Consider the following 56,235-nt stretch of genomic DNA (forward strand, 5'->3'; position numbering starts at 1 on the left):
ATCCGCTCCACGGCGTCGATCAGCGCCTTGCCCCACCAGGTGCGTCCGAAACCGCCACGGCGACTGCGGGCCTCGACCCCGCCGCGCACCGGCCGCCGCTTGCCGAATTCGCTGTAGTCGATGTAGGGACTCATTCGCCGACCGCCTCCGCGCCGAGGGCGAACAGGTGCTGCAGTTCGTCGGTGCTCAGCTCGGTGATCCAGTTCTCCCCTGCCCCGATCGCCAGGTCGGCGAGTTGCCTTTTGCCGTTGATCATTTCGTCGATGCGCTCTTCGATGGTGTCGACGCAGACCAACTTGCGCACCTGGACATTGCGCTGCTGACCGATCCGGTACGCGCGGTCGGTGGCCTGGTTCTCCACCGCCGGATTCCACCAACGATCCAGGTGCACCACATGATTGGCCGCAGTGAGGGTCAACCCGGTGCCACCGGCCTTCAGCGACAACAACATCAGCGGTGGCCCGTCCGGTTCCTGGAAGCGGGTGACCATGGTGTCGCGCCGCTGCTTGGGCACCCCGCCGTGCAAGAACGGGATCTCGGTGCCGAACCGCTCGACCAGATACGGCGCGACGAGCTCGCCGAACTCACGGAACTGGGTGAACAGCAGCGCCTTCTCGCCGTCGGCGAGCACCGCATCCAGCACGTCCTCGACCAGCGCGAGCTTGCCGGATCGATGATTGCCACGATGCAGCACCGCAGAGCCGTCGCCGAGGAAATGTGCCGGATGGTTGCACACCTGCTTGAGCCTGGTCAGCGCGCTGAGCACGGCGCCCTTGCGCGCCATGCCTTTCGCGTCCTTGATCTTCTCCAGCATGTCGTCGACCACCGCCTGGTACAGCGCGGCCTGCTCGACGGTCAGGTTCGCGCGCACCGTCATTTCCAGTTTCTCCGGCAGATCGGTGATCACCGCGGGGTCGGTCTTCACCCGGCGCAGCACGAACGGCTGGGTGATCATCCGCAGCCTGCTGATCGCGTTCTCGTCGCGCTCCCGCTCGATCGGCACCGCGAAGCGGGCGCGGAACGTCTGCGCGCTGCCCAGCATCTTCGGCATCGCGAAATCCATGATCGACCGCAGCTCCTCCAGCCGGTTCTCCACCGGAGTTCCGGTGAGCGCCAGCCGATGTCGCGCAGGCAACGACCGGGCCGCGCGCGCCTGCCTGGTCCCCGCGTTCTTGATGTGCTGCGCCTCGTCCAGCACCATCCGATCCCACGACTGCCGTTTCAGCTCGTCGAGATCCCGTGCAAGCAAGGCATACGTCGTGATCACGAGATCAGCGTCCGCCACTGCCGCATCCAGCTCGGCCCCCAACCGCCGGCCCGCGCCGTGGTGCACCAGCACCCGCAGATCGGGCGCAAAACGCTCGGTCTCGCGCTGCCAGTTGCCGACCACCGACATCGGGCACACCAGCAAAGTGGGATGCGGCGCTGCACCACCAGCCAACTCCCCCACAGATCCCGGCGACGTCGACTGCGGCACCGCACCGCCAGCCGACTCCTTGCCGGGCACCTGGGCGGTGGAGGGCAGCAGCGCGCCGCTGACCGACTCGCGCTCGTGCACCAGCAGCGCCAGCACCTGCAGGGTCTTGCCGAGGCCCATGTCGTCGGCCAGGATTCCGCCGAAACCCATGCGGCTCATGGTCGCCAGCCAGGCGAGGCCACGTTCCTGGTAGGGCCGCAGCTGTGCTTTCAGGCCGATCGGCGGGGCGATCGGCGGGAGCTCGCGGGTTCGGTCCAGGATGTCCGCGGCCCATCCGGTGGCGGTGACCTCGGTGATCGGCACCTGTTCGACGCGGCCGCCCGCGAGTTCGCCGATCAGGTCGGCGAAGGTGATCTCGGACGTATCGGTGTGCGCGGCAACGTAGCGCGCGGCGGCGGCCAGCATCTTGTGATCGGCCTGCACCCAGTCGCCGCGCAGCTTGACCAGGTCGGACTTGCTGGTGATCAGCCGAGCCATCTCCGCCTTGGTGAGCACGGTGTCGCCGAGCGCGAGTTCCCATCGGTACGAGACGAGTCCCGGCATGCCGACGGTGCTTTCCGCGGCGGGCACCGCGCTGTCCACCCGCAGTCGCATGGTCGGCGCACTGACATTCCAGGCCCGCGGCAGCAGTAGTTTGACGCCTGCGGCCTGCAGCGCGTGCGCACCGTGCTCGACCAGGTCGACGACGACCTCGGTGGGCAGCAGCAGATCCATCGACCGCGGATCGGTGGGCAGGTCGCGCAGCCGAGGATAGGCGCGCTGTGCCGCGCCGAGCTTGTCCACCGCGATCCGCAGCAGATTCGGATCCGTATGCAGCAGTACCGGATTCGGCGCTTCACCGTCGAGCCGCAGACACACCTCGAGCCGCCACAGCGCGACCGATTCGTCGGCGGTGCCGAGCTCGCCGTCCGGTTCGAGCAGGCGCAGCACCAATTCCGGCTCGTCGCCGGTCAGGGTCGCCCGCCACTGCTCGAGCACCTCGGCGACCCGATAGCTGCCGCCGTCCAAGGCGATATCGCGCACCAGCGCGTCGACCAGCGGGTGCGAGGCCGTCGACGCGTCGATCAGCGTCCGCGCGATCGGATCGGTGAGCTCGGTGACCAGGTCGTCGAGCACCGCGTTCGGCCGACCGGCGACCCGCAGCGCCGCGGGCATGGCCACGGCCAGCTCGGCAAGCCAGGCCCGCTGCCGCTCGCCCCCGACCAACCGCCAGCGCACCCACCATTGGCCATCGGCCCTGCGCAACTCGGGCACGATCCGACCGGCCCGCACCCAGCGCTCGATGCCACGCGCGACGTGCGCGAGAAACCGCAGATCGCCGGACACCGCCTCGCTCGGCAGTCGTTGCCGCAGCGCGTCCGCCGCCGCGATCGGCGCCATCGCGTGCGCCCGGACCTGCGCGGTCGCCGCGCCGTCGACCAGCACCTCGGCCCGGTGCCGGAATTTCGACGCGCGCAATGCGCTGCCCAACGGGTCGGGCAGCGCGACGAGGGGCGAATCGTGCCAGAGCAGCAACCCGGAGCCCGGCGACCACAGACCGTGCAGCATCAACCCATCCAAGCAGGCCGGTCCGACAGCGATCCATCGACCGCGACGTCGCGCTTGTCTGGATTTCTGGGCCTGACCGGAACATACTGGTATATCCGCTGGTCATCGCAGCAGAACCCCCGGGGATGGCAGCTGGCGAAGCCAGCGGGTCGGGTAAGCGCAGTCAGGTGTCAACGGAAGCGGAGGCAATCATGACGATTCTGCTCCAGGTTCTCGAGCAGAGCTTCACGCCGACGACGCCGTGGGAACGGCGCAAATTCACCTTCATCAAGGCCGAGAAGATCGTCGGGATGAGGTTGGACGGCCAGTCCGGCGTGTGGCTCGACCTGTCCCGCCCCGGTGAATCACAGCGCTTGGCCCGAACTCTCGACCCGCACGAAGCCATCACCTTCCTGCTCGCCACCTTCGCCAAGCTCGCCGAATGCGAGGAGCGCGGCGGTTCGTGGCTGATCGGGCACGACGGCGCGCACGCAGAGTCGATTTCGGCCACCCGGTTCCCACCGCGGGCGAGCGAGGTCGCCGAAGACGACCTCCTCGCGCGCGCGTGGTTGTGAGGATCGCCCGGCCTTCCTGCTGAGAATCGCGCTGTGCCCGGGGTACCCGGATGTCGGTCCGCACGTGTAGATGTGACGCCATGGGTGCGGACGTTCGGCATTGGCTGGCCGGTGCGTTCGTCGTGCTGTGCGTGGCGGGGTGCGGCGGGCTCGCGATCGACACGGGTCCGGTGACGCCTGCACCGGGCAGTCCGACCAGGGTCGAGGTCGAGCGCCTGCTCGCGGGGGTGCGGGTGGTGCCGAATCGGCCGCATCCCGGTGGCTACGAGCGTGGCTGCAAGGCGGGGCAGGGCTGTGTTTTCGGGCCTGCCTGGACCGACGACAACGACGCTCCCGGCGGGCACGACGGCTGCGACACCCGCAACAATGTGCTCGCCGCGCAGCTCACCGAGGTGCGTTTCCGGCAGGGAACCCGCGACTGTGTCGTAGTCGGCGGAATCTTGGCCGACCCCTACACCGGCAAGCGCATCCCGTTCGAGAAGGCCGACGCAGACAACGTCCAGATCGACCACGTGTATCCACTGGCCGCCGCCTGGGACATGGGAGCGGCCTTCTGGCCGATCGACCGACGGATCCGCTTCGCCAACGACCTCGACACCAACCTGCTCGCCACCGACGGCCGCACCAACCAGGCCAAGGGCGACAAGACTCCGGCCGAATGGCTCCCACCCGCCCGTGCCAACCACTGCTTCTACGCAGGCAAATATCTCACCGTCGCCATCCACTACGACCTGGCGTTGACGGTGGCCGACAACATGGCACTCCAGGCTGTCGCCCGCAGCTGTCCCTGATCAGCTTCCGGTGGCGACCGGACGCTTCGGATCGTGCGACCACTGGGACCACGAGCCCGGGTACAGGGCGGCTTCGATGCCTGCGACGGCGAGGGCAGCGACCTGGTGGGCGGCGGTGACGCCGGAGCCGCAGTAGACCGCGACCGGTTCGGCGCGGAAGCCTGCGAAGCGGTCGCGGAGCTCGGCCGGTGCCCGGAAACGTCCATTGGCGTCGAGGTTTTCGGCGGTCGGCGCGCTGATCGCGCCGGGGATGTGACCCGCGCGCGGATCGATCGGCTCGACCTCGCCGCGGTAGCGCTCGCCCGCGCGGGCATCGAGCAGCACGCCACGCCAGCGGGCGGCCGCGTCCGCGTCGATGACCGGAAGGTGACCCGGCGTCAGTTCCACGTCACCGGGCTCGGGGTCCGGCTCGGTGCCAGTCGCGATGTCGCCGCCTGCGCTCGTCCAGCCAGGCAGGCCGCCGTCGAGGATCCGCACATCGGCGATCCCGGCCCAGCGCAGCAGCCACCAGGCGCGGGCGGCCGCCATGCCACCGGTCGCGTCGTAGACGACCACCGGATCGCCGCGCCGCACACCCCAGCTGCGCGCGCACTTCTCCAGCTGCGCGATATCCGGCAGCGGGTGCCTGCCCCGCGCGGGTGACGGCGGGGCGGCCAGTTCGGTTTCCATGTCGACGAACACGGCGCCGGGGATGTGGCCGTTCAGATAGTGCTGCGGCCCGTCCGGGTCACCCAGCGCCCATCGGACGTCCAGCAGACGAACCTGCTTGTCCGACAACGCTCCTCGAAGCTCTACCGGTGAGATCAGTACCGCGCTCAACCCAGCTCCTCGTCCAGAATCGCATCTTCGCGCACCCGAATACCCTCAGCCTACGCACCTGATCAGGGCAATGTGGCTGCACCCCAGCGCTACTCGCCGGTAGTCGAGCCGGTTCGCCGACGTCGATGTTGTGGTGCGACAGGCCGCACCGGCGGCCGATCAACTCGAGACGACTGGACCGGTGGCCGTCCCGAATTTGTCCAGGTCGCTTAACGACCACCAGTGGCCGTGCCGGTCGCATGCCCTGGTCGACCACGAAACTCAGTCCAGTTTCGGGTCACTGGCCCGTGACCTCCAGTCCAGTTGCGGGCAGGATCGGCGCAATGTCGAACGTTTCCGCGGCGCCGCCTGCACCCACCGAACAGCAGGGGCCCGAGTCCGCCCCCACCCTCTCGGCCGGACTCGGGCAGCCGATCAGCGCCGGGATCGTCACCGGTCTGGTCGGTTTCACCAGCGCGTTCGCCGTGGTGCTCAGCGGGCTGACCGCGGTCGGCGCGAGCACCGCGCAGGCGGCGTCCGGCCTGCTCGCGGTCTGCGTGACCCAGGCGTTCGGCATGATGCTGCTCAGCTACCGCTATCGCATGCCGATCACGCTGGCCTGGTCGACACCGGGCGCGGCACTGCTCGCCAGCACGGGTGCGGTGGCCGGTGGGTGGCCCGCCGCGGTCGGTGCGTTCGCGATCACCGGGGTGTTGATCGTGATCACCGGACTGTGGCAGCGGCTCGGCAACCTGGTCGCCGCGATTCCGGTGGAGATCGCGCAGGCCATGCTGGCTGGAGTGTTGCTGCCGCTGTGCCTCGCGCCGGTCAAGGCGGTCCAGTCCAGTCCGGCGGTGGTGGTGCCGGTGATCGTGGTCTGGCTCGTATTGCACCGCTTCGCCAAGCGGTGGGCGGTGATCGCGGCCTTCGTGACGGCCGCCGTCGGCGCTGGCATCAGTATCGCGGTGCAGCACAAGCACCTCGACCTTGCCGCGATGACCCCGACGGTGGAACTCACACTGCCGCACTGGAGTTGGCAGGCGATGATCGGTGTCGCGCTGCCGCTGTACATCGTGACCATGGCCTCGCAGAACATTCCGGGAACCGCGGTGATGAAGTCCTTCGGCTACCAAGTCCCTTGGCGGGCAGCGATGTCGGTGACCGGGATCGGCACCGTGCTCGGCGCATCGGCAGGCGGGCACGCCATCAACCTCGCCGCGATCAGCGCCGCCCTGTCCGCGGCCCCTGCGGCACACCCGGATCCGAAGAAACGCTGGATCGCCGCCTTTACCTCGGGCGTCTGCTACCTGATCGTGGCACTCGGCTCCGCTGCCCTGGTCACCCTGATCGCCACCGCTCCCGCGGGCACCCTGGAAACCGTTGCGGGCCTTGCACTCCTGGCCACGCTCGGCGCCGCCCTCGTCGGCGCCCTCAGTTCCGAGAAGCATCGGGAAGCAGGCATCGTCACCTTCCTGATCGCCGCCTCGGGCATCGGCTTCGCGGGCGTCGGTGCCGCATTCTGGGCCCTGGTTGCCGGATTGGTGGTGCGAAAGGTGCTGTCCCACGGCGACTGACACGATCGCACCGTGTCGGACCGTCGATGCAGTGCCAGCCGGACGGTACTACGCCGGTCACGGAAGTCGCTGTAGCTGATCGCATGACTCGACATGCCGGAAAGCATTGTGCGGCAGGGCGTCACGGTCGAGTTGCGGTGCGTCGAGGCGACACTGATCAGCTCGGTGCCGGAGCCGGATCGGCGGCCGTCGGTTCCTGTTGCGTGCGCTGCGGCGGTGCTGACACATCGGGCACGGACAACGCCAGCGGGTCAGGTTCGGATTCGCCACGGGCGAAGGCGCCGAGGCGGGTGTGATTGAAGAGCAGGTTGAGCGCGAACACCGAGCCTGCGCCCATGGTTATGCCGCTGTCCAGCAGGATCTGCACGGCAGAGGGGAACTTGACGAAGAAGTCCTTGGTCAGCACCGGGAGCAGGCCGAGGCCGAGCGCGGTGGCGACGATGATGGCGTTGATGCGATCCCCGAGGTCGGCTCGGCGGAGGGTTTCGATGCCGACGATCGCGATGGTGGCGAACAGGACGAGGCCGACGCCGCCGACCACCGGTTTGGGCACCGCCGCGACCAGCGCGCCGAACCGCGGCACCAGGCCGAGCACGATCAGGATGGCGCCGCTGGTCGCGGTCACATAGCGACTGAACACGCGGGTGGCCGCCACCGCGCCGACATTCTGATTGAACATCGAGTCGACGAACGCGGTGAAGACGCCGCCGAGCACGCCGGACAGCCCGTCGCCGACCAGGCCGCGGGCCAGTTCGGCCCTGCCGACCGGTTTGCCGGTGATCTCGCTGATCGCCAGCATGCTCGCGGTGGATTCGGCGAACACCACGGCCATCACGATGCTCATGGCGACCACCGCCGTGATCGGGAACTCGGGTGCGCCGAAATGGAACGGCTCGGGCAGGCCGACCCAGGCGCTGCTGGTGATGCCGCCGGTGTCGACAAGCCCCATCGGGATCGAGAGAACGACACCGACCGCAAGCGCGATCAACACCCCGATCTGCGACCACATCCCGCGGGCGAGGCACATGAACCCGACCGCGAGCACGACGACCACGGCGGCCACCCCGATATGCGAGGGCGCGGCGAACGACGGGTCGGTCCGGTCGGTGCCGACGATCAGCCGACCGGCCGTGCCGATCAGCGAGACGCCGACCACGGTGAGCACGGTCCCAGAGACCAGCGGCGGAAAGAATCGGACCATCCGGGCAAACGGCCAGGCAAGCACGATGCCGACCACACCGCCGATCAGCATCGAACCGTAGACCGCCTCCAGCCCGTACTCCCTGGCGATCATGATCATCGGGTCCAACCCGATGAAGGTCGCGCCGCAGATGATCGGCAGTCGCGCACCGGCCAGCTTGCCGAGCCCGAGGCTCTGCACCATCGTGATGATCCCGGCCACCAGGAGATCCGCGCTGATCAGCAGCGCAATCGTGGCGCGATCGAGCCCCACCGCCGCCCCGAACACCAGCGGCACCGTGATGCACCCGGTGTACATGATCAACACGTGCTGAATCCCGAACGTGAGCTGCCGTCCGAACGGCAACCTGCTATCGACCGGATGCGCTTCGACTGCCATAGAAATGGTCTAGTCGCCGTTCTTTACATGAACCCCCAGCAAATGTTTCGCCCAGGTGACATCACGAAGACTTCTCATGGCAACCGCCGAGCAACCCGAAATGGACATTCGCACCGAGTGAGAACTGACGGCGGACGCTACTCGCGAAATGCCGCCACCAGTTCCCACTCGGGCGGGAAGTCCTGGGTTCAGATTCGGCTGAGGAGGGTGAGGGGGTCTTCCAGGAGGCCTGCGGTGGTGGCGAGGAAGCGGGAGGCGAGTTCGCCGTCGATCATGCGGTGGTCGAAGCTGATGCCGAGGGTGGTGACCCAGCGGACCGCGAGTTCGTCGCGGAAGACCCACGGGCGCTTGCGGATCGAGCCGAGACACAGAATCGCCGCCTCACCCGGATTCACCAGCGGCACACCGGTGTCGACGCCGAACACCCCGACGTTGGTGATGGTGAACGTGCCGCCACGCAGATCGGTCGGGCTTGCGCCGCCCGATCGCGCGGTCTCGGCGACCCAGCTGATCTCACGGGTGAGATCACGCAAACTCAACGCCTGCGCCTCTTTGATGTTCGGCACCAGCAGCCCACGGTCGGTGGCCACCGCGACGCCCAAGTTCACGTAGTGCTTGGTGACGATCTCCTGATTCGCCTCGTCCCAGAAGGTGTTGATGTCCGGGAACTCCGCCAGCGCGGCGAGCACCGACTTCGCCACCAGCGCGAGCGGCGTGAGGGTCAGTCCGGCAAAGGATTTGGTGGTGCGCAGGTGGTCGAGCAGCTCCATCGACGCGGTGAAATCCAGGGTGACGAAGGTGCTCGCCTGCGGGATGGTGCGGGCGCTTGCCGTCATGGCGGCCGCGGTGCGCTTGCGAATGCCGCTGATCGGGGTGCGCACTTCGCGCGCGGGTTCGCGAATGACACCCGCCGCCGGATCGGTGACCGCAGGGGCCGAACGGGTTTCGGGCTGTATGGTCGCGCCCGCCTTGCCGGTCGCGCCTACTTTGCGCGGTTGGGAAACCGGCACGGCACCGCGCACGTCCTCGACGGTGACCGCGCCGTCCGGTCCGGAGCCCGCGACGAACCACAGGTCGATGCCGATTTCGCGCGCGAGCCTGCGGGCAGCGGGGGTGGCGGCGGGCCTGGTGACGCCGAGCTGGGGCCGGACCGTGCGCGGCATGCCTTCCGTCGGCGTCGGTTCGGGCTGCGCATCGTATTCGGCATCCGCCGAAATCACGTCCGCACTATCGGGTTTCGCGACAGCAGGGCGACGCCGCCGCGACACGGTCTCGCCCTCCGGCCCGTAGCCGACGAGCACCGAAGTGCGCCCGGTGCCGTTCGATTCGGCATGATCTGCCGCCGCTCCGGCTTTGCTCGCCGCATCGCGACTCGAAACATCCTGATGCCCAGCATCACTGTCGCCAGAACCAGCAGCATCATCTAGTGCGGGTCGTCCACTCTCGGCAGGCGCCTGATCGTCGCGCACCCGGATCAGCGGCGCGCCGACGAGGATGGTCTCCCCCGGCTGCGCGAGCAACTCGACCACCCGGCCTGCGAACGGTGACGGCAGCGCCACCACCGCCTTCGCCGTTTCCACCTCGGCGATCGTCTGATTCAGTGCGACCGCGTCGCCGACGTCGACCGACCAGGACACCAGTTCGGCGTCGGCCAGCCCTTCTCCGAGGTCGGGGAGCCGGAATTCCAGCACCTTCCCCGCCCCTGGCTGGGCGCGATCTTCCACGTTGGCACCTCTCACTACGGCTGACCGGCGTCAGGCGGCGAGCGTTCGATCGACCGCGGCGAGAATGCGATCGGGGTCGGGCAGGTGGAACTTTTCGAGCTTAGCCGGGGGGAAGGGGATGTCGAAGCCACCGACGCGCAGGACCGGCGCTTCGAGATGATAGAAGCACCGTTCGGTGATCCTCGCGGCGATTTCCGCACCGAGACCGGCGAAAACCGGCGCCTCGTGCGTCACGATCAGCCTGCCGGTCTTGGCGACCGAGGCCTCGATGGTGTCGAAGTCGATCGGCGAGAGGCTGCGCAGATCAATCACCTCGAGCGAATGTCCTTCTTCGGCAGCGATTTTCGCCGCGGACATGGCGGTCTCGACCGTCCCGCCGTATGCGACGACGGTGGCGTCGGTGCCGGTGCGGCGCACCATGGCCCGGTCCACGGGCAACCCGCCGTCCCGGTCCAGGGCGAGGAAATCGACGTCGGCCTTGTCCCAGTAGCGCCGCTTGGGCTCGAAGAAGATCACCGGATCGTCCATGGCAATCGCCTGGCGGATCATCAGATACGCGTCGGCCGGGTTGCTCGGCGCCAGCACCCGCAGCCCGGCGGTGTGTGCGAAATACGCCTCCGGCGACTCCGAATGATGCTCGACCGCACCGATCCCGCCGCCGAACGGGATGCGAATCGTGATGGGCGCCTTCACCTTTCCCTGCGTCCGATAGTGGATCTTGGCCACGTGCGAGACGATCTGATCGAACGCGGGATAGACGAACCCGTCGAACTGGATCTCACACACCGGCCGATAGCCGCGCAACGCCATGCCGAAAGCCGTTCCCACGATGCCCGATTCGGCAAGTGGAGTGTCGATGACCCGGTTGTCGCCGAAGTCCTTCTGCAAGCTGTCGGTCACCCGGAACACGCCGCCGAGCCTGCCGATGTCCTCGCCCATCAGCACAACCTTCGGGTCGTCCTCCAGTGCGCGGCGCAGCCCGGTATTGAGGGCGCTGGCAAAAGTAGTGATCATGAAGGGACTCCTTCCGGTCGCGCGGCAGCCTCGCTGGGATCGCCAGCCAAGTACTCCGCGTACTCCCGCCGCTCTTCGGTGATGAGCGCGTGCGGGGTGGCATACACGTTGTCGAACATGTCTATCGGTGCGGGATCGGGCATTTCGATGGTCGCGGTGCGCAATTGGCGCGCGACCTCGTCGGCATGCTCGGCGACCTGACGGTGGAACGCGTCGTCGATCTGCGACTCGCGTTCCAGCAGCCTGCGCAGTCGATCGATCGGATCGCGGCGGGCCCACTGCTCGTTCTCCGCGGACGAGCGGTAGCGCGTCGGGTCGTCGGCCGTGGTGTGCGGGCCCATCCGGTAGGTGATCGCCTCGATGAACGACGGCCCACCGCCGGCACGGGCGCGCGCCACCGCCTGCCTGGTGACCGCGAGCACCGCGAGCACATCGTTGCCGTCCACCTGAACGCCGGGGATCCCGTATCCGTAGGCGCGCCGCACAATCGGCGTCTGACTCTGCACCCGGACCGGCTCGCTGATCGCCCAGTGATTGTTCTGGCACAGGAACACCACCGGCGCGCTCCAGCTCGCCGCGAAGCCGAGCGCCTCGGCGATATCACCCTGGCTGCTCGCGCCGTCGCCGAAGTAGGCGATGGTCGCGATCTCGGCGCCGTCCAGGTGCGCGGCGTAGGCGTAGCCGGTCGCGTGCAGACCCTGCGAGCCGACGATGATGTTCGGGTTGGTCATGTTGACCGCGTCCGGATCCCAGCAGGAGTGCGCGACACCGCGCCACATGCGGGTGATCTCGCTGGGGTGCACGCCGCGGCAGTAGGCGACGGCCGCCTCACGGTAGCTGCAGAACACGTAGTCGTCGGGGTGCAGGGCGTGCGCCGAACCGACCTGGGTGGCCTCCTGGCCGAGCAGCGGGGCCCACAGTCCCAGTTGGCCTTGGCGCTGCAATGCGGTCGCCTCGGTGTCGATGCGCCGGGTGACGACCATGTCCTCGTACATCGCGCGTAGCTCGTCCGGTCCGACGTCGGCGACCAGGGCGGCGTTCTCCCGATCGAGGACGCGGCGACCGTCGGGCTGGACCAATTGCACCGGGTATTCGATCTTCTCTGGCATCGGTGACCGCCTCCTCACCCTGGCTGCCGGCGGGCCTGGCTGCTGCCCGGTTCCGCCGCGCATGTGCTCTACCTCACAGCATCCACGATAATGCGATGTGCGCAAGCGAACGACACGCGAATGCGCAGAATGCTCAATTCTGGACGGTCGGGTGATGTCATACTGCGTCGCATGACCAGAGAAACGGTCGATGTGACCTTGGACGCCACTGATGCTCGACTGCTGCTGGAACTGGTCGCCAATCCGAGAGCAACGGGCGTGGAGCTGGCCGCTCGGCTCGGACTGTCCCGCAACACCGTGCAAGCCAGGCTCGCCCGCTGGGAGGCGGGCGGCGTGCTCGGCAGTTTCGAGCGCAGGGTGCGCCCACGCGCCCTCGGCTATCCGCTGTCGGCCTTTGTCGCGGTAGTCGTCGATCAACACCAATTGGATTCGGTGGTAGACGAACTCGCCGAGGTGCCCGAGGTGACCGAGGTGTGCGGCATGACCGGCCTCACCGACCTGACAGTCCGGGTCGTCGCCAGAGACGCCGACGATTTATACCGAATCGCCGGACAGATACTGAAGATTCCCGGCGTCGAACGCACCAACATGGCGCTGGTGATGCGCGAACTGGTCGGCCCGCGCACCGCACCACTGCTGGACCGGCTCGCCGGATCCAACTGAGCAGGCGATATTTCCGGGTAGGTCGCGAGCGGATGGCCGATGGTGGCCGAGATTCTCGGTCAGGCACCGGTACCGCCTCGCTAAGGTGCGGGGATGGAGATTTCGGGCAAGGTTGCGATCGTCACGGGGGCCGGGGCGGGGATCGGTGCGGCGCTGGCGCGCGGGCTGGTCGCGGCGGGGGCGCGCGTGGTGCTCGCCGATCTCGATGCCGGTGCGGCGGCGCAGGTTGCCGAATCGCTCGGCGCGGCCGCGGTCGCGGTGGGCGGTGATGTCGCCGACGAGCAGGTGATTCGCGGGCTGATCGAGCGCGCGGCCGCCGAATTCGGTCCGGTGGACCTGTATTTCGCGAACGCGGGGATCGGCGGCGGCGCCGGGCTCGACAGCACCGACGCGCAGTGGGCGGCGGCGCTCGAGGTCAACGTGCTCGCCCATGTGCGTGCGGCGCGACTGTTGGTGCCCGAGTGGCTGTCTCGCGGCAGCGGGTACTTCGTGTCCACCGCGTCGGCGGCGGGCTTGCTCACCCAGCTCGGCTCCGCGCCGTACGCGGTCTCCAAACACGCCGCGGTCGGATTCGCCGAATGGTTGTCGGTCACCTACGGCGACAAGGGCATTCGGGTGAGCTGCGTCTGCCCGATGGGCGTCGACACCCAGCTCCTGCACTCGGGCCTTGGCGCGACGGAACACTCCGCCGAGGCCGAACTGGCCATCAAAGCAGTGACCACCGCAGGCAAGGTGCTCTCCCCCGACGAGGCCGCCGAAGTCGTCCTGGCAGGTGTCGACGCCGAACACTTCCTGATCCTCCCCCACCCCGAGGTCCTGAAGATGTACCGCTACAAGGGTTCCGACTACGACCGCTGGATCGACGGCATGCGTCGCTTCCAGGCCGCCCTGCTCGGCAATTAAACGCACCCTTCCTGTTTTCCCGCACACGATTTCGCATGCGAAATCGTGTGCGGGAAAACAAGAGATGTGCGGCTTTGTTGTTCATAGCCTCCACAGGCGGGAGTTGTCCACAATCGGACATGTGGGGGTGGTATCGGCGACCGTGGGGGGTTCAGCATCGAGTGATGGAGCAGATTCGCCGCCGTCAGGACGCCTTGGCCGCCGGCTATACCGACCACGACATCCGCCAGCTGTATCGAGGCCCGAGTTGGCATCACCTCCGCCATGGCTGTTACGTCGACGCGGCGGAGTACGGCAGCCTCGATCGGATCGGTCGACACCGGGTATTGATCGAATCTACTTTACCCGCAATGGCCGCTGACGCGATCGTGAGTCACCAATCAGCCGCCGTGCTGTACAAATTACCTTTGTGGGCAACACCATTGGACCGGGTGCAGGTTACTCGGGATCGGCGCTACGGTGGACGGATCCGGCCCGCGTTGAAAGTTCATTGCGCGCCGATATCAGGCGGAGTCGTCGATCGACGGGCATTGGGTCACGTCGCCCGCACGGACAGTCGTCGATTTGGCTCGCACACTGCCATACGAACAAGCAGTCGTGGTCGGTGACGCCGCCGTTCGGGCACTAGGCATCACTGCAGCCGAATTGGCGATCGAGCTCGAAATCGCCAACCACCGTCGCGGAATATCACAGGCACGCCGGACAATTGGATTACTCGACGCCCGCAGCGAGAGCGTCGGCGAATCGCGGAGCCGCATGATGTTTCACCGAAATGGGCTCCCGCTACCCCTTCTGCAAGGTGAAGTACATTCTGCGGCAGGCAAATTCCTCGGCCGCGTCGATTTCTACGACCCGGAGGCAGGCGTCGTCGGAGAATTCGACGGACGGATGAAGTATGGCAGGCTACTGAAACCCGGCCAAGAGCCTGGTGACGCCGTCTTCGACGAGAAGCGCCGTGAGGACGCGATTCGCGACACCGGCCTACTGATGGTCCGGTGGACCTGGACGGATCTCGCAGACCTCTCAGCCGCCCATCGCTGGCAACGCGCCCTCGAGCACACCCGCCGTCCAAGTACCGCCAGAGCCACCATCACCCCCGCGCCGCTACCCGAGGGTCACCGTCCGCAAGTCCAGCCCTTCCCGCACCTTTTCTGATTCGCCGCACACGATTTCGCATGCGAAATCGTGTGCGGCGAATCAGAAGGGGTGCGGCAGGTGCGGTCTGCACCGCTGGCTCCGGCGGGCGGCACGTCAGGCTGGCGGCCAACCCGAGTACCGGCTGATCGGGAATGACTTCTACAAGAGTGTGGATAATTGTCAGTTCTCGCGGTAGAAATGAAACTATTGAGCACTTCTTCGTATTCGGCCCTCCGGTTGGACGAGCGTATGCGACTGTGGTTTACCCTCATCAACCAGCAGGGCACGAGACATAGTGCTCCATATAACTTTGGGCGGATTCTTCGACACCGATCTCTCGCTACTCTGAATCGCACGCACGAGTCCAAAAGTGACCATGCCAATTCAATGGGAGAGACCTCGCATGTCAATAAGTAAATCCTTCGCCGCCCTTACCGGCCGCATGCTGTCTACATTAGTTATATCTATATTAGTCGTGATGACGGGCATCATTCTTGCTGCCCGGCCAGCCGCCGCCAGCGAGTCCCCTGCGGAGTTGAGTGCACAGGTTACCTGGTTCAGGATGCAGAATCAGGAACACACCAAATGTGCGGCCAACCATCATCCCAAGGTGTTCTTGTGGGGATGCGGGGGTTACGCAGATCAGCGCTGGATGTACGGCAATGACGACACATTGCGCAATCAAGAGAGTAGGCACTGTCTGGCAATGCACGCTAACGGCCACGTTTTTACCCACCCCTGCCTCGGCTACCAGGACCAGCGATGGACGGATGGTCCGGCTGCGGGAATGATCAAGAACGTGCAGCGCGGACTTTGCCTTGCGGCACATGGTGATGGCAAAATTTTCGGGCACCAATGCACCGCCGGTTATAACGACCAGCGCTGGGGGTTCCTCGTCGACTGATCGGCCGTCGAGCACCTCCACACGGGGCGGGGAGAGGAATCTCCCCGCCCCGCTGCCGTGTCGAGGAACCCATGATTGTCGCCAGAGCTGAATTTGCCTCAGCGTGAACAGAATCCGCGCGGGGCAGAGTCGGCGTGATGCCGCCTGCGGTCAATCCTCCTGCGGGGTCATCGCTCGCACAAACACTTCCGGCTTCCGGGCCACCGGCAGCACCTCCACCGGCAGCATCACCGGCCACACGCCCACATCAACCCAACACCCGGTTACCGACGCGACCTTTCTGGACGAGGCACTACCCGGTGACGAGGGCGCCTGCGGCGGTGCGGATCACCTCGGGGATCTCGACGGGTTTGCGGGTCGCCGAGTCGACGTAGACGTGCACGAAGGTGCCGGTGGCGGCCAGTTCGAGGTCGCCGTCGGCCTCACGGAAGATCGCCAGGTCATAGGTGATGCTGGACCGGCCGAGCCGCGAGATGCGCAGGCCGACCTGCAGCTGGTCGGGGAAGCTGAGCGAGCCTACGTATTGGCACGAGGTCTGCGCGACCACGCCGAGCGCGGGCAACTCGCGGATGTCGGCGCCGGTGGCATGCATCAACCACGCGTTGACCGCGGTGTCGAAGTACGAGTAGTAGGTCACGTTGTTCACGTGCCCGTAGTGGTCGTTGTCCGACCACCGGGTCGGCATCGGCCAGAGGACCGGATACTGCTGTGTCACCCGGCCGACGATAGCTCAGCCGAAGTGGCGCCTTGGCGGTGGTCACGGGGGCTTACGCCGAAATGGCGTTTGAAGGCCGTGCTCAACGCGAAGGCGCTGCCGTAACCGACTTGGCGGGCGATGGATTCGATGGTGGCGTCGGACTCGGCGAGCAGGTCGGCGGCCAGCGCGAGGCGCCATTCGGTGAGGAACGCCATCGGCGGCTCGCCGACCAGATCGGTGAAGCGGCGGGCGAGCGCGGCGCGGGACACCCCGACCGCCTCGGCCAGCCCGGCCACCGTCCAACCGTGCGCCGGATTGTGCTGCAGCAGCCGCAGCGCCTTGCCGACCAGCGGATCGCTGTAGGCGTGGTACCAGGCGGGCGCGTCGTTGCGGGCGAACCAGGCACGCAGGGCGGCGATCAGCACCATGTCGAGCAGCCGGTCGAGCAGCACGCCTTGCGCGGGCTCGTCCTTGACTGCCTCGTCGACCAGGATGTCCAGAATGCGGGTGTCGAAGTCGCCGCGCTGCAGCACGATGACCGGCGGCAGGGCGCGCAGCAGCCGCTGGCTTGCCGCGCCCGCCGACTCGTAGGTTCCGGTCACCATCATGGTGGCACCGTCGGCGGCGGTGCCCCACTGACGGACGCCGAGACTCAGTGTCTCGCACAGGACTTCACCATCGGCGGTCTTGGTCACGTTGCCGGGATGGATGTAGATCTGCGGCGCGGTGGTCGGCTCGTCGGCGACGGTGTAGTGGTCAGGCCCGCGAAAGATCGCGACATCGCCCTCGCAGACCTGTCGCGGCGCGTTCTTGCCCATCATGATCCAGGCGTCGCCGCGCACCATCGAAACCACGGTGAGCGGAGCCTCGTCCTGAATGTGCAGTGACCAGGGCGGTTCGAGCAGCGAACACATCAGAAACGCGCCTCGGGCACGTGGACCTTCGAGCAGACTGGCGAGCGCATCCACGTCACCGAGCGTAGACGATCACACATGATCATGAGCTGCTGAACTATGTTTCGTCTCGGCGCAAGCCGGTGTACTCATGTCATGACAAACAACACCGCACACCAGCCCCTCATCCTCGTCACCGGCGGCACCGGCAAGACCGGCAGCCGGGTCGCGAACCGGCTCGCGCAGGCGGGCCACTCGATCCGCGTCGGCTCGCGCACCGCGCCGATCCCGTTCAGCTGGGAGGACCGCGGCACCTGGGCTGCGGCGCTGGCCGACGTGCACGTCGTCTACGTCGCGTACCAGCCCGATCTCGCGGTGCCTGGCGCGCCGGAGACCCTGCAGGCATTCACGATCGCGGCCAAGCTCGCCGGCGTGCGCACGCTGGTGCTGCTGTCCGGTCGCGGCGAGCCGGAGGCGGTGGAATGCGAGGAGATCGTGCGGGGATCCGGACTCGACTGGACCATCGTGCGGTGCAGCTTCTTCGCCCAGAACTTCAGCGAGGGCGCGTTCACCGACCTCGTCATCGCCGGCGAGGTCGCGCTGCCCAACGGTGATGTCCCGGAACCGTTCGTGCACGCCGACGACATCGCCGATGTCGCGGTCCGCGCACTCACCGAGGAGGGACACCACGGCGAGCTGTACGAGCTGACCGGGCCGCGCGCGCTCACCTTTGCCGAGGCGGTCGGCGAGATCGCCGAGGCGACCGGCCGCGAGATCGCGTTCATTCCCGTGAGCCGCACGGAATTCGTTGCGGCACTGACCGATTTCCAGCTGCCCGCCGACGCGGTCAGCCTGCTCGACTACCTGTTCGGCACCATTCTGGACGGCAGGAACAGCAAGACCGCCGACGGTGTGCAGCGGGCACTCGGCCGGGCGCCCAAGGATTTCACCGAGTACGCGAAGGAGACCGCCGCGACCGGGGTGTGGAACGGATAGCGACTGAGGCACATCGGTACCGTCGGATTGGTGACTCCGACGGTCGATTGCCCCACCCGCGTTGCCCGCGCCGCCGTGTTCACGGTGTTCGGGCTCAACGGGTTCCTGCTCGCCATGTGGGTGGTGCATATTCCGGAGATCACCGACCGGACCGGCGTCGCGAAATCGACGCTCGGCATGCTCCTCCTGCTGATGGCGGGCGCAGGCGTGGCAGGCATGCGCATCACCGGGCCGCTCGCGGATCGGTTCGGCAGCCGGAACCTGGTCGCCGCGGCCGCGACCCTTATGTCCCTGGCGCTGATCGGGCCTGGACTGGCGACCGGCCCGATCACCTTGGCACTCGCGCTGGCCTGCTTCGGTTTCGGCAACGGTGCATTGGACGTCTCGATGAATACCCAAGCGGTGCACGTGGAACGGGCCTACGGGCGCCCGATCATGGGGGCGTTCCACGCATTGTTCTCCGGCGGTGGACTGCTGGGATCGCTACTCGGGGCGGCAACCCTGCGGGCGGAATGGGACACCAGAATGACGCTGACGCTGGCGGCCCTTGCCTGCGTCGCACTGACCTTCGCACTCGTCCCTCGGTTGCTTCGCGATACCGAGCACGGAGCACCGGCCGATTCGGCTGCGGTGCACCATGATCCACCTGCCTCGGCGCATCAGCACCGGGACAGCGCCGAGCACCGCCGAAAGGTATTCGCCCTGGCCGCAATCGCCTTCGCCGTCCTACTAGCCGAAGGTGTCGCCGGAGACTGGAGCACCCTGCAGATGCGCGAACACCTCGACGCCGACGAAGCCACCGCCGCACTGGCTTTCGGCGCCTTTTCCGTCACCATGACCGCGGGTCGCCTCGCCGCCGACCGGGTGAGCGGCGCCTTCGGCCGGGTAGCCGTCGTCCGCTACGGCACCCTGCTCTGTGCCATCGGCCTCACCGTGATCATCCTCTCCCCCTGGATCCCGTTGACCCTGATCGGCTGGGCCATGGCAGGCCTCGGCCTGTCCGGCACCATCCCGCAAATATTCACCGCCGCAGGCAATCTGGGCTCCGCCAAGGCCGCAACCGACATGTCCCGCGTCTTCAGCATCGGCTACCTCGGCCTACTCGCCGGCCCCGCGACAATCGGCTGGCTCACCGCCCTGATCCCCCTCACCACCGCCTTGATCGTCCCCCTCATTGCCGTCCTGATCTGCTGCCGCTACGCCGCTGCCGTCGCCCCAGCGAGGGCCTAGCCGGTCCATCTCACCAGGCACAGCGTGACGGGTTCACGCTTCGGGTAGACGATGCCGAGTTCGCCGAGATTGCGGGATCGGCAAGCGGATTCATCCGCAGTGCCGACTAGGACCTGGCTGATCTGGTGGTCGGCGTCGCGGCAGAACCTATCGGCGACGATGCCGGACGAATCGCCGCGCACGCAGTCACCCTTCTTCACGTTGGGCCGCAGGCACAGCCTGCTGCCCGTGGTGTTGTCGCCGTTCTCGAAGTAGATGGCGTAAGCCTTGCTCGCGCAGTCTTGACCGGCGCCACTGATCCGTTCCGCCACAACGTAGTTGGCGTCCCGGTCGGAGCATTTCCTGACCTCGAACTCAGCGCGGGAATCGGGCCCGGAAACCTTTGCACACCCGCCGATATCGACCCTTTGGCTATCGGGTCGACTGATGATGACGGCGAACACCACCAGGACGAGCAAGCCGACGATGACCAGCCATGTGCGAATGTTGACGGCTTTGCCCTCAACCAGCTCGTTTTGACCGGCCGGGTAGTCACCGGGATGATCTCCAGGCTGGAACTCGGAGGGATGGCCGTGCGGCGGCGGTGTTGTCATGGAACCCTCCCCCAGGGTCGACGCAATGCCGGCAGCACTCGGCAGCCGAACGGACTCACCGAATCTAGCCGATCGCATCGAAATCCGCTGCACAGGTGCATAACTGGCGGGGTTAGTGGCAGACCCGCGGGATGGATCCTTACTTTGTCGGGGGGACCAGGCAGAGGGTTACGGGGTCTGGTTTGGGGTAGACGATGGTGGAGTCGGCGGTGAATTTGGGGCCGCAGGCGGACTTGTCGGCAGTGCCTCGGATGATTCGGCCGATCTTGTAGTCGGCGCCTGCGGTGCAGGCGACCTTGGTGCTCGCGCCGAGGGTGTTGCCGTCGATGCAGTCGCCTTCCTTCACGTTGAGGCGGAGGCAGAGCGTGTATTCCTTGTTGCCGGTCTGGTAGTAGCTGGCGTAATCCTTGGTCGGGCAGTCCTTGGCGGCGCCGTCGAGCCGTTCGGCCACTACGTAATTGGCTTCCGGGTCGGAGCATTCCTTGGTGGCGAACTCGGCCTTGAAGGTGGTGCCGGACAGCTTCGCGCACTGGCCGATGCTGACCTTTTCACCATCGGAGCGCATGGCATAGACGACGCCGAAAAGGACGAGGCCGAGCACGACAACGATGGCAACGACGATGGCGATCGCCTTGCCAGGGCCGCCACGGCGGCGCGGCGGCGGGAAGGCGGGCGGGAAGCCGGGCTGGCCACCGTGCGGCGGGAAACCTGGCGGCGGAAAGCCTTGCTGCGGTGGAAAGCCTTGCTGCGGTGGAAAACCCTGGGGAGGTGGAAAACCCTGCGGCGGCGGAAAGCCAGGACCGTAGCCAGGCTGCGGATACCCGGTCGGCGGCGGATACCCTGGCACGCCCCCCGGCTGCTGTGGGTATCCCGGACCGTAGCTGTGACCGTCGGGTTGCGTCGGTGGCGGATAGTTCGTAGGTGTTGTCATGGTTCCCCTCCCCAGGGTTTACGCGATATACGGCCACATGGGCGGCCGACGAACTCACAGAATCTAGCCGATCGACCCGATATTCGTGTGGTGGGCCAGACGACGAACGCGTCACAGATAAAGGCCAGGATTGACCGGATCCTCGCTGATCGACTGGATCTTGATGTCGCCGTCGCGCAGTGCGACCAACTCGGCGAGGGTCGCGCCGTCCGGGCACGCGGCATCGGACGGGGTGTCCGCCTTGCGTTCCCTGGCCAGCCAGGCCGCCGACTCGGCGGGCGACAACCGGCCGACCTCGAGCTGTGCCAAGCAGCGTCCAGGTCGGGTGACCGCGGGGTGCAGCCGGGACAGATCCTCGTTGGTGGTGATCGCGACCAGCACGTCCCTGCCCTGCCCGAGCATGCCGTCGGTCAGGTTGAGCAAGCGGGAAAGGCCCTGTCCCGCTGTTTCTTTCGCCTCACCGCGGATCAGCTCGTCGCAGTCCTCCAGCACGAGCATGCGCCAGCGTTTGGTGTCCTCGTCGCCGTCGATGCCCGCAGCCACGTCCATCAGATAGCCGGGCTTGCCGAACATCACCTCGGGGTCGAGCACACAGTCGAACTGGCACCACGGCGCCCATGCCCTGGCGAGCGCGCGCAGCGCCGTGGTCTTTCCGGTGCCAGGCGGTCCGTGCAGCAGCACCAACCGGCCGCGGACCTCCGCGGCGGTCAAGGCCATCAGGCGGTCCATCGCACCGGAGACCTCTGCGGCGTAATTGCCGCGAATGGCAGGCCATTCCGGCGCCGAGATGGCCCGACCACGCCGCTGCGGTCCGTGGCTGTGCATGTGCCAGAAGCCCATCTCGATGGTCTCGCCGATCTCCGGCTGCGCGGCCGCATCTCGAATGGACTCGGCGAGCACGCTCGCGGCGAGCTCGTCGGTCGCGGCGGTGACCTCGACGGTCGCCGACCCACCCGACCACCGGACCACCCGCGAGGACCAGCCGACGCCTGCCACCAGCGCGATCCCGCTGTCCTCGTCCTGCGTCGAGCGCACCACCCTGCCGTGCGCAGGGCGCAACGGCGCATCGGGCTTGATTCGCTCCAGATGCGCTGAGCGCGCGCAGGGTTGATCGCCGCGCAGGAACGGCGTGAGCGCGAGCACATCGACCACATCGCGCGTCGAGTAGTTGGAATCGACGGTGACACCCCACGGCAGCCGCTCGGCGACATCGGCCGAGGGCTCCCTCGGGTCGATCAACCGAAGAGACTCATTACGTGCGGACACTCCGAGGATGATCAGGCCTGCGGACCGGCCGTGTCCAGCGAATTAACGGTTGCTGTACGGGGCAGCGCCAACCGCAAACGACCCCCCGCCGAATCCGGCGAGGGGTCGTTCCGGGCGAAACCTGCAGTGTTACAGCGCTTTCAGTTCCTCGGTGACCGCACCGACGGACTTCTTCGCATCACCGAACAGCATCGAGGTGTGATCGGCGTAGAACAGCGGGTTGTCGATGCCAGCGAAGCCGGAGTTCATCGACCGCTTGAGCACGATGACGCTCTTGGCCTGGTCGACATTGAGCACCGGCATGCCGTAGATCGGGCTGTTCTTGTCCTCGCGGGCGGCCGGGTTGGTGACATCGTTGGCGCCGATCACCAGGGCGACATCGGTGCGGCCGAATTCGCCGTTGATGTCGTCCATCTCCTTGAGCGCGTCGTAGGAGACCTCGGCCTCGGCAAGCAGCACGTTCATGTGACCCGGCATGCGCCCCGCGACCGGGTGGATGGCGTATTTGACCTCGACGCCCTTGGCCTCGAGCAGTGCCGCCATCTCCTTGACCGCGTGCTGCGCCTGCGCGACGGCCATGCCGTACCCGGGCACCACGATCACCTGGTTGGCGTAGGCCATCTGGATCGCGGCGTCCGCGGCCGAGGTGGCCTTGGCCTGCTTGGCTTCGCCGTCGCCACCGGCGCCGGGAGCTGTTCCGCCACCACCGAATCCGCCGGCCACGATGGCCGGAATCGACCGGTTCATCGCCTTGGCCATCAGGTTGGTGAGGATGGTGCCGGACGCGCCGACGATCATGCCCGCCACGATCATCGCGGTGTTGTTCAACGCCAAACCGGCTGCGGCGGCGGACAATCCGGTCAACGCGTTGAGCAACGAGATGACGACGGGCATGTCGGCGCCGCCGATCGGCAGCACGACCGCGAGGCCGAGCACACCGGCGAGGACGAGCACCGCGATCATCCACAGTTGGGAGACACCGTCATTGGTGGCGCCGATGCCGATCACCACGGCCGCGGCGATCGCACCGAGGAGCAGCAGCAGGTTCAGCGGCTGCTGCAGCTTGCCGAGACCGAGCGGGCGACCGGGCAGGATCTCCTGCAGCTTGCCGAAGGCGATCAGCGAGCCCCAGAAGGACACCGAGCCGATGATCGCGGCGAACAGCGAGCCGACCACGATGTGCACCGTTGGCTCTTCGTCGAAGTGCGAAAAGCCTTGGCTGTTGATGAATTCCGACCAGGCAATGAGGGCGACCGTGCCACCGCCGACGCCGTTGAACGCGGCGACCAGCTGCGGCATGGCGGTCATCTTGGTGAACTTGGCAGGCGGAACGCCGAGGGCGATACCGACCACGAGACCAGCAACGATCAGGATCCAATTGCTGGTGTGGCGCACCGAGATCAGAGTCGCGACCACGGCGATGACCATGCCGACGGCGGCGATCAAGTTGCCGCGCACGGCGGTCTTCGGACCGGTCAGGCCCATCAGACCGTAGATGAACATGCCGAACGCGATGATGTAGAGGCCGTTGACCAGATAGGTCAGGTTGTCGAAGGTATGCATCACTTGTCCGCCTTCACCGGTGCGGCCTTCTTGCCCTTGAACATGCCGAGCATCCGGTCGGTCACCACGAAACCACCGATGACGTTCAGGGTTCCGAACACGACGGCGACGAACAGGATGATCTGCGTCAGGATCGACGGGTCCTGCACGTTGCCGAGGGTGACGAGCGCGCCGAGCACGACGATGCCGTGGATGGCGTTGGTGCCCGACATGAGCGGGGTGTGCAAGGTGTTGGGCACCTTGGAGATCACGGCGAACCCGACGAACCCGGACAGCACCAGGATCGCGATGTTCGCGAGAAGTTCGGTATACATCAGGCTTCCCTCTCCCGGGTGACGCAGGAATCCGCGAGCACCTGATCGCTGAAGTCCGGCGCAAGCTTTCCGTCGACCAGCATCAGTTCCAGCAGTGCCGCAATGTTTTTCGAGTACAGCTCGCTGGCGTGCTCAGGCATGGTCGCTGGCAGGTTCAGCGGCGAGGCGATGGTGACCTGGTGCTTGACCACGGTCTCGCCCGGCTCGGTGAGCTCGCAGTTGCCGCCGGTCTCGCCGGCCAGATCGATGATCACGCTGCCCGGCTTCATGCCCTCGACGGCGGCGGCGGTCACCAGGCGCGGCGCGGGACGACCGGGCACCAGCGCGGTGGTGATCACCACGTCGAAGCCCTTGATCGCGTCCTCCAAAGCCTGCTGCTGCTTGGCCTTTTCGTCGTCGGTGAGCTCGCGGGCGTACCCGCCTTCACCGGCGGCGTCGATGCCGAGGTCGAGCCACTGGGCACCGACCGAGCGCACCTGATCGGCGACCTCGGGCCGCACGTCGTAGCCGGTGGTGCGGCCGCCGAGGCGCTTGGCGGTGGCCAGGGCCTGCAGTCCGGCAACGCCGACGCCGAGCACGAGCACGGTCGCGGGCTTCACCGTGCCTGCCGCGGTGGTGAGCATCGGGAAGAACCGGGTCGACTCCGAGGCCGCGAGCAGCACCGCCTTGTAGCCTGCGACGTTGGCCTGCGACGACAGCGCGTCCATCACCTGGGCGCGCGAGATGCGCGGGATCGCCTCGACCGCAAACGCTTGCACCCCAGCGGCTTTCAGCTTGCCGATCTGGTTGTCCGCGTTGCGCGGGGCCAGGAAGCCGATCAGCGTCTGGCCGTCGGACAGCTTCGCCACCTCGGCGTCGCTCGGCGGCGCGACCTTGACGATCACCTCGGCCGACCAGGGGTCGCCGATCGTCGCGCCTGCTTCTTCGTACGCGCTGTCGGGGATGAGTGCGCCGAGTCCGGCACCGGACTCGACCACCACCTGCGCGCCTTGCTTCAGTAAGGTCGGAATGATTTTCGGCACCAATGCGACACGTCGTTCGCCCGTGTTGGACTCGCGAACGACTCCGACACGCGCGCCGCGTGGCGACTGGTCGCCTACGCTCTGCGTTGTCTCCACTTTGTCTATTCCTTCTCGAGCTGAGCTTCAGGCAACAGAGGGCTGGCCGGACGTTGTTACTTGAGAGTAAGTTCGCCCAAATCCTCGCAACTGTACCCGGCGAGGAGTGCGGACTGCTGAGACGCCCGTCACAAGATCATGCCGGATTTCGACGGATTGCCGGATTCCTCGGGTCGTCGCGGCCCTCATCGTTGCCTCCTATATTCGTCAGGCGTTCGGGTGTGGCGTCGAGAATGATCGTGGTCGCCTCCGGAGGTCCCGACAAGAGCGAACGTGCAGGTCCATTACTTACCCGCAGGTTGGGCTCCCGCTCAGCACCATGGTCCACCACTGCAACCGTGACGTGCATCATGGCCATTCCCATGCCGAGGGGGATGCCAAGTAGAGCAGTCGGCGGGCTTGGCGAATACAGGGCTGTTGCCGACCACTCGTACGCCGTAAGGTCCAGCCTGTGAACGACTGCGTCTTCTGCCGCATCGTGGCAGGCGAGGCCCCGGCAACGAAGGTGTACGAAGACGACACCCTCTGCGCCTTCCTCGATATCCGGCCCATTGCCCGCGGACACATGCTGGTGATTCCCAAAGTGCACGCCGCCGAGCTGGAAGATCTCGACGCCGACACCGGGTCGTACATCTTCCGGGCAGGCCACCGGCTCGCGCTGGCCATCCGGCGAAGCACGCTGGCCGCGGACGGCGCCAACCTGGTGCTCAACGACGGTAAGGCGGCATTTCAAACCGTCCCGCACATCCACCTGCATGTGATCCCGCGCAAGCACGGCGACAAGATGCGCTTCGCGGCCGGCTTCATGCTGCGCAGACCCTACGATCCGCAGTCCACCGCGTCCGCGATCCAGGACGGCATCGCGGCGCTGGAACGCGAGGAAGAATTGAACAACCACAAGCGGCCGGGCACCGACGAAGGAGCGCAAGAATGACCGATCCGACCCTGGACCGCACCGCGCTGACCACGGCACTGTTCGAGGAATGGGACGCGATCGCCGCGCTGGTCACCGATATCGACGAAAACCGCTGGCGCACACCGACAGCGCTGCCGGGCTGGAGCGTCTTCGACACGCTCGCCCACGTCGCGGGCGTCGAATCGTGGCTGCTCGGCGAGCGTCCGCCCGCGCACGACCAGGCCACGGAGAAGGTCGACGTCAGCACGCTGCCGCACGTGCGCAACCAGACCGGGGTGCTGAACGAGATCTGGGTCGACCGGCTGCGGCCGCTGCCTGGCGCCCAGCTGCTCGAGTTGTTCGGCGATGTCGTCGGCCGCAGGCGAAAAGCCCTGTCCGCCATGGGCGAGCCGGAATGGCAGACCGAAACCCCGTCGCCGATCGGGCAGGTCAGCTACGGCCGGTTCATGCGGGTGCGGCTGTTCGACTGCTGGATGCACGAGCTCGATATCGCCGACGCGCTCGGTGTTCGGGTCGACGAGGGTGGCCGCCGCGGCGAGCTGGCGTTCGCCGAGTTCCTCGGCAGCGTGCCGCGAGTGGTGGTGAAAAAGGGTGGGGCACCGGATGGTTCGCGGATCACCTTCGCGGTGACCGGCGCGTTGGCGCGACCGTTGCACATCCAGGTCGCGGGGCGGGCGAGCTTCGTCGACGCGTTCGACGAGCCCGCCACCGTCGAAATCCAGCTGCCGTCCGAGCTTTTCGTCCGGCTCGGCGGTGGACGGACCACCGCCGACGAGCACCTGGACCAGATCGCGATCACCGGAGACGAGCAGCTCGGGCTGCAGCTGGTGCGCAACCTGGCCTTCACGCTCTGATCCGCGATGCGACTGTTCCTGTCCAGCTACCGGTTCGGTGCGCACTACGACCGGCTCGCCGCGCTCGTCGGCGCGCCGGGCCGGGTTGCGCTGATCCCCAACGCCTGTGACGCGTGGCCCGACATGTGGGCGGCCGCGGTCACCAGCGACGTCGTGCCGCTGCGCAGGCTCGGCTATGCGCCGGAGACGATCGACCTGCGTGATTTCGTCGATCAGCCGGCGGAATTGGAGCGGACGCTGGCCGACTTCCCGCTGATCTGGGTGCGCGGCGGCAACACCTTCGTGCTGCGCGCCCAATTCGCCCGCAGCGGCGCCGATCTCGTGCTGCCAAGGCTGCTGGCCGACGATGTGCTGGTGTACGCCGGATACAGCGCGGGCGCCTGCCTGCTGACGCCGGATCTGCACGGTCTGGAAGTCGCGGACGATCCCGCCGAGGTGCGCCCCGCCTGCGGCATCGAACCGCAGTGGGACGGACTGGGATTGGTCGATCACCGGATCGTGCCGCATCTCGACTCGCCGACCGACCCCGATGGCGACTGCGCCAGGATCGCCGAACGCTATCGGGCCGATGGCGTCGCGCATTGGGCGCTCACCGACGACGACGCGGTGGTCGTCGACGGTAACCGCATCGATCTGCTGCTCAGTCCAACGGCGTCATGAACGACCACAGCCGCTGTTCGAGGTCACGCGCGCTGTAATCGCGGTAGCCGTAGAACTGATCGGTGGGCTCGTAGAGGATGTCCGCGCCCGCCGCCTTCGCATGCCGGAAATGCGCGTCGACGTCCTCGACGACGATCGACATGCCCTCGGTGCAGGCGCCGACCGTGATCGGCGACTGCAGGTTGAACTGCTCGGAGACATGATGCAGCCAGATCACGCCGTCACCGGCGGTGACCTCGGCGTGGTAGACGGTGCCGTCTTCGCCTTTGGTGATGCGGCCGGGCTCCATGCCGAACACGGAGGTCAAATAGTCGTGGGCGGCCGCGATGTCGCGGTAGACGAGCGTCGGGATGCGGCGCTGAATCTTCGTGTCGAGCATGGCCATGTCCTCCAAAGTGTCCAGCAGCTCCCGTGTTTCGAGGCTGCGCTGGTCGGTGACGGTGGCGACCATGGCGGCCAGGCGCTGCCGCAGGCGATGGCCGACGGCGAGCCTGCGATCGAGCTCGGCGACGTGCCTGGCCATCACGCCCGCGAGGTCCCAGGCGGGGTCGTCGAGAGCGGCGGCCACCTCGTCCAGGCGCAGGCCGAGATTGCGCAGCAGGCCGATGCGGTAGAGCCGTTGCACGTCGTCGGTCGAATACAACCGGTGCCCGGCACCCGAGCGGACGGACGGTGAGAGCAGCCCGATCTCGTCGTAGTAGTGCAGGGTGCGGACGGTCAGCTTGGTCACCGTCGCGAGCTCGCCGACCTTGACGTATCCGTTCGTGTTCGCCACATCAGTGACGCTATGACCTCACGTGGCGTGAGGTGCAAGTTCCTTCGTCGCGGCGCCGCGGAACACGACCCAGCGCATCGCGCTGTACATGTAGACCGCCTCGCACGCACCCGCCAGCATTCGGGACACGTGGTACTGGAGGCCGAGCGCGGCAAGGCCGGTGCCGACACCGAGGATGAACGCGACATAGTTGATCGCGACCACCACCGCGTAGACGACGGCCTGCTTGCCGACCGGCGCGTGCGAATGGAAGTTGAAGGTGCGGTTGAGCACGAAACTCAAACCGAACGCGCACACGTAGGCGACGGTGACCGAGAGCCACACCGGCAACCCGAACAGCCCGTGGAACACGGTGAGCAGCAGCAGATCGACGCCGAAGGTGAAGCTGTTGATCAGCGCGAAGCCGAGAAAAGTCGGCGGAACGAGACGATGCAGCCCCCACGGCAGTCGGGCGATCACGGCCTCGCACCATCGGGTGAACCGGTCCGCGATGGTGTCGGTGGTCCTCGCCAGCTCGTGCACGCCGCCAGCCTGCCAGCGGTAGGTGTCCGTCAGATGATCAGTCGGCAAACCAGCCGGTCAGCTGATCTGGGCCGTCGAGCTTCCCGCGGCGCCGTTGTCGAGTTGCCACCCTGTGCGCGATGCGCACGCCCCTCCCGGCATTCTTGCCTCGAACGACACCGAGCACCACTGAGGCAGGCGACCTCACATCGTGATCACCAGGGAAAGTTAGACTCTGACGACTGATTTCGGCCAACGCCACTGTCCCCCGGTGCCTAGGTCTGGAACTCGGAGAGGCGGGCGAGCTGTGGATTTACATGACCTGATCGACGGACTATCCGACGGGGCGGTGGTGACCGACCCCGACCTGCTCGCGAGCTACCGGCAGGACTGGGCGCGCGACCCCGACGCAGGCACTCCGCTCGCTGTCGTGCGCGCGACCGGCACCGATGACGTCGCACGCACGCTGAAGTGGGCGCACGACAGGCGGATTCCCGTGGTGCCGCGCGGCGCAGGGTCCGGACTGTCCGGCGGCGCCACCGCCGTCGACGGCGGGCTGGTGCTGTGCACCGAGCGGATGCGCGGGATCACCGTCGACCCGGTCACCCGGACCGCGGTCGTGCAGCCGGGGCTGCTGAACGCGGAGGTCAAGAAGGCGGTCGCGGAACACGGCCTGTGGTATCCGCCGGACCCCTCGTCGTTCGAGATCTGCTCGATCGGCGGCAATGCCGCGACCAACGCAGGCGGGCTGTGTTGCGTGAAGTACGGCGTGACAACCGATTACGTGCTCGGCATGGAGGTAGTGCTCGCCGACGGCACCGTGGTCCGGCTCGGCGGGCCACGACTCAAGGATTCGGCCGGGCTGTCGCTGACCAAGCTTTTCGTCGGCAGCGAAGGCACTTTGGGCGTGATCACCGAGCTCACGCTGCGCCTGCTGCCCGCACAGCCGCCGCAGCACACCGTCGTCGCGACCTTCGCGTCGCTGACCGACGCCACCGCCGCGATCCTCGCCATCACCGGCGAATTGCGGCCGTCCATGCTCGAATTCATGGATTCGGTGTCGATCAACGCGGTCGAGAACGAGCTACGGATGGGCCTGGACCGCAAGGCCGCGGCGCTGCTGGTCGCGCGGTCGGACGCGCCCGGCGAGTTCGCCGGACGCGAGGCCGCGATCATGGTCGCCGCCTGCGAGAAGGCCGGTGCGACAGAGGTTTTCCAGACCGCGGACGCCGAGGAGGGCGAAGCCTTCGCCGCCGCACGACGTTTCGCGATTCCGGCGGTGGAGAAGCTCGGCTCGTTGCTGCTCGAGGACGTCGGTGTGCCGCTGCCTCGGCTCGGCGACCTGGTCACCGGTGTCGCGGCGATCGCCGAGCACAATCAGGTGACCGTGTCGGTGATCGCGCACGCGGGCGACGGCAACACCCATCCGCTGATCGTGCACGATCCGGCCGACGCGGCCATGACCGACCGGGCGCACCAGGCGTTCGGCGAGATCATGGATCTTGCCATCGCGCTCGGCGGCACCATCACCGGCGAGCACGGGGTCGGGCGGCTCAAGAAGGCGTGGCTGCCCGACCAGCTCGGGCCCGACGTCATGGCGTTGACCCACCGCATCAAGGACGCGCTGGACCCGCACGGCATTCTCAATCCGGGTGCGGTGCTCTGACCCGCAGGCCGCCGTCACCAGGAACATTCACTGCCGCGAAGGAGTTTCATCAGATCATGACCACCAGACTCGAGCACAACGTCGTCGATACTCGTTTCGAGATCTATCTCGACGACACTCTCGCGGGCTATGCCGACTACGCGGAGCGGGACGATCCGAAGGTCCGCGACTTTCATCACACGATGACGTTCCCCGAGTTCCGTGGGCGCGGGGTGGCCGCGCAGGTGGTCGAATACGCGCTGCAGGATTCGCGTGACGCGGGCTATGCCGTGATCCCGACCTGCTGGTACGTCGAGAAGTACATCGCCGAGCACCGCGAGTACGCGGACCTGGTCGCCACCTAGGACCTCCCCGGCCCGCAGTAGCGGCACTGCGGGCAGGTACCCGGCGAGCTCCCGGCGGGACGCGCTTCTCGTCTAGGTTTGCAGTGTGACGCGGTCGCGAAGAGGTTCAGGGCGACCGATGGGTCGGCCGGTGGATCCCGAGCTGGCCGTGCGGCGGCGGGCGGCGCTGGTGGCGGCCGCCTATCAGGTGTTCGGTGAGGTGGGCTATCACGCCGCGGGCATCACCGAGATCACCAAGCGGGCCGGGCTCGGTCGCGGGACGTTCTACATCTATTTCGAGAGCAAGCGCGCGATGCTCGACGCGGTCTTCGACGACGTCTTCGCCAGGCTGCTCGACACGGCGGTCGACGTGGTGGGGTCGACGCCAATGACGTCATGGGCGGACGCCGAGCGGCGGTTGCGGGCGATCACCGAACGGATGTTCGCGTTGTTCGATGAAAACCCGGGTATGACCACGATTTTCGCGCGGGACGGGCTGATCGATCAGGAGATCACCGCACGGGTTTTCGGAATGCTCAGTGCGCTCGAACTTTCGATGGTGAGCACGTTCGAGGAAGCCGTTCGCACCGGTGTGGTGCATCGGGATATCGATCCGGAGTTCGCGGCGATCGCGATGGTCGGGTTGCCGCTCGGGGTGTTGCAGCACGAGTTGCGGGAGCCGATGAGTGCGGTGCGGCGAACGGCGTTGGTGGACTTCATGATCGATACGCTCGGCGCGTCGTTGCGACCGACACGCTGAGGAACGACGACCGGTTGCCTGGACGAAAGTTGGTGGCCAGCACTTTCATGAACGGCCGACCATAAAAGCGGCGCAGACCTGTTCATCGTGGGTTCCACCGGCGCATACTTACCTGGTCGACGGTTCACAAAAGTCGACTTCCGCGCCGGTCTACCACCGGAAGCTGGTGGCACAACCGGGGGATTCACCATGGCAGACAAGCCAGACCACGAGATCGTCGTTGTCGGCGCAGGGCTGTCCGGACTCGGCGCAGCCATGAAACTGACACGGGCAGGCATCCAGGATTTCGTGATCCTCGAACGCGGCGGCGATGTCGGCGGAACCTGGCGGGACAACACCTATCCCGGCGTCGCAGTGGACGCGCCGTCGTTCTCGTACCAGTACCCGTTCGAGCTCAATCCCGAATGGACCAGCGTGTTTCCGAGCGGGGCCGAGGTCAAGGCGTATATCGACGGCCTCGTCGAGAAGTACCGGCTTCGGGCGCACCTCAGGCTGAATACCGAAGTGACCCAACTCATCTGGGATGAAGGCGCGCATCTGTGGCGGTGCGAGCTCGGATCGACGGTGTGCACCGCGCGATTCGTCATCGCCGCATTCGGCGTGTTCACCCAACCGAAGCTGCCCGACATTCCCGGACTGGACGAATTCACCGGCACGGCAATGCATACCGCGCGCTGGGACCATGCGTGCGCGATCGCGGGCAAACGCGTCGCGGTGATCGGCACCGGCGACAGCGCCATTCAGATCATCCCGTCGATCGCACCGCTCGTCGACAAGCTCGACGTGTATCAGCGCAGGGCGATCTGGATCCTGCCGCGCCCGGATCACTCACTGCGGCGGGCACATACACTGTTTCGCCGCTGGCCGATCGTGCACCGCGCGATTCGGCTGGCGGTCAGCGCGGTGCTCGACACCGTGATGTTCCTCGGCGTCCTCCGGTATCGGCAATTGCCGTTCATCGTGCGCATGGGTGAATCGCTGGCCAAGTCACACCTGCGATCCCAAGTCACGGATCCGGTGATCCGTGATCGACTGACCCCGCGATATCGACTGGGCTGCAAGGTTCCCGGCCTCTCGAACACCTATCTGTCCACCTTCAACCGCACCAACACCGAGCTGGTGACCGAGGGCATCGAACGCATCACCGCGACCGGCATCCGCACCAGGGACGGCGTGCATCGCGAGGCCGATGTGCTCGTGCTGGCCACCGGGTTCCTCTTCGCCGAGCCGGACAACGCACCGCCGATCCCCGTGCGCGGCCGCGACGGTCTCGACCTGCGCACCTTCTGGGCCGAACAGCGCAAGCAAGCCTACGAGAGCGTGTCGGTGCCCAAGCTGCCCAACGCTTTTCTCATCCTCGGCCCCTACTCGCTGACCACGGGCTCGTGGATGCCGATGATCGAAACCTCGACCCACCACGCGATTCGGGTGATCCAGGAGGCGCGCGCACGCGGAGCGACCCACGTCGAAATCCGCCAGGAGCCACACGACGCCTTCTTCCGCGACATCCGCGCCCGCATGGGCGACACTCCCCTTACTCCCGCTACCTGCGGCGGCGCCAACAGCTACTTCTTCGACGCGCACGGCGACGCCACCGCGATCCGGCCCGCCACGTATCTCGAAACATATTGGCGTAGTCGGTATTTCGATCTTGACCACTACCGATATCGGACCGGCGCACAGCACGGGTACAGCACGAACCGCCGTCGATACATTTCTGCAAATATGTCCCATTTACCCCTCCCGCTGCGGCGTAGGCCGCATTAGGGTCGAGGCATGGATACCACCAGCGCCGGTCGGTGTGCGCGAGCAACGGACCTCATCCACTCGATGACGTATTTCGCCCCCGAAACGGAGCAGTACCTCACCGAAGCAGGTCTTCGGCCGGGCCGGATGTGCTACTTCGCCGGCCGCGCCGCCCCGATGGGCGCGGTGGGCCCCGGCGTCGTTGCCGCCACCTTCTTCAACTTCAACCCCGAGCTCGTCGCCCGTCACATTCCGAGGGCATGGACCCTCGCCACCCCCGAAGCGGTGGTCGAGGCCCGGTTTGCCTCGGTAGACGCGGCACTGCGCCGTCTACTCGGCAACGAACTGGCCACCTCCGCGGTGATCGCCGAGGCCGCCGAGCTGGCGCGCACGGCAGCCCTGGCCTGCACCGTCGAGGGCAGGCCGCTCTACGCGGCGCACGCCGACCTCGACTGGCCGACCGAACCGCTGCTTGTGCTGTGGCACGCAGTCACCCTGCTCCGCGAGCATCGCGGTGACGGCCACATCGCGGCCCTGCTCGCTGCGGACCTCAGCGGTCTCGAAGCCCTTGTCACCCACACCGCGAGCGGTCGTGGCTTCACGCCCGCCGCCGCCCAACTGACCCGCGGCTGGACCCCGGAGCAGTGGGCCGACACCGAGAACGCCCTGCGCGAGCGCGGCCTGCTCACCGAAGACGGCACACTCACCGACGCAGGCACCAAGCTGCGCACCGAACTCGAAACCGAAACCAACCTGATGGCTCTTGCCCCCTGGGCCGCCCTCGGCGACGAAGGCGTGCAACGGCTCACCGAGATCGGCAAAACCCTCTCCGCAACCCTCCTCGCCGCAGGCGCCCTCCCCGCCAACACTTTTACCGCAGGCCCGAAAAGCTGACGCACCACGTCACCCGACGATCCCGCGCCCGTTGCCGCACCAAGGTCGGCAATCTCGATGAGTACGTGCCGAGGGGGCACTGGTGGCGGCATCGGCCGAGAGGCCAACAACCTCAGTGCCCCCTGATCACTTGTCCAGCAGCATATCTCGGATATCCCGCCGATAAGAGGTCAGAATGACAAATGCCCACCGGATCTGTTGAGCCGGTGGGCATTTCGTTGGTAAAAGTTAGCGGAGTAGCGCGCGGCTCATGACGACGCGCTGAATCTGGTTGGTGCCCTCGTAGATTTGGGTGATTTTGGCGTCGCGCATCATGCGCTCGACCGGGAAGTCGGTGGTGTAGCCTGCGCCGCCGAAGAGCTGGACGGCGTTGGTGGTGACCTCCATGGCGACATCGGAGGCGAAGCACTTGGCGGCCGCCGAGATGAAGCCGAGGTTCTTCTCGCCACGCTCGGCACGGGCCGCCGAGGTGTAGACCATGAGGCGCGCGGCCTCGATCTTCATCGCCATGTCGGCAAGCATGAACTCGGTGTTCTGGAAGCTGGCGATGGTCTTGCCGAACTGCTTGCGGTCCTTGGTGTAGGCGATGGCCGCGTCCAAGGCGCCCTGGGCGATGCCGACGGCCTGCGCGCCGATGGTCGGGCGGGTGTGGTCGAGGGTCTGCAGCGCGGTCTTGAAGCCGGTGCCCGGCTCGCCGACGATGCGGTCACCGGGGATCCGGCAGTTCTCGAAATACAGTTCCGCCGTAGGCGATCCCTTGATGCCAAGCTTGTGCTCGAGCGGGCCGACGACGAAACCCTCGTCGTCCTTGTGCACCAGGAAAGCCGAAATACCGTTGGCGCCCTTGTCCGCATCGTTCACCGCCATGACGGTGTACCAGGAAGACTTGCCGCCGTTGGTGATCCAACACTTGGAGCCGTTGAGGATCCAGTCGTCGCCCTCCTGCTTGGCGCGGGTGCGCATGCTGGCGGCGTCGGAGCCGGCCTCGCGCTCGGACAGCGCGTAGGAGGCCATCTCACCGTTGACGATGTCGGGCAGCACCTTCTGCTTGAGCTCCTCGGAGCCGTTGAGGATCAGGCCCATGGTGCCGAGCTTGTTGACCGCGGGGATGAGCGAGGACGAACCGCAGACGCGGGCGACCTCTTCGATCACGATGCAGGTGGCGACCGAGTCGGCGCCCTGGCCGCCGTAGGCCTCCGGCACGTGCACCGCGTTGAAGCCCGCGGCGTTGAGCGCGGTCAGCGCCTCCTCGGGGAAGCGGGAGTTGCCGTCGACGTCCTTGGCGTGCGGCGCGATCTCCTTCTCCGCGAGTCCGCGGATGGCCGCGCGCAGTTCGTCGTGGAAGTCCTCGAGCTTGAACAGGTCGAAATCGGGGTTTCCCGCCATGGGGTGCACTCCTGGTCGTCGGTACATGTCGGCACTCAGTGCCACATTCAGCTCAAGTATACGCAGAACAATTGCGATAACGTGCGGATACTCCCTGGCACTCAGTGTCAGATAGGTCGCACTTCGACCTAGATCAAAGACTACTCAGCTTGCGCGCGACCAGCTCGGCAACCTGCCGCGGCGGGGTATCGCGCGGAAACACCGCGACCACCAGCTCATCCGACGCCGGACGAGGGCCCGCGCCCCGGGGAATCGCGGCCAGCTCGACCCGCAGATCCGCCGCGCCCGCATCCGACTCGCCGCGCACCATCCGGCGCAGCAGATAGTTGTGCGTCGCCGTCACCGCCGCCGTGTACTGCACCCGCGCCAGATCCGGCACCTCGGGCAGCCGCTCCCGCAGAAAATCGGTGAACAACCGCTCGTACCGAAACACCGTCACGATCTCCCGCTCCCGCAGCGCAGGCACCCGCCGCACCACCTGGTATCGCCGCTCCGCGATCGCCCGCCACTGCGTGAACCGCTCGAACACCTGAACCACCGCATCGCACACCGTGTCCCACGGATCCCCCTGCGCCCCAGCCAAGAATTCCGCCGCCTGCGCCAACTGCGATTCGTGATCAGCAAAGATCACATCCTCTTTCGACCGGAACTGCCGAAAGAACGTCCGCCGCGATATCCCCGCCGCCTCGGCAATCTCATCCACCGTCGTCGCCTCATACCCCTGCTCGGCAAACAACCGCAACGCCTGATCCACCACGGTCAGCCGAAACTGCGCGTTGTCCTCCCCGCCCCGCAACCGCCCCTCACCAGTAGTCACCAGCCCACCGTAGCGAGGGATCCGATCCCACCGCGCCAACGCAGCGCTCTTTCGATTATTTCGTTTGTTTCGCATACTGCGAATAAGGAGGTGGTTGCCGTGGCACGGTTGCAGGCCGCGAAGCGGACGGAGCCCGGAAAGATCGATGCCGATGTGGCCGCTCGCGCCATGCGTCGGATCAAGGACTACCTCATGCAGCACCCCACGGAGCAGAACATCCGGGTGACGCGCGAACACCCTGGCGAAGACGCCCTCGTCTTGCCCAGGGAAGCCGTCAGCCTGCTGGCATTCATCCTGGCGCAGGCCGCCGAGGGACGCGGTGTGTCAGTAGTCCCGTCGCACGCGGAACTCACCACCCAGCAAGCAGCCGACATGCTGAATGTCTCCCGGCCCTACGTGGTCGGACTGCTAGAAGCAGAGGAGATTCCGTTCCGGTTCGTCGGCCGCCACCGGCGGATCAGGTACGAGGACCTGAAGCGATACCAGCAGCAGAACCAGGCGAAAAGTAAGACCGCCGCAGACGAGCTGGCCCGCCTCGGTCAAGATCTCGGCATCTGACCGTGGCCTTCGTCGTGGTGTACGACGCCAATGTCCTGTACGGAAATGCCCTGCGCGACTTACTGATTCGAATCGCCATGGCCGGCTTGGTCCAAGCGAAGTGGACGGACAAGACCCTCGACGAAGCACTCTCCAGCCTCGCGGACAAACGACCTGACATCAGGGTCGGGTAGCTTCAGTCCTTCGATGTCGAATCTCGCTGAATTTCCCCCGGATGCGCTGAGCCCCTGGAACATTGAGGCGAAGAGCCCGGACGATTTCTTGCTCGACCAGATCGACCTCGATGACCGGGTGGTCTGGGCGTGTCTCCAGCAGATCGCGGATTCACACACCAATCCGCCGGAAACCGTCGAGGACGTGCTCGACGCACTCGACAGTGCGGGCCTCGTGGAAGCCGTTGCGGCCCTTCGCGCCGGCGGCCTCGACTGCTGATCAGCCGAGGAGTTTGGTGCGGAGGGCCTCGTCTTTTTCTAGGACCATTTTTTCCAGGCCTGCTTGGAACTGTTGCATGCGGGTGCGCAGGGCGGGGGTGTTGGCGGCGAGGATGCGGACCGCGAGGAGGCCTGCGTTGCGGGCGCCGCCGATGGAGACGGTGGCTACCGGGACGCCTGCGGGCATTTGGACGATGGACAGGAGGGAGTCCATGCCGTCGAGGTATTTGAGGGGGACGGGGACACCGATCACCGGGAGGGGGGTGGCGGAGGCGACCATGCCCGGCAGGTGGGCGGCGCCACCCGCGCCGGCGATGATGACCTGGATACCGCGGTCGGCGGCGTCGCGGGCGTAATCGAGCATGCGCTGCGGGGTGCGGTGCGCCGAGACGACGCCGACCTCGAAGCGAATGCCGAACTCCGCCAACGCTTCCGCGGCGGCTTCCATGGTCGGCCAGTCGGAGTCCGAGCCCATGATCAGGCCGACCTGCGGACCGGAGCCAGCGTTACCAGGAGCGGAGCCTGCGGAGCGGCCATCGTTACTACTCATGGGGATCCCATCCATCCGTCCAAATGGCGTGCGACATCCAATACGCCGCCCGCTCAGCCTTTTCCCGCACCACGGCGACGTCGTCACCGAGAACGTTGATGTGTCCGATCTTCCGGTCGGGTCGTTCACCCTTCCCGTACATGTGCACCTTCGCGTCGGGCATCCGCGCGAACAAATGGTGCAGACGCTCGTCCATCGACATGCCAGGCGCCTCGGCGGCACCGAGAATGTTGGCCATCACGGTGACCGGAGCCAGCGGGCTGGTATCACCGAGCGGGTAGTCGAGGACCGCGCGCAAGTGCTGCTCGAACTGTCCGGTGCGGGCGCCGTCCATCCCCCAGTGCCCGGAGTTGTGCGGGCGCATCGCCAGCTCGTTCACCAGCAGCGTGCCGTCGTTGGTCTCGAACAGCTCCACCGCCATCGCGCCGACGACACCGAGCTCCTTGGCCAGGTTCAACGCCAGCGTCTCGGCCTGCGCCGCCAGATCGTCGTCGAGATCGGGTGCGGGCGCGATCACCACGGCGCATTGACCGTTGCGCTGCACGGTCTCCACCACCGGCCAGGTCGCGGCCTGCCCGAACGGCGACCGCGCCACCATCGCGGACAACTCGCGCCGCAACGGCACCTTCGCCTCGGCGAGCAACTGCACCCCGTGCGCGAGCTGCTCGGTGACGATCGCCGCGGCCGCGTCGGCCGACTCGGGCATCCACACCCCGCGCCCGTCGTACCCGCCGCGCACCGCCTTGAGCACGATCTGCCAGTTCTGCTCGGCCCCGAACCGCACCGCGTCCTCGACGGAGGTCACCGGCGCGAATGCGGGCACGGGCAGCGCGAGCTCGGCCAGCTTCACCCGCATGGCCAGCTTGTCCTGCGCGAAGACCAACGCCTGCGGCGGCGGCTGCACGTTCACCCCCTCCGAGACCAGGGCCGCGAGATGCTCGGTCGGCACATGCTCGTGATCGAAGGTCAGCGCGTGCGAACCGACGGCGGCCTTACGCAGCGCGGTCAGATCGGTGTGGCTTCCGAGCACCACGTCGGGACTGACCTGCGCGGCGGGGTCGTCGGGATGCTCGGCGAGCACGCGTAGCCGCTGGCCGAGCGCGATCGCCGCCTGGTGCGTCATGCGCGCCAGCTGGCCGCCACCGATCATGGTGACGGTCGGCATGGTCGAAGGATCGAAGGAGCGCACGCTCGGCTCCGTCGTGACCGCTGTGTTCATGGGCTCCCTCACGTCGGACAATATTGTCACGTCCGGCGGGAATGGCCTGTACCGGTACACTCGGCCCCGTGTCATTCGTCGACGACGTGGTGAGCGTCCTTCCCAAGCCTCTCGCGAAGATCGCGTACCGGCATCGGGAGCTGATCAAGTTCGCCATCGTCGGAGCGACCACTTTCGTGATCGATAGCGGCATCTTCTACGTGCTCAAGTGGACGGTGCTGACCGAGAAGCCGGTCACCGCGAAGATCATTTCGGGTGTCATCGCGGTGATCGCGTCCTACATCCTGAATCGCGAATGGTCGTTCCGGCACCGCGGTGGCCGTGAGAAGCATCACGAAGCGCTGCTGTTCTTCGGAGTCAGCGGCGTCGGTGTGGTGCTTGCCTTCATTCCGCTGTGGATCTCGAGTTATGTCTTCGATCTGCGCCAGCCCGATGTGAGCTTCACCGTCGAGAACATCGCGGACTTCATCAGCGCGTTCATCATCGGCAACCTGCTGCAAATGGCGTTCCGGTTCTGGGCGATGCGCCGCTGGGTTTTCCCCGACGAGATGAACGAAATCGCCGCCGAATTCGAGGATCTGGTCGAAGAGGAATTCGGCCGCAGCTGAAATCGGCCCGCGGAGCTCACCTCGGCTCAGCGACCACCGAATTCTGCGTGCGATACGCCGACGATCCGAGGAACACCGCGAACAGCGCAGGCCTGCGTCGCTGCAGTTCCAGCCTGCCGCCGTCGGCTTCGACCAGGGCACGCGCCAGGGCCAACCCCACACCGGTGGAGCCGCCCGCGGAGAAACCACGATCGAAGATGTGCGGCGCGAGCTCGTCCCGCACCCCGTCGCCCTCGTCGGCGACCTCGACACACACCAGCGGATCGCGATCGACGCCGGGCCGCACCGTGCGCACCGACACCGTGCAGGTGCCACCGCCGTGCATGAGCGCGTTGTCCACGAGCACCGCGACCGCCTCGCGCAGCCGCGAACCGGTGATCGGCGCCAGCAGCGACTCGTCTCCGATCAGCTCGAGTTCGCGGCCCGCCTCGGCGAACGGATGCTCCCATTCGGCGACGACCCCGCGCAGCTCCGCCATCACCGGCACCGGATCGAGATCGGCGGCGTCCTCGTCCCTGGACGCGCGCACCAGGTCATCGATGGCGTCGGTGAGTCGATCCACCTGCGCCATCGCCTCCTCGGCCTCGTGCACCACCTCCGGGTCGGCGTGCGCGGAGAGCTCGTCGAGCCGCAGCCGCACGGCGGTGAGGCGGCTGCGCAGCTGATGGGAGACGTCGGCCACCAGCGCATGCTCGCGCTGCAACCGCCCGGCGATCTCGACCGTGGCCGAGTCGAGCACGTCGGAGACCCGATCGAGTTCGGAGATGCCGTGCCTGCGCGGATCCGGCCGGAAGTCGCCCATCGCCAACCGAGCGGCCCGCGCCGCCACATCGCGCAACGGGTCGGCGACCCGACGCGCCGTGACCACGGCGACCGAGACCGCGGCACCGAGCGAGGCGAGCACCGCGAGCGCGACAACGCCGACCGCCTGGCGCTGCCTGGCATGCATCGGCGCCGCAGGAACCTCGAGCCGCAGCGACCCCCGTGTGCCCATGGAGTACGACTCGACCAGCGGGTCGTCCACCTGGTCCGCGCCGATATCGACCCTGGCGGCGTTGTCGTGCGGGGCCGGATAGACGATGGTCAGCTTGCCGTCCTGCGGTAGCAGCGGCTCCACCGCTCGGGTGTCGAGCTCGCCGAGCACCATGCCGTCGCCCTGTTCCTGGACGAGGATCGCGGCGCCGACCCGCTGCAGTTTGCTCTGCAGATCGTCGCGGGTGATGTCCTCGACCCACAGCCAGGCCGTGTAGGTCAGCGGCACGCCGAGCACCACCGTGGTGAGGGTCAGCACGGTGAGCATGGACCGCAGGATTCTGCGCCGCACGTCAGTCGGTGTTCAACCGGAAACCGACACCGCGAACGGTGACGATGCGGCGTTCGGCCATCGGGCCCTCGTCGCCGATCTTGCGGCGTAACCAGGACATATGCATATCCAACGTCTTCGAGCCGCGCAGCTCGGCGTCGCCCCACACCTCGCGCAGGATCGTCTCGCGCGGGACCACCTGGCCTGCCCGGTCGATGAGCACCTTCAGCAGCTCGTATTCCTTGTTCGCCAAACCGATTTCGACGCCGTTCACCAGCACCCGGCGCGCGGCGGGCTCTAGCCGGATGCCGCCGACCTCGACGGTGTCGTCGCCGATTCCGCTGCGCCGCAGCAACGCCCGCACCCTGGCCAGCAGCTCGGCGAGCCGGAACGGCTTGCCGACATAGTCGTCGGCGCCCGCGTCGAGCCCGACGACGAAGTCGACCTCGTCGGTGCGGGCTGTGAGCATCAGCACAGCCAGATCGGCGCCGCGGGCGCGCACCTGGCGACACACCTCGAGCCCGTCCATGCCGGGCAGGCCGAGGTCGAGGATGAGCAGATCGTGATGCCCCTCCAGCGCCCGCTGCAGTACGGCGGGACCGAAGCGCTCGACGGTGACCGAATACCCCTCGCGCCCCAGGGCGCGCGACAACGGCGCGGCAATCGCCTCGTCGTCTTCTGCCAGCAGTACGGCGGTCATCTGCCCAGGTTAACCGGACATACCGACACCGGGTCGCTGCGCATCATCGAATGGCCGCGCGCTGCTCCGCTCATCGGTATTCGCCGTGCTCGCGCCGCTGCGCGTCCCAGCCGTTGTCGCCGTGGTCGACGTCGAAGACCTGGTGGTAGAGCAGCGAGTGCACCTGCTGCACGGACGGGATGTCGTCGTATTCGAGCGGTTCCGAGGAGGACGACTCGATGATCAACGTTCCGGTGCCCAGCATCCGATCGAACAGCCCGTGCCGGAACTGCACGCTGGATATGCGGCTCATCGGAATGTCGATGCCCGAATGGGTGAGCACACCCTGGCGGACCATCAACCGCCGGTCGGTGATGATGAAATGCGTCGACTTCCAGCTGAGAATCGGTGCGACACAACGCCATACGACGATGATCAGCCAGATCGCGAGTATCGCGATCAGCAGCACCGTCTGCGCAGTCCCCGCAGGAGCCTTGCGCGCGGCGAAACCCCCGGCGAAACCCGCGAGTGCGGTGACGACGACCAACGTCACGATCGGCCAGAACAGCATTTTCCAATGCGGATGGCGGTGAAGAATCAGCTGTTCTTCCGGCGCGAGCACATCCTCCGGATAACCCATGGCCGGAACACTACCGTCTGAAGATGCCGAAATGCCTGACACCAGACCGCGTCGTGCTGCACAATCGTCTGCCTGCGCGTGTCGTGTCCGCGCACGGAGTTCTCCGTTCGATCTTGGCTCGTAACTGTAGTCCGCAAGCAGTTCTGCTCGAACAAAGTCGCCGAAATACGACCGTGGAGGATTGTGTGACCAAGGATCTGACTCAGCTGGAAATCCTGACCGAACTCGAGCCGGTGGCCGAACAGAACCTGAACCGGCACCTGGCGATGGCGAAGGATTGGCACCCGCACGACTACGTCCCGTGGGACGAGGGCCGCAACTTCGCCGCGATGGGCGGCCAGGATTGGGCGCCCGAGCAGTCGAAGCTGAGCGAGGTGGCGAAGATCGCCATGATCACCAACCTGCTCACCGAGGACAACCTGCCCTCCTACCACCGCGAGATCGCGGAGAACTTCTCCACCGACGGTGCGTGGAAGACCTGGGTGGGGCGCTGGACGGCCGAGGAGAATCGGCACGGCATCGTCATCCGCGACTACCTGGTCGTCACCCGCGGCGTCGACCCGGTCGCGCTCGAAGAGGCCAGGATGATCCACATGACCAACGGGGCGCACTCCCCCGACAACTGGGGCGGGTTCCTGGAAAACGTTGCGTACGTCACCTTCCAGGAGCTGGCCACCCGGGTCTCGCACCGCAACACCGGCCGGGTGTGCAACGACCCCGTCGCCGATCGCATGCTGCAGCGCATCGCCGCGGACGAGAACCTGCACATGATCTTCTATCGCACCCTGTGCGGCGCAGGCATCGATCTCGTGCCCGATCAGGCGATGATGGCCATCACCAAGATCCTCACCCACTTCGTGATGCCCGGTGCGGGCATGCCCAACTTCCGCCGCAACGGCGTCATCATGGCCAAGCACGGCATCTACGACCTGCGCCAGCACCTGGAGGAAGTGGTGGCTCCGGTGCTCAAGCAGTGGAACATCTTCGAGCGCAACGACTTCGGGCCGCGCGGCGAGCAGGCGCGGGAGGAGCTCGGCGTGTTCATCGAGAAGCTGGAACAGGACGTGCTGAAGTTCGAGGAACAGCGCGACCGCATGTTCGCCAGGGAGGCGGCGAAGGCCGCACTGCAGCCTGCCTGAACCTGAACGCGAAAAGGCCGCCCACGTCCGGAGTTTCGCGACGTGGGCGGCTTTTCAGTATTCGGCGCGCTGCTCAGTATTCGGCGCGCAAGTGGGTGACGTCGGCCGCGGACAACGGCCGATTGCCGACCAGCAGCCGACCCGCCTCGTCGACGTCGGTCGCGATGCCGGTCAGCGTCTGCCCACCCGGAAGTTCGGCCCGCACTTGGGCACCGAGCGTCGCGCACCGCTCGCGGTAGGCGGCGGCCAGATCCGCTGTGTGCCAGCCTGCCTCGCGCCACAGGGTGAACCGGCGCGCGAATTCGGTCAGCATCGACTGCACGATCGCCGTCCGGTCGACGCTCTCGGCGCCGGCAAGCACCAGCGAAGTGGCATGGGGCACCGGCAGTTCCGCCTCGGTGAGGCTCACATTGACCCCCATCCCGACGACAACGACGGTCTCCCCGTTGCTTGCCGCGACCTCCGCCAGAATGCCCGCCACTTTGCGGCCATCGACCAGCACATCATTGGGCCACTTGAGGTTCGCGGCGACACCGGCCGTCGCGCGCAGTGCGTCCACCACCGCGACACCGGTCAGCAGCGGCAGCCAACCGAGCGCCTCCGGCGCGATCCCGCGCAGGCGCACCAGCACCGACATCGAAATCTGCGCCCGAGGCGGGCTCACCCAGGTGCGTGCGTGTCTCCCGCGCCCTTGCTCCTGCGCCTCTGCAAGGAGTACCAACCGATCGACGTCCGGATCGCCGGCACGGGTGATCAGGTCCGCATTGGTGGACCCGGTCGACTCCACCACGTCGATGTGAGTGAAGAACGACAGCTCGGGTGACTCGATGAGACTGCGCCGCAACTGGTCTGCAGCCAAAGGGGTCCTGTGCACACCGGGCAGGCTACTCGGTGCTTATCGGGCTATCCGATGAGGACATACCCCATGATCAGCGCGGACGCGCGGTCGGCGCCGTCGCCATCCCCCTGGTCGGCCTCGGTCCACGATTCCGGGTCGAGGAACTTCGGCTCGGTCTCGACGGGTTGCCAGCTTGTCCACGCCGCCGCGGCCGCGTGTTCGGCGACGGCTTTGCTCCATTCCCACATGATTGGGCTCCTCCCCTGAGCACGAAAACAAGACTCTCCGAGAGTATCTGGACCACCACCCGCGACGATACCGATTTTCTATCGGCGCAAACTCGCTTGACGAGCGAAAACAGCGTGATCTAGCTGCGCTTTTCTACCGACCGGTAGGCCACACTGGGTTACAACGAAGCACTGTCACTGGTTACACTCCGGAGCCATGACGAGTGTCCAGCAGCAGTCCGCGCAAGACCCGGCGGGTGCCCCCGATATCCACACCACCGCCGGGAAGCTGGCTGACCTGCGGAATCGGCTGGATGAGGCCAAGCACCCGATGGGTGAGGCCGCGGTCGACAAGGTGCACGCAAAGGGCAAGATGACGGCCCGCGAGCGGATCCTCGCGCTGCTGGACGAGGGCTCGTTCGTCGAGCTCGACGCGCTGGCGCGGCACCGCAGCGTCAACTTCGGGCTGGAGGCCAACCGGCCGCTCGGCGACGGCGTCGTCACCGGCTACGGCACCATCGACGGCCGCGATGTCTGCATCTTCAGCCAGGACGTCACCGTGTTCGGCGGCAGCCTCGGCGAGGTCTACGGCGAGAAGATCGTCAAGGTGATGGACCTGGCGCTCAAGACGGGCCGTCCGCTCATCGGCATCAACGAGGGCGCGGGCGCACGCATCCAGGAGGGTGTCGTCTCGCTCGGCCTCTACGGCGAGATCTTCCACCGCAACATCCAGGCCTCCGGCGTGATCCCGCAGATCTCGCTGATCATGGGACCGGCCGCGGGCGGCCACGTCTACTCCCCCGCGCTCACCGACTTCGTGGTGATGGTCGACGGGACCAGCCAGATGTTCGTCACCGGACCCGACGTCATCAAGACGGTCACCGGCGAGGACGTCACCATGGAGGACCTGGGTGGCGCGCACACCCACATGACGAAATCCGGTGTGGCGCACTACGTTGCCTCCGGCGAGCAGGACGCGCTCGACTACGTCAAGGATCTGCTGTCCTACCTGCCGAGCAACAACCGCGCCGAGGCGCCGCGCTTCCCGGCCACCGACCCGATCGACGGCGCCATCGAGGACTCGCTCACCGAGGAAGACCTCGAGCTGGACTCGATCATCCCGGACTCGCCGAACCAGCCGTACGACATGCACGAGGTGATCCGTCGCCTGCTCGACGACGACGAGTTCCTCGAGGTGCAGGCCGAGCGCGCGATGAACATCATCGTCGGCTTCGGCCGGATCGATGGCCGCAGCGTCGGCATCGTCGCGAACCAGCCGACCCAGTTCGCCGGCTGCCTCGACATCGACGCCTCGGAGAAGGCGGCCCGGTTCGTGCGCACCTGCGACGCGTTCAACATCCCGATCCTCACGCTGGTCGACGTGCCCGGCTTCCTGCCAGGCACCGGCCAGGAGTACAACGGCATCATCCGGCGCGGCGCGAAGTTGTTGTACGCGTACGGCGAGGCCACTGTGGGAAAAATCACCGTCATCACCCGCAAGGCCTACGGCGGCGCCTACGACGTCATGGGTTCCAAGCACATGGGCGCCGACGTGAACCTGGCCTGGCCGACCGCGCAGATCGCGGTCATGGGCGCCTCGGGCGCCGTCGGGTTCGTCTACCGCAAGCAGCTCGCCGACGCCGCCAAAAACGGCGCTGACGTCGATGCGCTGCGGCTCGAGCTGCAGAACGAGTACGAGGACACCTTGGTCAACCCGTACGTCGCCGCCGAGCGCGGCTACGTCGACGCGGTCGTCCCGCCGTCGCACACCCGCGGTCAGATCGTCGCGGCACTGCGCCTGCTCGAGCGCAAGATGGTGACTTTGCCGCCGAAAAAACACGGCAACATACCGCTCTGATCAAGCGATACCCTCGGTAGTCCGCGCACACTGGTTGCAGAGACGCAATGAGTGGATCCGAGGATGATCGCATCATCCGTTTGTATCTCGAATAGGGAACACGCCTGATCAGGCAAAGAGAGGATCTGGCACTGTGACGACCGTGGCAGAAGAAGAGGTGTTGACCGCCGCAGAACTCGACCTGACCGTCGAGGAGCTGGCGGACGTGGTCGAGACGGAAGGCGACGCGCCAGCGCTGGTCGCCGACCTGACGGCCACCACCGGAGAGCCGCTGTTTCGTGTGGTGAAGGGCAACCCGAGCGACGAGGAGCTCGCGGCACTGGTCTGCGTGCTCACCGCGGCCGTGGAAAGTGCCGCGGCCAGCCAGTCCGGTCCCGCCGACATGTGGGGCAGGCCGACCATGATGCACCGGGGCACGTCCCCCTTCTCCCCCTACGCCTTCCCGCAGCTGTCGCACCTGCGCGGGTGAGCGGGCGAACCCCCTTTCCCCCAGCCGCCCTCGGTGCGATCGTGCCGAGCGTGAGTGGGGTGTGGCCATGACCCGATTCGTGCTCGCCTCCGCGTCTCCCGCCCGCAGGGAGGTGCTGCGCTCGGCAGGCATCGATCCGATCGTTCGCGTCTCCGATGTGGACGAGGACGCCGTCGCCGCCGCGCTGCCCGATGGCACCCCGCCCGACGTGATCGTCGTCGAGCTGGCCAAGGCCAAGGCCGCCGCGGTCGCCGCGACCATTCTCGATTTGTCCGCCGATCACGTTGTGGTCGGCTGTGATTCGATGCTGCTGGTGGACGGCGAGCTGCAGGGCAAGCCGCACACGGCCGAGGTCGCCAGGGCCCGCTGGGGCGAAATGGCCGGGCGCAGCGCCGATCTGGTGACCGGACATTGTGTGCTGCGCTACCGCGACAGCGAACTCACCGCCGAAGCGGTCGATTGCAGTTCCACCACAGTGCATTTCGCCAAGCCGGAGCCCGACGAGCTGGATGCCTACCTCGCGACCGGCGAGCCGCTGCAGGTGGCAGGCGCGTTCACCCTCGACGGGCTCGGCGGCTGGTTCGTCGATCGGATCGAGGGCGATCCGTCGAGCGTCATCGGGATCGGGCTACCACTGCTGCGCCGACTGCTTGGCGACGTTGGGGTCTCCGTTACGCAGCTGTGGGGCCACCCGGCCTCCTGACGGCGGCGCGATCAGTGGCTCAGCGGCCGTTTCGCCCACCGGAACGGTGGCGACCTCGCGCGGCTCCGGCTCGCGCCGCGGCTCGTGCTCGCGGCGCGCCATCAGCTCCAGCCGGACGACGCACAGTTCCGGTTCGACGAACGGGTGCAGCCGCACGTTCACCTCGCCGCGGGCGCCGTTGCGATCGAGGACCTCTTTGATCAGGCCGAGGTGCACGCCGCACACGACCTCGGAGTGGGTGCGCGCCAGTTCGCGCAGCGGGCAGGCGGTGAGCCTGATCAACGCCTGTTCGGCGGTCTCGGTGTTCGGATCGCGTTCCGGCGCGAAGCCGAGCTCCGAAAGCAGTGTCATGGTGACGTCTTTGGCGTCTTCCAGCGATTCGACCCGATGGTCACCGACATCGAGTTTCGCGCCCCAGGCCCGGCCCGCGGCGATGGCCGCCTCCGAGCGCCTGCGTGGATCAGGGCCGAGCTGATCGGCGAGCACCTGCGCGAGTTCTTGATAACCGACCGATCGCTGCACCGCGCTGTATCCGATGCGCGGACGACCGCGACCGCGGGGCGGTTGCTGAAATTGCCGCACCAGAGATTCCCTGGTGAGGACATCCAGATGAAACCGAACCGTGGTGACGTGCTGTCCGGTGATTCTGGCCAGTTCCTGGGCGTCGAGAGGCTCGCTGGCGCCACGTAGGATCGCGAGCAGTCGCCGCCGCGGCCAAGAATCGGACATAGCTCACCCCTCCTCCCGGGAGACTTTATCGGATGCAGGTGCGATTTATTCGCTCATTCAGCCGATTTGTGATCTGAAACCAGAGCCACTAACGCCCCACACTTACCATCACTGTGAGACCCGAACCGCTGTAACTGCCGTCTACCTCGCGTGAAGGACCTACATCGTGCCCGTTCCTCCGGACCCTCATCAGTCATTAGGTTCTTACGCGTGCCCTCACCGACTAGTAACCACAGAGTGGCTATCCGCAAACATCGGCACGTCAGGACTCAAGATCGTCGAGTCCAACGAGGACATATTGCTATATGACATCGGGCACGTTCCCGGGGCGACCAAGATCGATTGGCGAGGCGATCTGAACGATCCGGTTACTCGTGACTACATCGACGGTGCCCGTTTCGCCGAGTTGATGCGCGCCAAGGGAATCGAGCGAGACGATACCGTGGTGATCTACGGTGATAGAGGCAACGCGCAGGCGGCGCACACATTGTGGGTCTTCACATTGTTCGGACACGAGGACGTGCGGTTGCTGGACGGTGGTCGCGGCGCCTGGATTTCCGAAGAACGCGACACCACATTCGACACACCGTATCTCACCGTCAGCGACTATCCCGTCGTCAAACGCGACGACAGCAGCGCGCGGGCGTTCCGCGAGGACGTGCTCGACCACCTCGGTAAGCCACTGATCGACGTGCGCTCCCCCGAGGAGTACTCCGGCGACCTTATCCAGCCGCCGATCAACCCCGAGGACGCGGCGCTGCGCGGCGGGCATATCCCCACCGCGGCCAACATTCCGTGGACCGAGGCGTTCGGCACCGACGGCCGATTCCGCTCCCGCGCCGAACTCGACACGATCTACGGCACGCTGGCCACCGACGACGATCTCATCGTCTACAGCAGGGTCGGCGAACGCTCCAGCCACACCTGGTTCGTGCTGAGGTATCTGCTCGGCTTCGACACGGTCCGCAATTACGACGGCTCGTGGACCGAATGGGGCAACTCGGTGCGGATGCCGATCGCCAAGGGGACTGAACCCGGCGCTGCCCCCGTCGGCGCGGGGCGACGAAGCAGGAGCAAGTAACGCACGCACGGGTTTCCGCTGGACAGCCCGAGTGTGATCCCTGACCTACTGCCCAGTAGGGCTGGCCGAGTTCTGCATCTATTGGCAGACTGCCTACACTCGCCCGAGACGTAGTTTGTCGACCACGGGCGACCGAATATTTGCTTACAGGAGGCTCAGTGCCCAGCCATGCCAGCGCGCGGATTACGAAGGTACTCGTAGCTAACCGAGGCGAGATTGCCGTCCGCGTGATCCGGGCGGCCAAGGACGCAGGCATCGGCAGTGTTGCGGTGTACGCCGAGCCGGATGCGCAAGCCCCCTTCGTGCAACTCGCCGACGAGGCCTTCGCCCTCGGCGGGCAGACCTCGGCCGAGTCGTACCTGGTTTTCGAGAAGATCCTGGACGCCGCCGCCCGCTCCGGCGCCGACGCGATCCACCCCGGCTACGGCTTCCTTTCCGAGAACGCCGACTTCGCGCAGGCCGTCCTCGACGCAGGGCTGATCTGGATCGGCCCGTCGCCGCAGTCGATTCGCGACCTCGGTGACAAGGTCACCGCGCGCCACATCGCCGAGCGCGCCAAGGCGCCGATGGCCGCAGGCACCAAGGACCCGGTCAAGAACGCCGACGAGGTCGTCGCGTTCGCCAAGGAGTACGGCGTTCCGGTCGCGATCAAGGCGGCGTTCGGTGGCGGTGGCCGCGGCATGAAGGTCGCGCACACCATCGAGGAAATCCCCGAACTGTTCGAATCGGCCACCCGCGAGGCGATCGCCGCGTTCGGCCGTGGCGAATGCTTCGTCGAGCAGTACCTGGACAAGGCCAGGCACGTCGAGGCCCAGGTCATCGCCGACCAGCACGGCAACGTCGTGGTCGCAGGCACCCGCGACTGCTCGCTGCAGCGCCGGTTCCAGAAGCTGGTCGAAGAAGCGCCTGCGCCGTTCCTCTCCGATGAGGTCCGCGCGAAGATTCACGCCTCGGCCAAGGCCATCTGCCGGGAAGCCGGCTACTACGGCGCGGGCACCGTCGAATACCTGGTGCAGGGCGAGACGGTGTCGTTCCTCGAGGTGAACACCCGGCTTCAGGTCGAGCACCCGGTGACCGAGGAGACCGCGGGCATCGACCTGGTGCGCCAGCAGTTCCGCATCGCCAACGGCGAAGAGCTGACCATCACCGAGGACCCGACCCCGCGCGGTCACTCGTTCGAGTTCCGCATCAACGGTGAGGATGCCGGTCGCGGCTTCCTGCCCGCCCCCGGCCCGGTCACCGTGTACCGCGAGCCCAGCGGCCCCGGTGTGCGCGTCGACTCCGGCGTGGTCGAGGGCAGCGTGATCGGCGGCCAGTTCGACTCGATGCTGGCCAAGCTGATCGTCACCGGCGAGAACCGCACCCAGGCGCTCGAGCGGGCCCGGCGCGCGCTCGCCGAGTTCCACGTCGACGGGCTCGCCACGGTCATCCCGTTCCACCGCGCGATCGTCGAGGATCCGGCGTTCATCGGGGACGGCGCGAAGTTCGACGTCTACACCAAGTGGATCGAAAACGAATGGGTCAACACCGTCGAGCCGTTCACCACCGGTGCACAGGCCGATGAGGACGAGGATCTGCCGCGGCAGAAGGTGGTCGTCGAGGTCGGCGGGCGTCGCGTCGAGGTGTCGCTGCCCGGCCAGTTCAGCCTCGGCGGCGGCGGTCCCGTCGCCGCAGGCAACGGCGCAGGCGTGGTGCGCAAGAAGCCGAAGCCGCGCAAGCGTGGCGGTGCCGGTGGCGGCGCTGCCTCCGGTGACGCGGTCACCGCGCCGATGCAGGGCACCGTGGTGAAGGTCGCTGTCGAAGAGGGCCAGACCGTCGAGGCGGGCGACCTGATCGTGGTGCTCGAGGCCATGAAGATGGAGAACCCTGTCAACGCGCACAAGGCGGGCGTAGTCACCGGGCTCGCGGTCGAGGCGGGTGCCGCGATCACCCAGGGCACGGTGCTCGCAGAGATCAAGTAGTGCGCGCGTAAACGTAGGGCGAACACCGTTTCGAGCGGGCGCTGGGCGACAACGCCCGCGCCCGCTCTGTCGTATCGTGGATCGGGTGATCAGTTCGCGTAGCGTCTCCGCCGTCGCGGAAATGATCCGCGCCCGCCACGCAGCGGGACACCGCACCGACGGCAACCGGCTGGTGCTGGTCGTCGAGGGCGGCGGGAGCCGAGGGGTCTACTCCAGCGGCATGGTGTCCGGCCTCGAAGAGCTGGGTCTCGGCTCGGTTTTCGACGCCGTCTACGGCACCTCGGCGGGCGCCATCAATGGCGCATGGCTGCTCGGTGGCCGCGCCAGGGCGGGCATGCGCACGTGGACCGATCCGGCGATCATGCGCCGCGCCATCGACCCGGCCAGGCTGCTGCGCGGGAAGCCCGCTTTCGATCTGCACTATCTGGTGCATCAGGTGTACGACCGGATCGAGCCGATGAACTTCGCGGCGATCCTGGCCAACGACACCACCTTTCACCCGATCGCCACCGACATCCACACCGGCCGCGCGGTCGATCTGCACCCGCACATCGTCGATCAGGCGACCTTGATGGACGCACTGCGCGCGTCCGCAGGCCTGCCCGTGCTCGCCGGTCCGCCGGTCCCCCTCGGCGGCTCGCACTACTTCGATGGTGGGCTCACCGAAACCGTGCCGATCCGCACGGCCGTTCGCGACGGTGCGACACACGCGCTGGTCCTGCGCACTCGCCGAATCGACGAACAGCGCCCGCCTGCTCCGCTCCTGCATCGCGTCGTCGGCGGCGGCTACATGCGCCTCACCGCACCTGGCGCCTACCGCGCGTGGCTGCAGCGCCCTCAGCAGCAGGCGGTGGAGGATCGGGCCCTCGCCGAGCGCGGCGACACCGTCCTGCAGATCCACCCGCCGCTCGGCTCTCCCGACATCGACAGCGCCGCGCGCGACACCGGCCTGCTCGGCGCGGCTTTGGAGATCGGCCGCAACGCGGTGCTCGCTGCCCTGTCCGAGGGCGCGCGCGTCGCTTGATGCTCCGCGGTATGGAGGTCCGGCCGGGGCTCTAGTCCACGCGGACGGCGACACCGTTCGACAGGACGAAGTCGTGAAGTTCCACGTGGTTGGGGGTGGTGCCCCGGGGAAGGTCGAAAACCAGCTGGGTGGTGGCTGATTCGCCGGGGGCGAGTTCGAACGAGTAGTTGTAGCGGTGTTGCGTGGCCTGCCAGATGCTCGCGGGGGCGTTGGGGTCGAACGATGTGCCTGTGGCGTCGTACAAGCGCTGCCCGAACGGGAGGAACCACTTCGGTTCGTCGGAGATGTTGCGCACCGCGAGCGTGACGATCGAGAACGATCCTTCCGCGGACTGCAGGCCGACGCGGCGCACCCCGGTGTCCAGGTCGGTCACGACGAACTCGAACTTGCCGTCGCGCACCGGAGTACCCGAGGGCGCAGGCACCGCCGGATCGAACCGGTGCTGCTCCGGCGGCGGTCCCGGATCCTCCTCCGCGGCCACCGAGGGCGGCGGTGTGCCTGCCCCGCCGCCCGAGTCACTCGCTCGGTTGCCCGATGCCAGCAACGCCATGCACCCGGCCGCCAGCATGAACGGGGCCAGGAAGACGACGACAAGCACGCCGATCACCTTGGACAGCACACCACCGCGCTTGCGCCGCTTCAAACCAGGCAGGATCGGCTGCCATCGGATCAGCGGACGCCGCTGGTATGCCGTCGGTTTCGCAGGCTTCGGGAAAACCCGCCGCCCGTAACCAACGGGATAGCGTTGCTGGGCTCCCCGTGGGCGCGCAACTTGTTGCGGCACAACAGCACCCGACGACTGACGCGGCGCAAGGGGAACCGCCAGGCGCGTCGCCACCCGGGTCGGGGTGGGGCCGGGCTCCGGCAACATCTTGGTCGGCGCAAGCGGTTTCGCTCCTGGCCGCCCAGACGCGATTCCTGCCGCCGCACCGGAGGACGACTGGCCCCTTGCCGCAGAGCGGGATTGCGATCCGCTGTTCGCCACCCGGCCGGACGGCTGACCATTCAGCCGAGGCCGGCCCAAGCGGGTTTCGACCCTGGTCGGTCCGCGTTCTGGCAAAACCCTTGTCCGCGCAAGCGGTTTCGCCAACTGCGCGGCGGGGACGGGTGGCGTGCGCGGACGGGTACCGACAGCGCGGTACGCGGCGGCGGCGAAATCACCGGCAGTGGCATACCTGTCGGCGGGCTTCTTCGCCATGCCGCAGGTGATGACGGCATCCAGCGCGGCCGAAACAGCAGAGTTGCGGGACCCAGCACGGGGCGGGTCGGTCATCAGATGGGCGTGCATCTGCTGCGCCGGGTCGGTATCGCCGTAAGGGCGTGCGCCGGTGAGGCATTCGTAGAGAACGCACGCGAGCGAGTAGACGTCGGCGCGGGCGTCGGCCGTGCCGGTGAAGCGTTCCGGCGCCATGTAGGCCAGGGTGCCGATGGCGAGACCGGTTGTCGTGACGGCGGTCTGGCCGATGCCGTGCGCGATGCCGAAGTCGATCAGATAGGCGAAGCCGCTGGCGTGCACAACAATGTTGGACGGTTTGACATCACGGTGCACCAGCCCGGCCCGATGCGCGACGTCGAGCGCGGCCGCCACCTGCCCGACAACGCCGACCGCCGCGACCGGATCCACCGGCCCGGCGGCGAGGGTGCTCGCCAGGTCGGCGCCCGCCACGAACTGCATGTCGATATAGAGCCTGCCGTCGATCTCGCCGAACCGATGCACCCGAGGAATGTGCGGATCGGACAGCTTCGCCACGGCCTCGGCCTCGCGCTCGAAACGCTTGCGGTATCCCGCGTCAGCCGCCAGTTCGGCGGGTAGCAGCTTCAACGCCACCCAGCGCGCACCCGCGTCGTCGAAGGCCAGCCACACCTGCCCCATGCCGCCTCGGCCGAGCAACCGCTCCAGCCGATATCCCCCGAATCGCACCTCCCCCATCGCGAACCTCCAGTCACCGTTGACATGTCGGGCCCCTCGGCACCCGATCACCAGTCGCGCCACCGAAACACCAGTTCACGCAGGCGAACACCGAAGGACCGAACCTCCTTCGGAGCCTAACCCCGGCCCACTCCACCAACCAGTGTGTCCTCGACAACACCCTTTCCGCATCCTCGGTTGCCGAGCCGAACATCACTGCCCCGCGTTTCTGCTCGCCACCGTCATTCCCGTCACGCCAGCGGCACTGCGGTTAGCCTTTTCCCATGAGCGAGCTACCCGAGATCCGCATCGGCACGGCGGAACGCGAGGACGCGATGCGGCGGCTGTCCGATCATTTCGCGGCGGGGCGGCTCAGCGTCGCGGAATTCGACGAGCGCAGTGCGGTGATCGCGGCCGCCGTCACCCGCGGCGATGTGACGAAGGTCTTCACGGATCTGCCGGAGCCGGTCACCGCCGCGGCGGTGCCCGCGAAGCCGAAGTCGGACTCCGGTTTTCTGTCGGAGTGGCCGGAGCGGGTGATGGCGGTGATCCCGATCCTTGCGGTGATCTTGTTCTTCGTCACCGGCAGCTGGCTGTGGTTCCTGGCAATCCCCCTTGCTGGCGCGCTGCTGTTCGGCGGTAGCCACGGCGGCCACGGGCATGGCAACGGCCGCAGGCAACGCGGTCGGCGGGCGCTCGACTGACGCCGCGAAATCATCCCCGCAACTACGCAATCAGGATGACGACCGCGACGTGCGGCCCCGCGTAGCGTCGCGGACATGACAGGGACGCGATCTCGTCGACTGCGACGGTGGGTGCTCTACCCCCTCGCGTTCTGCGTGGTCATCCTGCTTCTGTCGATTGCCGCCGGGTACGCGCACTACCGGCTCACCCTGTACAAGGCGTCGCCGCGGCAGACCGGCAGACTGGCCTTGACCGGCGCCACCGTCCTGGTCGGCCCGGACCTGCAGCCGCGCGCGAACGCGACGATCCTGATCGAGAACGGCGTGATCATCGCGGTCGGCTCCGACGTGGTGGTGCCGCAGGATGCCGAACGGCGCGACTTCGCAGGCCGGATCGTGCTGCCGGGGCTGATCGATTCCCACGTACATCTGCAAGCGCCAGAAGGTCCGCGGGGCAAGAAGATCGGGCCACTCGACATGCCCGGCCTCGTCGCCGACTGGTATCGCTACGAACCAGGCAAACGGCGAAACTTCCTGCGCAACGGCGTGACGACGATCCGGAGCATGGGCGACGAGAACGCCTGGGTGCACACGCTGCGGAACAAGATCAGGACGGTCGAGCTGGAGGGCCCGCGCATGCTGATCGCGGGACCGATCTTCACCACGCCGGGCGGCCACCCGGTCGCCACCGTCGGCGTCGAGGCGAACTCGGATACGGTGCGGCTCCCGGAAAACCCGGAGCAGGCACGCGAGATGGTGCGCGCCCTGGTCGGCGGGGACGATCCGGTCGACCTGATCAAGGTGGTCCAGGAACGCGGAAATCCGGAACGTAAAGTGCTCCAACCGATTCGCCTCGATATCCTCACCGCGATCATCGACGAGGCGCACCGCAAAGACACAAAGGTCTTCGCGCACTGGGGAACTCTGGCCGACCTCGACGATCTGCTCGCGG

The 56,235-nt window shown here is 66.9% G+C and carries 57 protein-coding genes and 1 pseudogene (2 of these 58 running past the window's edge); 30 read left to right on the forward strand and 28 right to left on the reverse strand.

The features are described from left to right. Positions 1-134, reverse strand: the 5' end (the start) of a protein-coding gene (locus tag ACGFNJ_RS20440; RefSeq protein WP_393450209.1) for an SWIM zinc finger family protein. 634 nt of this gene lie to the left of the window's left edge; 134 of the gene's 768 nt are visible here — the first part of the coding sequence; the start codon lies at positions 132-134; its stop codon lies off the left edge, out of view. Then, entirely contained in the window at positions 131-3,025 is a 2,895-nt protein-coding gene (locus ACGFNJ_RS20445) for a DEAD/DEAH box helicase (protein ID WP_393450212.1), read from the reverse strand. The genes ACGFNJ_RS20440 and ACGFNJ_RS20445 overlap by 4 nt, the downstream gene beginning before the upstream one ends. 191 nt (positions 3,026-3,216) lie before the next feature. Between ACGFNJ_RS20445 and ACGFNJ_RS20450 the strand changes: the two genes are divergently transcribed. Continuing rightward, positions 3,217-3,579: a hypothetical protein gene (locus tag ACGFNJ_RS20450; protein ID WP_393450215.1), complete on the forward strand. Its 363-nt coding sequence runs from the start codon at positions 3,217-3,219 to the stop codon at positions 3,577-3,579. A gap of 80 nt (positions 3,580-3,659) precedes the next feature. Then, positions 3,660-4,370 carry an HNH endonuclease family protein gene (locus ACGFNJ_RS20455; RefSeq protein WP_393450218.1) on the forward strand — a complete coding sequence of 237 codons (711 nt, stop codon included), beginning with the start codon at positions 3,660-3,662 and terminating at the stop codon, positions 4,368-4,370. Here the strand turns inward: ACGFNJ_RS20455 and ACGFNJ_RS20460 are convergent, their stop codons facing one another. Further along, positions 4,371-5,189 (reverse strand): sulfurtransferase, encoded by an 819-nt coding sequence (locus ACGFNJ_RS20460; RefSeq protein WP_393450221.1) that lies wholly within the window; start codon positions 5,187-5,189, stop codon positions 4,371-4,373. It abuts the gene before it with no gap. Between the two features lie 323 nt (positions 5,190-5,512). On the opposite strand from ACGFNJ_RS20460, the gene ACGFNJ_RS20465 reads away from it, so the two are divergent. Further along, a complete protein-coding gene (locus ACGFNJ_RS20465) occupies positions 5,513-6,742 on the forward strand; it encodes a benzoate/H(+) symporter BenE family transporter (RefSeq protein ID WP_393450224.1) in 1,230 nt (409 codons plus the stop codon). 157 nt (positions 6,743-6,899) lie between these two features. On the opposite strand, the gene ACGFNJ_RS20470 is transcribed toward ACGFNJ_RS20465, so the two are convergent. From ACGFNJ_RS20470 to pdhA, 4 genes are all read right to left on the reverse strand, one after another. Next, complete coding sequence (locus ACGFNJ_RS20470; RefSeq protein ID WP_393450227.1) at positions 6,900-8,321, reverse strand: uracil-xanthine permease family protein; 1,422 nt, start codon at positions 8,319-8,321, stop codon at positions 6,900-6,902. A gap of 188 nt (positions 8,322-8,509) precedes the next feature. Then, the gene (locus ACGFNJ_RS20475) at positions 8,510-10,045 is read right to left on the reverse strand and encodes a dihydrolipoamide acetyltransferase family protein (RefSeq protein ID WP_393450230.1); all 1,536 of its coding nucleotides are present in this window, start codon (positions 10,043-10,045) and stop codon (positions 8,510-8,512) included. A gap of 30 nt (positions 10,046-10,075) precedes the next feature. Further along, positions 10,076-11,059, reverse strand: a complete 984-nt coding sequence (locus ACGFNJ_RS20480) for an alpha-ketoacid dehydrogenase subunit beta (RefSeq protein ID WP_393450233.1) — start codon at positions 11,057-11,059, stop codon at positions 10,076-10,078. Further along, complete coding sequence (gene pdhA, locus ACGFNJ_RS20485; RefSeq protein WP_393450236.1) at positions 11,056-12,168, reverse strand: pyruvate dehydrogenase (acetyl-transferring) E1 component subunit alpha; 1,113 nt, start codon at positions 12,166-12,168, stop codon at positions 11,056-11,058. The genes ACGFNJ_RS20480 and pdhA overlap by 4 nt, the downstream gene beginning before the upstream one ends. Positions 12,169-12,339: 171 nt before the next feature. Between pdhA and ACGFNJ_RS20490 the strand changes: the two genes are divergently transcribed. From ACGFNJ_RS20490 to ACGFNJ_RS20505, 4 genes are all read left to right on the forward strand, one after another. Further along, positions 12,340-12,831, forward strand: coding sequence for an Lrp/AsnC family transcriptional regulator (locus tag ACGFNJ_RS20490; RefSeq protein ID WP_393450239.1), 492 nt, complete (start codon positions 12,340-12,342; stop codon positions 12,829-12,831). A 93-nt stretch (positions 12,832-12,924) separates the two neighbouring features. Continuing rightward, positions 12,925-13,734, forward strand: coding sequence for an SDR family oxidoreductase (locus ACGFNJ_RS20495; protein ID WP_393450242.1), 810 nt, complete (start codon positions 12,925-12,927; stop codon positions 13,732-13,734). Between the two features lie 756 nt (positions 13,735-14,490). After that, complete coding sequence (locus tag ACGFNJ_RS20500) at positions 14,491-14,889, forward strand: hypothetical protein (RefSeq protein ID WP_393450245.1); 399 nt, start codon at positions 14,491-14,493, stop codon at positions 14,887-14,889. Positions 14,890-15,349: 460 nt separating this feature from the next. Then, a complete protein-coding gene (locus ACGFNJ_RS20505; RefSeq protein WP_393450248.1) occupies positions 15,350-15,775 on the forward strand; it encodes a ricin-type beta-trefoil lectin domain protein in 426 nt (141 codons plus the stop codon). 292 nt (positions 15,776-16,067) lie between these two features. Here the strand turns inward: ACGFNJ_RS20505 and ACGFNJ_RS20510 are convergent, their stop codons facing one another. Together ACGFNJ_RS20510 and ACGFNJ_RS20515 are read right to left on the reverse strand one after the other, a co-directional pair. After that, a complete protein-coding gene (locus ACGFNJ_RS20510) occupies positions 16,068-16,460 on the reverse strand; it encodes a thioesterase family protein (RefSeq protein WP_069165061.1) in 393 nt (130 codons plus the stop codon). Positions 16,461-16,486: 26 nt separating this feature from the next. Continuing rightward, on the reverse strand, positions 16,487-17,440 hold the full coding sequence (locus ACGFNJ_RS20515; protein ID WP_393450251.1) for an AraC family transcriptional regulator: 954 nt from the start codon (positions 17,438-17,440) through the stop codon (positions 16,487-16,489). Positions 17,441-17,521: 81 nt separating this feature from the next. Between ACGFNJ_RS20515 and ACGFNJ_RS20520 the strand changes: the two genes are divergently transcribed. Then, positions 17,522-18,361, forward strand: a complete 840-nt coding sequence (locus ACGFNJ_RS20520; protein WP_393450254.1) for an NAD(P)H-binding protein — start codon at positions 17,522-17,524, stop codon at positions 18,359-18,361. Positions 18,362-18,391: 30 nt separating this feature from the next. Next, positions 18,392-19,591 (forward strand): MFS transporter, encoded by a 1,200-nt coding sequence (locus ACGFNJ_RS20525; RefSeq protein WP_393450257.1) that lies wholly within the window; start codon positions 18,392-18,394, stop codon positions 19,589-19,591. On the opposite strand, the gene ACGFNJ_RS20530 is transcribed toward ACGFNJ_RS20525, so the two are convergent. The 6 genes from ACGFNJ_RS20530 to ACGFNJ_RS20555 form a co-directional block, all read right to left on the reverse strand. Further along, positions 19,588-20,184, reverse strand: a complete 597-nt coding sequence (locus tag ACGFNJ_RS20530; protein ID WP_393450260.1) for a hypothetical protein — start codon at positions 20,182-20,184, stop codon at positions 19,588-19,590. The genes ACGFNJ_RS20525 and ACGFNJ_RS20530 overlap by 4 nt on opposite strands. A 139-nt stretch (positions 20,185-20,323) precedes the next feature. Further along, positions 20,324-21,115: a hypothetical protein gene (locus tag ACGFNJ_RS20535; protein WP_393450263.1), complete on the reverse strand. Its 792-nt coding sequence runs from the start codon at positions 21,113-21,115 to the stop codon at positions 20,324-20,326. 111 nt (positions 21,116-21,226) lie between these two features. Continuing rightward, positions 21,227-22,381 (reverse strand): DUF5925 domain-containing protein, encoded by a 1,155-nt coding sequence (locus ACGFNJ_RS20540; RefSeq protein WP_393450266.1) that lies wholly within the window; start codon positions 22,379-22,381, stop codon positions 21,227-21,229. A 129-nt stretch (positions 22,382-22,510) separates the two neighbouring features. Then, positions 22,511-23,944, reverse strand: coding sequence for an NAD(P)(+) transhydrogenase (Re/Si-specific) subunit beta (locus tag ACGFNJ_RS20545; protein ID WP_393450269.1), 1,434 nt, complete (start codon positions 23,942-23,944; stop codon positions 22,511-22,513). Continuing rightward, a complete protein-coding gene (locus tag ACGFNJ_RS20550) occupies positions 23,944-24,258 on the reverse strand; it encodes an NAD(P) transhydrogenase subunit alpha (RefSeq protein WP_069165014.1) in 315 nt (104 codons plus the stop codon). The genes ACGFNJ_RS20545 and ACGFNJ_RS20550 overlap by 1 nt, the downstream gene beginning before the upstream one ends. Beyond that, positions 24,258-25,376 (reverse strand): Re/Si-specific NAD(P)(+) transhydrogenase subunit alpha, encoded by a 1,119-nt coding sequence (locus ACGFNJ_RS20555; RefSeq protein ID WP_393450272.1) that lies wholly within the window; start codon positions 25,374-25,376, stop codon positions 24,258-24,260. The genes ACGFNJ_RS20550 and ACGFNJ_RS20555 overlap by 1 nt, the downstream gene beginning before the upstream one ends. A 451-nt stretch (positions 25,377-25,827) precedes the next feature. Here ACGFNJ_RS20555 and ACGFNJ_RS20560 point away from each other — a divergent pair, with 451 nt between their 5' ends. Genes ACGFNJ_RS20560 through ACGFNJ_RS20570 form a run of 3 tightly spaced genes read left to right on the forward strand, consistent with a single transcriptional unit; the run spans position 25,828 to position 27,806 of the window. Beyond that, positions 25,828-26,310 (forward strand): HIT family protein, encoded by a 483-nt coding sequence (locus tag ACGFNJ_RS20560; RefSeq protein WP_393450275.1) that lies wholly within the window; start codon positions 25,828-25,830, stop codon positions 26,308-26,310. Next, positions 26,307-27,146: a maleylpyruvate isomerase family mycothiol-dependent enzyme gene (locus ACGFNJ_RS20565; protein WP_393450278.1), complete on the forward strand. Its 840-nt coding sequence runs from the start codon at positions 26,307-26,309 to the stop codon at positions 27,144-27,146. The genes ACGFNJ_RS20560 and ACGFNJ_RS20565 overlap by 4 nt, the downstream gene beginning before the upstream one ends. 6 nt (positions 27,147-27,152) lie before the next feature. Further along, a complete protein-coding gene (locus tag ACGFNJ_RS20570; protein ID WP_393450280.1) occupies positions 27,153-27,806 on the forward strand; it encodes a Type 1 glutamine amidotransferase-like domain-containing protein in 654 nt (217 codons plus the stop codon). Here ACGFNJ_RS20570 and ACGFNJ_RS20575 read toward each other — a convergent pair. Together ACGFNJ_RS20575 and ACGFNJ_RS20580 are read right to left on the reverse strand one after the other, a co-directional pair. Beyond that, a complete protein-coding gene (locus ACGFNJ_RS20575) occupies positions 27,787-28,581 on the reverse strand; it encodes a MerR family transcriptional regulator (protein ID WP_393450282.1) in 795 nt (264 codons plus the stop codon). The genes ACGFNJ_RS20570 and ACGFNJ_RS20575 overlap by 20 nt on opposite strands. A gap of 18 nt (positions 28,582-28,599) precedes the next feature. After that, positions 28,600-29,151 (reverse strand): GtrA family protein, encoded by a 552-nt coding sequence (locus ACGFNJ_RS20580; protein WP_393450284.1) that lies wholly within the window; start codon positions 29,149-29,151, stop codon positions 28,600-28,602. 238 nt (positions 29,152-29,389) lie between these two features. Between ACGFNJ_RS20580 and ACGFNJ_RS20585 the strand changes: the two genes are divergently transcribed. The 5 genes from ACGFNJ_RS20585 (at position 29,390) to ACGFNJ_RS20605 (ending at position 34,471) form a co-directional block, all read left to right on the forward strand. Beyond that, the gene (locus tag ACGFNJ_RS20585) at positions 29,390-30,748 is read left to right on the forward strand and encodes an FAD-binding oxidoreductase (RefSeq protein WP_393450286.1); all 1,359 of its coding nucleotides are present in this window, start codon (positions 29,390-29,392) and stop codon (positions 30,746-30,748) included. Positions 30,749-30,804: 56 nt separating this feature from the next. Next, a complete protein-coding gene (locus ACGFNJ_RS20590) occupies positions 30,805-31,092 on the forward strand; it encodes a GNAT family N-acetyltransferase (RefSeq protein WP_393450289.1) in 288 nt (95 codons plus the stop codon). A 118-nt stretch (positions 31,093-31,210) separates the two neighbouring features. Then, complete coding sequence (locus tag ACGFNJ_RS20595; RefSeq protein WP_393450292.1) at positions 31,211-31,831, forward strand: TetR/AcrR family transcriptional regulator; 621 nt, start codon at positions 31,211-31,213, stop codon at positions 31,829-31,831. Between the two features lie 189 nt (positions 31,832-32,020). Continuing rightward, positions 32,021-33,598, forward strand: a complete 1,578-nt coding sequence (locus tag ACGFNJ_RS20600; protein ID WP_393450295.1) for a flavin-containing monooxygenase — start codon at positions 32,021-32,023, stop codon at positions 33,596-33,598. A gap of 9 nt (positions 33,599-33,607) precedes the next feature. Then, on the forward strand, positions 33,608-34,471 hold the full coding sequence (locus ACGFNJ_RS20605) for a hypothetical protein (RefSeq protein ID WP_393450298.1): 864 nt from the start codon (positions 33,608-33,610) through the stop codon (positions 34,469-34,471). Positions 34,472-34,699: 228 nt separating this feature from the next. On the opposite strand, the gene ACGFNJ_RS20610 is transcribed toward ACGFNJ_RS20605, so the two are convergent. Then, complete coding sequence (locus tag ACGFNJ_RS20610) at positions 34,700-35,857, reverse strand: acyl-CoA dehydrogenase (protein WP_069165028.1); 1,158 nt, start codon at positions 35,855-35,857, stop codon at positions 34,700-34,702. A 133-nt stretch (positions 35,858-35,990) separates the two neighbouring features. Next, on the reverse strand, positions 35,991-36,677 hold the full coding sequence (locus tag ACGFNJ_RS20615; protein WP_393452201.1) for a TetR family transcriptional regulator: 687 nt from the start codon (positions 36,675-36,677) through the stop codon (positions 35,991-35,993). A gap of 96 nt (positions 36,678-36,773) precedes the next feature. Here ACGFNJ_RS20615 and ACGFNJ_RS20620 point away from each other — a divergent pair, with 96 nt between their 5' ends. From ACGFNJ_RS20620 to ACGFNJ_RS20630, 3 genes are read left to right on the forward strand one after another with little or no spacing between them, the layout of a single operon-like run. Further along, on the forward strand, positions 36,774-37,232 hold the full coding sequence (locus ACGFNJ_RS20620; protein ID WP_393450301.1) for a helix-turn-helix domain-containing protein: 459 nt from the start codon (positions 36,774-36,776) through the stop codon (positions 37,230-37,232). A 2-nt stretch (positions 37,233-37,234) separates the two neighbouring features. After that, the gene (locus ACGFNJ_RS20625) at positions 37,235-37,405 is read left to right on the forward strand and encodes a hypothetical protein (RefSeq protein WP_393450304.1); all 171 of its coding nucleotides are present in this window, start codon (positions 37,235-37,237) and stop codon (positions 37,403-37,405) included. A 13-nt stretch (positions 37,406-37,418) separates the two neighbouring features. Next, positions 37,419-37,664, forward strand: coding sequence for a hypothetical protein (locus ACGFNJ_RS20630; protein ID WP_393450307.1), 246 nt, complete (start codon positions 37,419-37,421; stop codon positions 37,662-37,664). Here the strand turns inward: ACGFNJ_RS20630 and purE are convergent, their stop codons facing one another. Further along, positions 37,665-38,213 (reverse strand): 5-(carboxyamino)imidazole ribonucleotide mutase, encoded by a 549-nt coding sequence (gene purE, locus ACGFNJ_RS20635; RefSeq protein WP_393450310.1) that lies wholly within the window; start codon positions 38,211-38,213, stop codon positions 37,665-37,667. Next, the gene (locus tag ACGFNJ_RS20640; protein WP_393450313.1) at positions 38,206-39,432 is read right to left on the reverse strand and encodes a 5-(carboxyamino)imidazole ribonucleotide synthase; all 1,227 of its coding nucleotides are present in this window, start codon (positions 39,430-39,432) and stop codon (positions 38,206-38,208) included. The genes purE and ACGFNJ_RS20640 overlap by 8 nt, the downstream gene beginning before the upstream one ends. 68 nt (positions 39,433-39,500) lie before the next feature. Between ACGFNJ_RS20640 and ACGFNJ_RS20645 the strand changes: the two are divergent. Then, positions 39,501-40,025: pseudogene (locus ACGFNJ_RS20645) on the forward strand (GtrA family protein); the annotation flags it as partial. Between the two features lie 31 nt (positions 40,026-40,056). On the opposite strand, the gene ACGFNJ_RS20650 reads toward ACGFNJ_RS20645, so the two are convergent. From ACGFNJ_RS20650 to ACGFNJ_RS20660, 3 genes are all read right to left on the reverse strand, one after another. After that, positions 40,057-41,364, reverse strand: coding sequence for a sensor histidine kinase (locus tag ACGFNJ_RS20650; protein ID WP_393450316.1), 1,308 nt, complete (start codon positions 41,362-41,364; stop codon positions 40,057-40,059). Position 41,365: 1 nt separating this feature from the next. Further along, positions 41,366-42,043 (reverse strand): response regulator transcription factor, encoded by a 678-nt coding sequence (locus ACGFNJ_RS20655; protein WP_069165034.1) that lies wholly within the window; start codon positions 42,041-42,043, stop codon positions 41,366-41,368. A gap of 70 nt (positions 42,044-42,113) precedes the next feature. Next, entirely contained in the window at positions 42,114-42,662 is a 549-nt protein-coding gene (locus ACGFNJ_RS20660) for a PH domain-containing protein (protein WP_393450319.1), read from the reverse strand. 185 nt (positions 42,663-42,847) lie between these two features. Between ACGFNJ_RS20660 and ACGFNJ_RS20665 the strand changes: the two genes are divergently transcribed. Further along, positions 42,848-43,801, forward strand: a complete 954-nt coding sequence (locus ACGFNJ_RS20665; protein WP_393450322.1) for an acyl-ACP desaturase — start codon at positions 42,848-42,850, stop codon at positions 43,799-43,801. Between the two features lie 73 nt (positions 43,802-43,874). Here ACGFNJ_RS20665 and ACGFNJ_RS20670 read toward each other — a convergent pair whose 3' ends face one another. Then, positions 43,875-44,675, reverse strand: coding sequence for a biotin--[acetyl-CoA-carboxylase] ligase (locus tag ACGFNJ_RS20670; protein ID WP_393450325.1), 801 nt, complete (start codon positions 44,673-44,675; stop codon positions 43,875-43,877). A gap of 29 nt (positions 44,676-44,704) precedes the next feature. Next, entirely contained in the window at positions 44,705-44,887 is a 183-nt protein-coding gene (locus tag ACGFNJ_RS20675) for a hypothetical protein (RefSeq protein WP_393450328.1), read from the reverse strand. Positions 44,888-45,083: 196 nt separating this feature from the next. Between ACGFNJ_RS20675 and ACGFNJ_RS20680 the strand changes: the two genes are divergently transcribed. The 3 genes from ACGFNJ_RS20680 to ACGFNJ_RS20690 all read left to right on the forward strand — a co-directional run bounded on the left by ACGFNJ_RS20680 (position 45,084) and on the right by ACGFNJ_RS20690 (position 47,896). Then, complete coding sequence (locus ACGFNJ_RS20680) at positions 45,084-46,724, forward strand: acyl-CoA carboxylase subunit beta (RefSeq protein ID WP_393450331.1); 1,641 nt, start codon at positions 45,084-45,086, stop codon at positions 46,722-46,724. 133 nt (positions 46,725-46,857) lie between these two features. Next, on the forward strand, positions 46,858-47,193 hold the full coding sequence (locus tag ACGFNJ_RS20685; RefSeq protein WP_393450334.1) for an acyl-CoA carboxylase subunit epsilon: 336 nt from the start codon (positions 46,858-46,860) through the stop codon (positions 47,191-47,193). 67 nt (positions 47,194-47,260) lie between these two features. Continuing rightward, complete coding sequence (locus ACGFNJ_RS20690) at positions 47,261-47,896, forward strand: Maf family protein (RefSeq protein WP_393450337.1); 636 nt, start codon at positions 47,261-47,263, stop codon at positions 47,894-47,896. Here the strand turns inward: ACGFNJ_RS20690 and ACGFNJ_RS20695 are convergent. After that, positions 47,822-48,625, reverse strand: coding sequence for a helix-turn-helix transcriptional regulator (locus ACGFNJ_RS20695; RefSeq protein WP_393450340.1), 804 nt, complete (start codon positions 48,623-48,625; stop codon positions 47,822-47,824). The genes ACGFNJ_RS20690 and ACGFNJ_RS20695 overlap by 75 nt on opposite strands. A gap of 166 nt (positions 48,626-48,791) precedes the next feature. Here ACGFNJ_RS20695 and ACGFNJ_RS20700 point away from each other — a divergent pair, with 166 nt between their 5' ends. From ACGFNJ_RS20700 to ACGFNJ_RS20710, 3 genes are all read left to right on the forward strand, one after another. After that, positions 48,792-49,706 carry a sulfurtransferase gene (locus ACGFNJ_RS20700; protein ID WP_393450343.1) on the forward strand — a complete coding sequence of 305 codons (915 nt, stop codon included), beginning with the start codon at positions 48,792-48,794 and terminating at the stop codon, positions 49,704-49,706. A gap of 158 nt (positions 49,707-49,864) precedes the next feature. After that, entirely contained in the window at positions 49,865-51,667 is a 1,803-nt protein-coding gene (locus ACGFNJ_RS20705) for an acetyl/propionyl/methylcrotonyl-CoA carboxylase subunit alpha (protein WP_393450346.1), read from the forward strand. 85 nt (positions 51,668-51,752) lie between these two features. Beyond that, complete coding sequence (locus ACGFNJ_RS20710) at positions 51,753-52,691, forward strand: patatin family protein (RefSeq protein WP_393450349.1); 939 nt, start codon at positions 51,753-51,755, stop codon at positions 52,689-52,691. 31 nt (positions 52,692-52,722) lie between these two features. Here ACGFNJ_RS20710 and ACGFNJ_RS20715 read toward each other — a convergent pair whose 3' ends face one another. Continuing rightward, positions 52,723-54,621: a protein kinase gene (locus tag ACGFNJ_RS20715; protein WP_393450352.1), complete on the reverse strand. Its 1,899-nt coding sequence runs from the start codon at positions 54,619-54,621 to the stop codon at positions 52,723-52,725. A gap of 263 nt (positions 54,622-54,884) precedes the next feature. Here ACGFNJ_RS20715 and ACGFNJ_RS20720 point away from each other — a divergent pair, with 263 nt between their 5' ends. Both ACGFNJ_RS20720 and ACGFNJ_RS20725 read left to right on the forward strand, forming a co-directional pair. After that, positions 54,885-55,304: a DUF1707 domain-containing protein gene (locus ACGFNJ_RS20720; protein ID WP_393450355.1), complete on the forward strand. Its 420-nt coding sequence runs from the start codon at positions 54,885-54,887 to the stop codon at positions 55,302-55,304. A gap of 75 nt (positions 55,305-55,379) precedes the next feature. Next, positions 55,380-56,235: the 5' portion of an amidohydrolase family protein gene (locus ACGFNJ_RS20725; RefSeq protein WP_393450358.1), read on the forward strand. The gene runs 482 nt beyond the window's last position; 856 of the gene's 1,338 nt are visible here — the first part of the coding sequence; it begins with the start codon at positions 55,380-55,382; its stop codon lies beyond the right edge, outside the window.

The sequence above is a fragment of the Nocardia sp. NPDC049149 genome (assembly GCF_043197455.1).
Lineage (GTDB): Bacteria > Actinomycetota > Actinomycetes > Mycobacteriales > Mycobacteriaceae > Nocardia.

Coding starts and splice junctions, on each gene's coding strand:
- ACGFNJ_RS20695 (WP_393450340.1), bottom strand. CDS start 48,625: ATGTCCGATTCTTGGCCGCGGCGGCGACTGCTCGCGATCCTACGTGGC.
- ACGFNJ_RS20565 (WP_393450278.1), top strand. CDS start 26,307: ATGACCGATCCGACCCTGGACCGCACCGCGCTGACCACGGCACTGTTC.
- ACGFNJ_RS20490 (WP_393450239.1), top strand. CDS start 12,340: ATGACCAGAGAAACGGTCGATGTGACCTTGGACGCCACTGATGCTCGA.
- ACGFNJ_RS20690 (WP_393450337.1), top strand. CDS start 47,261: ATGACCCGATTCGTGCTCGCCTCCGCGTCTCCCGCCCGCAGGGAGGTG.
- ACGFNJ_RS20495 (WP_393450242.1), top strand. CDS start 12,925: ATGGAGATTTCGGGCAAGGTTGCGATCGTCACGGGGGCCGGGGCGGGG.
- ACGFNJ_RS20715 (WP_393450352.1), bottom strand. CDS start 54,621: ATGGGGGAGGTGCGATTCGGGGGATATCGGCTGGAGCGGTTGCTCGGC.
- ACGFNJ_RS20600 (WP_393450295.1), top strand. CDS start 32,021: ATGGCAGACAAGCCAGACCACGAGATCGTCGTTGTCGGCGCAGGGCTG.
- ACGFNJ_RS20550 (WP_069165014.1), bottom strand. CDS start 24,258: ATGTATACCGAACTTCTCGCGAACATCGCGATCCTGGTGCTGTCCGGG.
- ACGFNJ_RS20595 (WP_393450292.1), top strand. CDS start 31,211: ATGGGTCGGCCGGTGGATCCCGAGCTGGCCGTGCGGCGGCGGGCGGCG.
- ACGFNJ_RS20500 (WP_393450245.1), top strand. CDS start 14,491: ATGATGTTTCACCGAAATGGGCTCCCGCTACCCCTTCTGCAAGGTGAA.
- ACGFNJ_RS20720 (WP_393450355.1), top strand. CDS start 54,885: ATGAGCGAGCTACCCGAGATCCGCATCGGCACGGCGGAACGCGAGGAC.
- ACGFNJ_RS20470 (WP_393450227.1), bottom strand. CDS start 8,321: ATGGCAGTCGAAGCGCATCCGGTCGATAGCAGGTTGCCGTTCGGACGG.
- ACGFNJ_RS20505 (WP_393450248.1), top strand. CDS start 15,350: ATGACGGGCATCATTCTTGCTGCCCGGCCAGCCGCCGCCAGCGAGTCC.
- ACGFNJ_RS20545 (WP_393450269.1), bottom strand. CDS start 23,944: ATGCATACCTTCGACAACCTGACCTATCTGGTCAACGGCCTCTACATC.
- ACGFNJ_RS20660 (WP_393450319.1), bottom strand. CDS start 42,662: ATGGGTTATCCGGAGGATGTGCTCGCGCCGGAAGAACAGCTGATTCTT.
- ACGFNJ_RS20640 (WP_393450313.1), bottom strand. CDS start 39,432: ATGAACACAGCGGTCACGACGGAGCCGAGCGTGCGCTCCTTCGATCCT.
- ACGFNJ_RS20450 (WP_393450215.1), top strand. CDS start 3,217: ATGACGATTCTGCTCCAGGTTCTCGAGCAGAGCTTCACGCCGACGACG.
- ACGFNJ_RS20510 (WP_069165061.1), bottom strand. CDS start 16,460: ATGCCGACCCGGTGGTCGGACAACGACCACTACGGGCACGTGAACAAC.
- ACGFNJ_RS20465 (WP_393450224.1), top strand. CDS start 5,513: ATGTCGAACGTTTCCGCGGCGCCGCCTGCACCCACCGAACAGCAGGGG.
- ACGFNJ_RS20455 (WP_393450218.1), top strand. CDS start 3,660: ATGGGTGCGGACGTTCGGCATTGGCTGGCCGGTGCGTTCGTCGTGCTG.
- ACGFNJ_RS20675 (WP_393450328.1), bottom strand. CDS start 44,887: ATGTGGGAATGGAGCAAAGCCGTCGCCGAACACGCGGCCGCGGCGGCG.
- ACGFNJ_RS20480 (WP_393450233.1), bottom strand. CDS start 11,059: ATGATCACTACTTTTGCCAGCGCCCTCAATACCGGGCTGCGCCGCGCA.
- ACGFNJ_RS20610 (WP_069165028.1), bottom strand. CDS start 35,857: ATGGCGGGAAACCCCGATTTCGACCTGTTCAAGCTCGAGGACTTCCAC.
- ACGFNJ_RS20535 (WP_393450263.1), bottom strand. CDS start 21,115: ATGACAACACCTACGAACTATCCGCCACCGACGCAACCCGACGGTCAC.
- ACGFNJ_RS20605 (WP_393450298.1), top strand. CDS start 33,608: ATGGATACCACCAGCGCCGGTCGGTGTGCGCGAGCAACGGACCTCATC.
- ACGFNJ_RS20570 (WP_393450280.1), top strand. CDS start 27,153: ATGCGACTGTTCCTGTCCAGCTACCGGTTCGGTGCGCACTACGACCGG.
- ACGFNJ_RS20445 (WP_393450212.1), bottom strand. CDS start 3,025: ATGCTGCACGGTCTGTGGTCGCCGGGCTCCGGGTTGCTGCTCTGGCAC.
- ACGFNJ_RS20680 (WP_393450331.1), top strand. CDS start 45,084: ATGACGAGTGTCCAGCAGCAGTCCGCGCAAGACCCGGCGGGTGCCCCC.
- ACGFNJ_RS20630 (WP_393450307.1), top strand. CDS start 37,419: ATGTCGAATCTCGCTGAATTTCCCCCGGATGCGCTGAGCCCCTGGAAC.
- ACGFNJ_RS20655 (WP_069165034.1), bottom strand. CDS start 42,043: ATGACCGCCGTACTGCTGGCAGAAGACGACGAGGCGATTGCCGCGCCG.
- pdhA (WP_393450236.1), bottom strand. CDS start 12,168: ATGCCAGAGAAGATCGAATACCCGGTGCAATTGGTCCAGCCCGACGGT.
- ACGFNJ_RS20530 (WP_393450260.1), bottom strand. CDS start 20,184: ATGACAACACCGCCGCCGCACGGCCATCCCTCCGAGTTCCAGCCTGGA.
- ACGFNJ_RS20520 (WP_393450254.1), top strand. CDS start 17,522: ATGACAAACAACACCGCACACCAGCCCCTCATCCTCGTCACCGGCGGC.
- purE (WP_393450310.1), bottom strand. CDS start 38,213: ATGAGTAGTAACGATGGCCGCTCCGCAGGCTCCGCTCCTGGTAACGCT.
- ACGFNJ_RS20590 (WP_393450289.1), top strand. CDS start 30,805: ATGACCACCAGACTCGAGCACAACGTCGTCGATACTCGTTTCGAGATC.